General features: G+C 61.4%; 41 protein-coding genes and 1 pseudogene. 23 read left to right on the forward strand and 19 right to left on the reverse strand.

Features of this window, described 5'->3' with window-relative positions; all coding sequences use genetic code 11:
- Together J7G73_RS01550 and J7G73_RS01555 are read right to left on the reverse strand one after the other, a co-directional pair.
- Positions 1–657, reverse strand: a 657-nt coding sequence (locus J7G73_RS01550) for an SDR family NAD(P)-dependent oxidoreductase (protein WP_291244967.1), incomplete at its 3' end; no start/stop codon positions are given.
- 172 nt (positions 658–829) lie between these two features.
- A complete protein-coding gene (locus J7G73_RS01555) occupies positions 830–1,942 on the reverse strand; it encodes an ABC transporter ATP-binding protein (RefSeq protein WP_087291864.1) in 1,113 nt (370 codons plus the stop codon).
- Between the two features lie 142 nt (positions 1,943–2,084).
- Here J7G73_RS01555 and J7G73_RS01560 point away from each other — a divergent pair, with 142 nt between their 5' ends.
- Both J7G73_RS01560 and nagB read left to right on the forward strand, forming a co-directional pair.
- A complete protein-coding gene (locus J7G73_RS01560) occupies positions 2,085–2,873 on the forward strand; it encodes a helix-turn-helix domain-containing protein (protein WP_291244968.1) in 789 nt (262 codons plus the stop codon).
- Between the two features lie 220 nt (positions 2,874–3,093).
- The gene (gene nagB, locus J7G73_RS01565; protein WP_087181789.1) at positions 3,094–3,831 is read left to right on the forward strand and encodes a glucosamine-6-phosphate deaminase; all 738 of its coding nucleotides are present in this window, start codon (positions 3,094–3,096) and stop codon (positions 3,829–3,831) included.
- A 445-nt stretch (positions 3,832–4,276) separates the two neighbouring features.
- Here nagB and J7G73_RS01570 read toward each other — a convergent pair whose 3' ends face one another.
- Complete coding sequence (locus J7G73_RS01570) at positions 4,277–5,179, reverse strand: helix-turn-helix domain-containing protein (protein ID WP_291244969.1); 903 nt, start codon at positions 5,177–5,179, stop codon at positions 4,277–4,279.
- A gap of 236 nt (positions 5,180–5,415) precedes the next feature.
- On the opposite strand from J7G73_RS01570, the gene J7G73_RS01575 reads away from it, so the two are divergent.
- Complete coding sequence (locus J7G73_RS01575; protein ID WP_291244970.1) at positions 5,416–6,789, forward strand: MATE family efflux transporter; 1,374 nt, start codon at positions 5,416–5,418, stop codon at positions 6,787–6,789.
- 66 nt (positions 6,790–6,855) lie between these two features.
- On the forward strand, positions 6,856–7,725 hold the full coding sequence (locus J7G73_RS01580) for an NAD(P)-dependent oxidoreductase (protein WP_291244971.1): 870 nt from the start codon (positions 6,856–6,858) through the stop codon (positions 7,723–7,725).
- A gap of 50 nt (positions 7,726–7,775) precedes the next feature.
- Here the strand turns inward: J7G73_RS01580 and xdhC are convergent, their stop codons facing one another.
- Positions 7,776–8,633: a xanthine dehydrogenase accessory protein XdhC gene (gene xdhC, locus J7G73_RS01585; protein ID WP_291244972.1), complete on the reverse strand. Its 858-nt coding sequence runs from the start codon at positions 8,631–8,633 to the stop codon at positions 7,776–7,778.
- Between the two features lie 257 nt (positions 8,634–8,890).
- Between xdhC and J7G73_RS01590 the strand changes: the two genes are divergently transcribed.
- Genes J7G73_RS01590 through J7G73_RS01600 form a run of 3 tightly spaced genes read left to right on the forward strand, consistent with a single transcriptional unit; the run spans position 8,891 to position 12,064 of the window.
- Entirely contained in the window at positions 8,891–9,991 is a 1,101-nt protein-coding gene (locus J7G73_RS01590; RefSeq protein ID WP_291244973.1) for a hypothetical protein, read from the forward strand.
- 40 nt (positions 9,992–10,031) lie between these two features.
- The gene (locus tag J7G73_RS01595; RefSeq protein ID WP_291244974.1) at positions 10,032–11,126 is read left to right on the forward strand and encodes a hypothetical protein; all 1,095 of its coding nucleotides are present in this window, start codon (positions 10,032–10,034) and stop codon (positions 11,124–11,126) included.
- Between the two features lie 29 nt (positions 11,127–11,155).
- On the forward strand, positions 11,156–12,064 hold the full coding sequence (locus J7G73_RS01600; protein ID WP_291244975.1) for a L,D-transpeptidase: 909 nt from the start codon (positions 11,156–11,158) through the stop codon (positions 12,062–12,064).
- Between the two features lie 92 nt (positions 12,065–12,156).
- Here J7G73_RS01600 and J7G73_RS01605 read toward each other — a convergent pair whose 3' ends face one another.
- Together J7G73_RS01605 and J7G73_RS01610 are read right to left on the reverse strand one after the other, a co-directional pair.
- Positions 12,157–12,801, reverse strand: coding sequence for a hypothetical protein (locus J7G73_RS01605; protein ID WP_291244976.1), 645 nt, complete (start codon positions 12,799–12,801; stop codon positions 12,157–12,159).
- A gap of 312 nt (positions 12,802–13,113) precedes the next feature.
- On the reverse strand, positions 13,114–14,517 hold the full coding sequence (locus tag J7G73_RS01610) for an ROK family protein (RefSeq protein ID WP_291244977.1): 1,404 nt from the start codon (positions 14,515–14,517) through the stop codon (positions 13,114–13,116).
- Positions 14,518–14,813: 296 nt separating this feature from the next.
- Here J7G73_RS01610 and J7G73_RS01615 point away from each other — a divergent pair, with 296 nt between their 5' ends.
- Positions 14,814–15,020: a DUF378 domain-containing protein gene (locus J7G73_RS01615; protein ID WP_291244978.1), complete on the forward strand. Its 207-nt coding sequence runs from the start codon at positions 14,814–14,816 to the stop codon at positions 15,018–15,020.
- Positions 15,021–15,097: 77 nt separating this feature from the next.
- Here the strand turns inward: J7G73_RS01615 and selD are convergent, their stop codons facing one another.
- From selD to yedE, 4 genes are read right to left on the reverse strand one after another with little or no spacing between them, the layout of a single operon-like run.
- Positions 15,098–16,138 (reverse strand): selenide, water dikinase SelD, encoded by a 1,041-nt coding sequence (selD, locus tag J7G73_RS01620; RefSeq protein ID WP_367113923.1) that lies wholly within the window; start codon positions 16,136–16,138, stop codon positions 15,098–15,100.
- A 14-nt stretch (positions 16,139–16,152) separates the two neighbouring features.
- On the reverse strand, positions 16,153–16,398 hold the full coding sequence (locus J7G73_RS01625) for a DUF3343 domain-containing protein (RefSeq protein WP_291244980.1): 246 nt from the start codon (positions 16,396–16,398) through the stop codon (positions 16,153–16,155).
- The gene (locus J7G73_RS01630) at positions 16,395–16,604 is read right to left on the reverse strand and encodes a sulfurtransferase TusA family protein (protein ID WP_291244981.1); all 210 of its coding nucleotides are present in this window, start codon (positions 16,602–16,604) and stop codon (positions 16,395–16,397) included. The genes J7G73_RS01625 and J7G73_RS01630 overlap by 4 nt, the downstream gene beginning before the upstream one ends.
- A gap of 14 nt (positions 16,605–16,618) precedes the next feature.
- On the reverse strand, positions 16,619–17,704 hold the full coding sequence (gene yedE / locus J7G73_RS01635; RefSeq protein WP_291244982.1) for a YedE family putative selenium transporter: 1,086 nt from the start codon (positions 17,702–17,704) through the stop codon (positions 16,619–16,621).
- 373 nt (positions 17,705–18,077) lie between these two features.
- On the opposite strand from yedE, the gene J7G73_RS01640 reads away from it, so the two are divergent.
- Both J7G73_RS01640 and J7G73_RS01645 read left to right on the forward strand, forming a co-directional pair.
- On the forward strand, positions 18,078–19,241 hold the full coding sequence (locus tag J7G73_RS01640) for an aminotransferase class V-fold PLP-dependent enzyme (RefSeq protein ID WP_291244983.1): 1,164 nt from the start codon (positions 18,078–18,080) through the stop codon (positions 19,239–19,241).
- Entirely contained in the window at positions 19,231–20,136 is a 906-nt protein-coding gene (locus J7G73_RS01645; RefSeq protein WP_291244984.1) for a selenium metabolism-associated LysR family transcriptional regulator, read from the forward strand. The genes J7G73_RS01640 and J7G73_RS01645 overlap by 11 nt, the downstream gene beginning before the upstream one ends.
- A 73-nt stretch (positions 20,137–20,209) precedes the next feature.
- Here J7G73_RS01645 and J7G73_RS01650 read toward each other — a convergent pair whose 3' ends face one another.
- Positions 20,210–21,400 carry an FtsW/RodA/SpoVE family cell cycle protein gene (locus J7G73_RS01650; protein WP_291244985.1) on the reverse strand — a complete coding sequence of 397 codons (1,191 nt, stop codon included), beginning with the start codon at positions 21,398–21,400 and terminating at the stop codon, positions 20,210–20,212.
- 450 nt (positions 21,401–21,850) lie between these two features.
- Here J7G73_RS01650 and tsaE point away from each other — a divergent pair, with 450 nt between their 5' ends.
- From tsaE to J7G73_RS01675, 5 genes are read left to right on the forward strand one after another with little or no spacing between them, the layout of a single operon-like run.
- Positions 21,851–22,276: a tRNA (adenosine(37)-N6)-threonylcarbamoyltransferase complex ATPase subunit type 1 TsaE gene (gene tsaE / locus J7G73_RS01655; protein WP_087181808.1), complete on the forward strand. Its 426-nt coding sequence runs from the start codon at positions 21,851–21,853 to the stop codon at positions 22,274–22,276.
- Positions 22,273–22,977, forward strand: a complete 705-nt coding sequence (gene tsaB / locus J7G73_RS01660; RefSeq protein ID WP_291244986.1) for a tRNA (adenosine(37)-N6)-threonylcarbamoyltransferase complex dimerization subunit type 1 TsaB — start codon at positions 22,273–22,275, stop codon at positions 22,975–22,977. Before tsaE ends, tsaB begins: the two co-directional genes overlap by 4 nt.
- Entirely contained in the window at positions 22,974–23,420 is a 447-nt protein-coding gene (rpiB, locus tag J7G73_RS01665) for a ribose 5-phosphate isomerase B (RefSeq protein ID WP_291244987.1), read from the forward strand. Before tsaB ends, rpiB begins: the two co-directional genes overlap by 4 nt.
- Before the next feature lie 54 nt (positions 23,421–23,474).
- Entirely contained in the window at positions 23,475–24,107 is a 633-nt protein-coding gene (gene upp / locus J7G73_RS01670) for a uracil phosphoribosyltransferase (protein ID WP_087291800.1), read from the forward strand.
- A 40-nt stretch (positions 24,108–24,147) separates the two neighbouring features.
- A complete protein-coding gene (locus J7G73_RS01675; RefSeq protein ID WP_291244988.1) occupies positions 24,148–24,882 on the forward strand; it encodes a hypothetical protein in 735 nt (244 codons plus the stop codon).
- Between the two features lie 63 nt (positions 24,883–24,945).
- Here the strand turns inward: J7G73_RS01675 and J7G73_RS01680 are convergent, their stop codons facing one another.
- Both J7G73_RS01680 and J7G73_RS01685 read right to left on the reverse strand, forming a co-directional pair.
- The gene (locus J7G73_RS01680; RefSeq protein ID WP_087291794.1) at positions 24,946–25,668 is read right to left on the reverse strand and encodes a YoaK family protein; all 723 of its coding nucleotides are present in this window, start codon (positions 25,666–25,668) and stop codon (positions 24,946–24,948) included.
- 96 nt (positions 25,669–25,764) lie between these two features.
- Positions 25,765–26,952, reverse strand: coding sequence for a nucleotidyltransferase family protein (locus J7G73_RS01685; RefSeq protein WP_291244989.1), 1,188 nt, complete (start codon positions 26,950–26,952; stop codon positions 25,765–25,767).
- Positions 26,953–27,139: 187 nt separating this feature from the next.
- Here J7G73_RS01685 and J7G73_RS01690 point away from each other — a divergent pair, with 187 nt between their 5' ends.
- The gene (locus tag J7G73_RS01690) at positions 27,140–28,339 is read left to right on the forward strand and encodes an acetate/propionate family kinase (protein ID WP_291244990.1); all 1,200 of its coding nucleotides are present in this window, start codon (positions 27,140–27,142) and stop codon (positions 28,337–28,339) included.
- Between the two features lie 108 nt (positions 28,340–28,447).
- Here the strand turns inward: J7G73_RS01690 and J7G73_RS01695 are convergent, their stop codons facing one another.
- Genes J7G73_RS01695 through J7G73_RS01705 form a run of 3 tightly spaced genes read right to left on the reverse strand, consistent with a single transcriptional unit; the run spans position 28,448 to position 31,455 of the window.
- Complete coding sequence (locus tag J7G73_RS01695) at positions 28,448–29,122, reverse strand: DUF4956 domain-containing protein (RefSeq protein ID WP_087291784.1); 675 nt, start codon at positions 29,120–29,122, stop codon at positions 28,448–28,450.
- Positions 29,109–29,825, reverse strand: a complete 717-nt coding sequence (locus tag J7G73_RS01700) for a polyphosphate polymerase domain-containing protein (protein ID WP_291244991.1) — start codon at positions 29,823–29,825, stop codon at positions 29,109–29,111. Before J7G73_RS01700 ends, J7G73_RS01695 begins: the two co-directional genes overlap by 14 nt.
- The gene (locus J7G73_RS01705) at positions 29,809–31,455 is read right to left on the reverse strand and encodes a CotH kinase family protein (protein ID WP_291244992.1); all 1,647 of its coding nucleotides are present in this window, start codon (positions 31,453–31,455) and stop codon (positions 29,809–29,811) included. The genes J7G73_RS01700 and J7G73_RS01705 overlap by 17 nt, the downstream gene beginning before the upstream one ends.
- Before the next feature lie 185 nt (positions 31,456–31,640).
- Here J7G73_RS01705 and J7G73_RS01710 point away from each other — a divergent pair.
- The 4 genes and pseudogenes from J7G73_RS01710 to J7G73_RS01725 all read left to right on the forward strand — a co-directional run.
- Positions 31,641–31,826: pseudogene (locus J7G73_RS01710) on the forward strand (TnpV protein); the annotation flags it as partial.
- A gap of 203 nt (positions 31,827–32,029) precedes the next feature.
- Positions 32,030–32,467, forward strand: a complete 438-nt coding sequence (locus J7G73_RS01715; RefSeq protein WP_291244993.1) for a radical SAM mobile pair system MarR family transcriptional regulator — start codon at positions 32,030–32,032, stop codon at positions 32,465–32,467.
- The gene (locus J7G73_RS01720; protein WP_291244994.1) at positions 32,464–33,153 is read left to right on the forward strand and encodes a radical SAM mobile pair protein A; all 690 of its coding nucleotides are present in this window, start codon (positions 32,464–32,466) and stop codon (positions 33,151–33,153) included. Before J7G73_RS01715 ends, J7G73_RS01720 begins: the two co-directional genes overlap by 4 nt.
- Positions 33,141–34,049: a radical SAM mobile pair protein B gene (locus J7G73_RS01725; protein ID WP_291244995.1), complete on the forward strand. Its 909-nt coding sequence runs from the start codon at positions 33,141–33,143 to the stop codon at positions 34,047–34,049. Before J7G73_RS01720 ends, J7G73_RS01725 begins: the two co-directional genes overlap by 13 nt.
- A 355-nt stretch (positions 34,050–34,404) precedes the next feature.
- On the opposite strand, the gene J7G73_RS01730 is transcribed toward J7G73_RS01725, so the two are convergent.
- Entirely contained in the window at positions 34,405–34,626 is a 222-nt protein-coding gene (locus J7G73_RS01730) for a hypothetical protein (protein WP_058963270.1), read from the reverse strand.
- 492 nt (positions 34,627–35,118) lie between these two features.
- On the opposite strand from J7G73_RS01730, the gene J7G73_RS01735 reads away from it, so the two are divergent.
- From J7G73_RS01735 to J7G73_RS01745, 3 genes are all read left to right on the forward strand, one after another.
- Positions 35,119–36,366, forward strand: a complete 1,248-nt coding sequence (locus J7G73_RS01735) for a hemolysin family protein (protein WP_247643360.1) — start codon at positions 35,119–35,121, stop codon at positions 36,364–36,366.
- A gap of 5 nt (positions 36,367–36,371) precedes the next feature.
- The gene (gene asnA / locus J7G73_RS01740) at positions 36,372–37,379 is read left to right on the forward strand and encodes an aspartate--ammonia ligase (protein WP_291244996.1); all 1,008 of its coding nucleotides are present in this window, start codon (positions 36,372–36,374) and stop codon (positions 37,377–37,379) included.
- Positions 37,380–37,518: 139 nt separating this feature from the next.
- Positions 37,519–38,286 (forward strand): sulfite exporter TauE/SafE family protein, encoded by a 768-nt coding sequence (locus tag J7G73_RS01745; protein WP_291244997.1) that lies wholly within the window; start codon positions 37,519–37,521, stop codon positions 38,284–38,286.
- 48 nt (positions 38,287–38,334) lie between these two features.
- Here the strand turns inward: J7G73_RS01745 and J7G73_RS01750 are convergent, their stop codons facing one another.
- Positions 38,335–38,703 carry a LysR family transcriptional regulator gene (locus J7G73_RS01750; RefSeq protein WP_087291767.1) on the reverse strand — a complete coding sequence of 123 codons (369 nt, stop codon included), beginning with the start codon at positions 38,701–38,703 and terminating at the stop codon, positions 38,335–38,337.
- Positions 38,704–38,737: 34 nt separating this feature from the next.
- Positions 38,738–40,522 (reverse strand): helix-hairpin-helix domain-containing protein (locus J7G73_RS01755; RefSeq protein ID WP_291244998.1); only part of this gene is annotated, 1,785 nt, incomplete at its 5' end.

Consider the following 40,522-nt stretch of genomic DNA (forward strand, 5'->3'; position numbering starts at 1 on the left):
CTCTTCCGGCTTGCCGATGCGGCCCAGCGGAATCTGGGTGCACAGGGCCTTGATGATGTGTTCCGGCACCGCGCGCATCATGTCGGTATCGGTGATGCCAGGGGCCACTGCGTTCACCCGGATGCCGTATTTGCCCAGCTCCCGGGCCAGCGACAGGGTAAAACCGTTCACTGCGAACTTGCTGGTGGGATAGGCAATTCCGCTGGGCTGGCCGTAGCGGGAAACCATGGAGCTGGTGTTCAGGATCACACCGCTGCCCTGGGCCTGCATGATGGGAGTCACAGCCCGGGCGCAGGTGAACACGCCCTTCACGTTCAGGTCCATCACCTTTTCAAAGGTGGCCTCGTCGTATTTGTCAAAGGGCGTGGAGTCGGACATGCCTGCGTTGTTCACCAGGATATCAATGCGGCCGTACTCCTGCGCCACCTTCTGGACGGCCTCTTCCACGCTGGCCAGGTCCGCCAGATTGGGGGCGATGCCCGCCACCCTGGCGTTGGGGTCCTTCTCCTTCAAAGCAGCCACCGCCTTGTCCGCGGTCTCCTGCCGGGAGCCGGTGAGAATCACGGTAGCGCCCTCCCGCAGAAAAGCCTCCACGGTGGCCAGGCCGATGCCCCGGGTGCCGCCGGTGACAATGGCGATCTTGTTTTCCAATAGCATAATCCGTACCTCCTTTTATTCTTTCCCGCAGTCCGTCTGCGCGGGAACAGTTGTTTATCTTTATTATAACACCTTTGCAGACCGAAAACGGTGAGGAACGCACGGAAAACGCAAAAGCGCCGCTGGTTTTCCAGCGGCGCTTCTGCGTATAACATGATTCCAAGGGGAAGGATCAGTTGAGGATGGTCAGTTCGGTCTCGGGATCGAACAGATGGATCTTGTGAGGATCGAAGGCAACGGTAACGTTGCTGCCATTCTTGGCCTTGGAGGTGGGAGCTACACGAGCGGTCAGCTTGTTGCCCTTGTACAGCAGGTACAGGTAGATCTCGGAGCCCATCAGCTCGGAAACCTCAACAGTGGCCTCCAGCTTGCACTCGCCCTGCTTGTTCACGAACTCGGGATCGTCCTTGATGTCCTCGGGACGAACGCCAGCCTTGACCTTCTTGCCAACATAGGCATCCAGCTTGCCGTCGGTGGTCTTCTCCTTGGGCAGGTCGATGCGGTCGCCGGCCAGATCCAGGAAGTAGCCGTTGCCGTCCTTGTTCAGGGTAGCATCCAGGAAGTTCATCTGGGGGCTGCCGATGAAGCCGGCAACGAACATGTTGATGGGGAAGTCGTACAGGTTCTGCGGGGTGTCGACCTGCTGAACGATACCGTCCTTCATAACCACGATGCGGTCGCCCATGGTCATAGCCTCGGTCTGGTCGTGGGTAACGTAGATGAAGGTGGTAGCCAGCTTCTGGTGCAGCTTGATGATCTCGGTGCGCATGCTGGTACGCAGCTTGGCGTCCAGGTTGGACAGGGGCTCGTCCAGCAGGAATACGGCCGGGTTACGAACCATGGCGCGGCCCAGGGCAACACGCTGACGCTGACCACCGGACAGAGCCTTGGGCTTGCGGTCCAGCAGGTGCTCGATGTCCAGCACGCGGGCAGCCTCACGAACACGCTTGTCGATCTCAGCCTTGTCTACCTTACGCAGCTCCAGGCCGAAAGCCATGTTCTTGTAAACGGTCATGTGGGGGTACAGAGCGTAGTTCTGGAACACCATGGCGATGTCGCGGTCCTTGGGGGCCACATCGTTCACCAGGCGGTCGCCGATGTACAGCTCGCCCTTGCTGATCTCTTCCAGACCAGCGATCATGCGCAGGGTGGTGGACTTACCACAGCCGGAGGGGCCAACCAGAATGATGAACTCCTTGTCGGCGATCTCCAGGTTGAAGTCCTTAACGGCGGTAACGTCGCCGGAGTAGATCTTGTAGATATGACGCAGGCTAATGCTTGCCATGGGAATCGACACTCCTTTTTATTGTTGATGGTTTTAATTGTCTTTTGTTGATACGCTTGACCGCGTATCTCGTTGCTAATATAATAATACCAGACTTTTTCCGGATTTAAATAGCACTTTATTGATATGAGGTGATGTAAAATTGATTTTCGACCCCCTTGTCTTCTGCACCCTGAAGGAAACGAAGGACCTGCAGTTCTCCACCCCCATTCCTCTGGAGGGAGAAGGGCTTTGGATCGGGGTGCTTTCCAGTGGGCAATGTGCCCTGGCGGATGAAGAGGCTCCCCAGCTGGCGGGGGCGGGCAGCCTTTTGCTGGGCGCGCCGCCGCTGCGGCTGGTGCCCGCCGAGCCCTGCCATCTGGCAGCGGTGCTGCTGGGCGGTCAGGCGGCCGCGGCCTTTGCCGAGGGCCTTGCCGGCCCCATGTTCGCGGCGGGTGCCTCCTGCCCCGGCGCGGCTGAGCTGGTGGCCCAGCTGGTGGCCTCCCCCTCCTCCCGCCGGGCCTCGGCCCTGGGCTACCAGCTGCTGTGCGAAAGTGCCCGGGCGGACGCCGCCGCCCCCAGCTACCCGCCGCTGGTGACCATGGCCATTGCCGCCATGCGGGAACACTATGCCGGGCTTTACGGCGTGGAGGAGCTGAGCGAAAGCCTGGGTGTGAGCAAAAGCCATCTGGTGCGGGTGTTCAAGGCGGCGGTGGGCGTGCCCCCGGGCCAGTACCTGACTGGGGTACGCATCGAGGCGGCCAAGCAGCTGCTGTGCCACCGGGAATACCCGCTGGAGGTGGTGGCCAGCCTGTGCGGCTTTTCCGGGGCCAACTACCTGTGCCGGGTGTTCAAAAAGGCCACCGGCCAAAGCCCCACCGCCTGGCGGTCGGCCGCCGCCGGTGTTCCTGAGCTGCCCGAGCTGCCCCAGGAACGGGAGCTGTATGTGTAAGGCTTCTCCTTAATATAGTAAGAGAAAGGCCTATTTTTCAACAAATCCCGCCCCAATTTCGGAAAAGATTTTGTTTTTTGTGCAAAATTTCTGCATATTTTGGGCTATAATTTTTCCCCGGAAGGCTGTATGATAAAGATAAGACCGCGATTTGCAGGCAGGGCGCGTTCCCCGCTTTGCGAGTTTCACCGAAAAATAGTAAAGAACGGAGTGTATCACAATGAAAGTTGTTGTTACCAAGAGCTACGACGAGAGCTGCGCCTATGTGGCCGACATGATCTGCAAACTGGTGAATGAGAAACCCAACTGCAAGCTGGGCCTGGCCACCGGCGGCACCCCCGTACCCATGTACAAGAAGCTGATCGAGGCCAACAAGGCCGGCAAGGTGGACTTTGCTCAGGTACGCACCGTGAACCTGGATGAGTACTGCGGCATCCCCGAGACCCACGACCAGAGCTACCGCTACTTCATGAACACCAACCTGTTCGACCACATCAACATCGACAAGGCCAACACCTACGTGGCCAAGGGCATGGGCGACGCGGAAGCCAACGCCGCTGAGCTGGAGGCCAAGGTTCGCGAGGGCGGCGTTGCCGACCTGCAGCTGCTGGGCATCGGCAACAACGGCCACATCGCCTTCAACGAGGCCAGCGACCACCTGATCAGCGTGGCTCACATTGAAAAGCTGACCGAGAGCACCATCAACGCCAACGCCCGCTTCTTCGAGAAGAAGGAAGACGTTCCCACCACCGCCATCACCATGGGCATGGGTGACATTATGGCCGCCAAGTGCGTTGTGCTGATCGCCACCGGCCTGGCCAAGACCGACGCCATCAAGGGCCTGGTTATGGACAATGTGATCACCACCCAGAACCCCAGCAGCATGCTGAAGATGCACGAGAACGTGGTTGTCGTGATCGATCAGGAGCTGGCCGACGCCGTTGGCTACAAGGGCTAAGCGCTCCGTTTTCCACAAACCGGGCTGCTCCAGCACCGCCTGCACCGCCAGACCGCCGTCCGGGTCGGTGGTACAGTGCATGGACCGGCAGCCCTCCAGAGGTGCGGGCGGGGTGAGCACCAGATAACCCGCGCTCACGCCCACGGCCTCCACCGCGCGGGTGAGGGCGGCTGCATCCGGCTGGCAGGGCGCCTGGCCCTCCACCGTCAGCTGCCACAGGCCGGTATCGTTTTTGCGGCCGGGGCGCTGCTCCTCGGGCAGGCCCGGGTTCAGCCTCTGACGGCGCTGCTCTTCCCTGCGCCGTTCCACAGCCTGGCGGTCCCTCCGGCGGGAGCGCACGGTGGAATAGATGGCAAGGCCCATCATCACCAGCACCAGCACGCCCAGCAGTACCGGCAGCAGCGTCTGAAAGAAAAATACACTCATCACCTGTCTGCCCTCCGGCTTATTCCTCGCCGCGGCCGCGCCGGGCCAGCACCTTCACGCTGCTGGCATACTCCGAGGGAGTCATGCCGGTGACCTTTTTGAAATGGCGGGAAAAATAATGGATGGAATTGTAGCCCAGCAGGGCCGCAATCTCGGTGAAGTTGTGGCTGCCCTCCCGGATCATCTCCTTGGCCTTCTGGATCTTCAGATTGCCGAAGTATTCCATGGCGCCGCCGCCGGTCTTCTCCCGGAAGACCTTCTGCAGGTAGCTGCGGCCCACCAGATTGTCCCGGCAGATGTCGCTCAGGGTCAGGCGGCGCTGGATGTTGTTCTCCAGATACTGCTGCACCCGGCTCAGGAATTCATTCTGACTGCGCTCCCGAATCAGGCTGGTGGGCTTGGTCACCACCGGGCTGTCGCCCCGGCGCACCATATCCAGCAGCATGGTCTCCAGTGAGAGGCCGATCACTTGCTCGGCGCCGAAGGCCGCATCCTCCCGGCGGGTCAGATGCTGGGCCAGGGGATCGTCCAGCGGGGTGGAGAAGGCCGCACCGGCCATTTCCACGATCCGGGCCATGAGCACCCGGTCGCTGTCGCTTGCCATGAGCACCCGGCCCCGGAAAAAGTCCATGGCGGGGCTGTCGCAATCAAAGGAGACGATCACAATGTTGGGCGCATCCTTGCCGGTGGCACGGATGTTGTGATACTCGCCGGGCTCGTGGAAGATCATCTGCCCCTTTTTCAGCAGCTTCTCCTCCACGCCCGCGGTCACGTAGACCTCGCCCTTGTCCGCATAGACAAATTCCCAGAAATCATGACTCTCGCCCGTGAAGGCGTAGTCCGGGCCATATTCAAAATAATGTACCGAATAGATGCGGTCGATGCGCAGCACCTTGTCCAGCTCCAGTGCCTGATAGCCCATCTGCTTGCAGCTCCTCTCCTTTGGAAGAGGGGCGGTCTGCCCCTGCTTGTTTGTCCGTGGTTCACTTGCTCATGCTTGTAGTATATCCTAAAACGACCGATTGTGCAAATGTTTTCTTTTTTTCTGCCCCAAATGCCGCTCTCTGGCAGCATTTGCCCGAATATGCTATACTGGAACCGATGATGCAAATAACAGGGGCCCCGCCCCAAAAAATCAAACAGAAAGAGGACGGACCAATGCAGCGATTCAAAGAACATTTTTATACCGACTGGTCGTTTTACAAGCGGATGCTGGCCATCACCATTCCCATCGCTTTGCAGAACGTAATCAGCCTGGGCGTAAACATGATGGATACCATCATGCTGGGCCAGCTGGGCGATGTGGCCATCGCCTCGGCCAATCTGGGCGGCCAGCTGTTCACCATTCTGGATGTGATGGGCTTCGGCCTGGCCAGCGGCGCGGCGGTGCTGATCGCCCAGTACTGGGGCAAGCGGGACATGCTGCGCATCCGCCAGATCTTCGCGCTCACGCTGCGGGTGGTGCTGGTGGTGAGCAGCCTGTTCGCTCTGGTGGGCCATTTCCTACCCGAAAAGGTGCTGGCCATCTATACCACCGATGCAGCGGTGATCGAATCCGGCGCGACATACCTGAAGCTTTTATCCATCAGCTTCGTGCTGTTCAGCTTTTCCAACTGCTACATCATGTGCCTGCGGGCGGTGGAGCAGGTGCGCATCAGCATGGTGGTGTATGGCTGCAGCTTCTTCATCAACGTATTTTTCAACTACTGCTTCATCTTCGGCAAGCTGGGCGCACCGGCCTGGGGTGTGCGTGGCGCGGCCTTCGGCACCGTGATGGCCCGCCTGTTCGAGCTGTGCGCCACCCTGGTGTACATGTGCTTCATTGAAAAACGGGTGCGCTTTACTCCCCGCTGGCTGCTGCAGCTGAAGAGCGGCCTGGGCCGGGACTATGTGCGCAACAGCGTGCCGGTGGTGAGCAACGAGCTGCTGTGGGGCGTGGGCCTCTCGGTGGTGAACCTGACCATCGGCCACATGGGCGCCAGCTACACCAGCGCCATGAGCATCGTGAACGTATTCAACCAGCTGGTGAGCGTATTCACCTTCGGCATGTCTGCCGCCAGCGCGGTGGTGGTGGGCAAGACCATCGGCGAGGGCCGCATCCACGATGCCAAACGGGCCGCCAACAGCTCGGTGCTGGTGGGTCTGGGCCTGAGTTTTATCTGCATGACCCTGCTGCTGGTGGGCCGGCCCTACATCCTAAGCCTTTATAATGTGAGCCAGCTGGCCCACGACACCGCCTTTGCCATGATGACCATCCTGGCCCTGATGCAGCCCTTCCAGGCGGTGGGCTGCGTGATGATCGTTGGCGTGCTGCGGGGCGGCGGCGATGTGCGCACCAACCTGATGCTGGACAGCGGCCTGCAGTGGTGCCTGGCCATTCCGCTGGGCCTGCTCACCGGCTTTGTGCTCCACTGGAGCGCGCCTGCCGTATTCTTCTGCCTGCGGTGTGACAACATCGTGAAGAGCATTGCCGGTTTCATCCGTCTGCGCAGCGGCAAATGGATTCGGGTGGTCACCCGGGAAGCCGCCTGAGTGCTGCTTTTTCGCCCCGGCCAAACACCGGGGCGGCATTTTATAAAAACGGGGAGATGTGTTGTTATGAGCAAGATCGCATGGATCGGCACCGGCGTGATGGGCCGCCAGCAGGCAGGCCACCTGGTAAAGGCCGGGCATACCGTAAAGGCCTACAGCCGCCGCTACGAAGCAGTGTGCCGGCAGGCGAAGGAATTCGGCTTTGCGCCCTGCGCCACCATCCGGGAAGCAGTGGCCGACGCGGAATTCGTCTTCGTGATGGTGGGCTATCCGGCGGACGTGGAGCAGGTGTTCTGCGGCCCCGAGGGCATTCTGGAAAACGCCCCCGCCGGGGCCGTGGTGGTGGACATGACCACCTCCAGCCCCACACTGGCCCAGAAGCTGTATGCCCTGGGCAAGGAAAAGGGCATCGCCGTGATGGACGCCCCGGTCTCCGGCGGCGACAAGGGCGCCCGGGAGGCCACCCTGTCCATCATGGTGGGCGGTGACGAGGAGGCCTTTACAAAGGCCCTGCCCCTGTTTGAATGCATGGGCAAGAGCGTGCTGCTCATGGGCCCTGCGGGCTATGGCCAGCACACCAAGGCGGCCAACCAGATCGCCGTGGCGGGCGCGACCGCGGCCTACACCGAGGCCATCCTCTACGCCGAAAAGGCCGGGCTGGACCCCCACAAGATGCTGGCGGCCATCGGCGGCGGCGCGGCGGGCAGCTGGCAGATTGCCAACATGGCTCCCCGTGCCCTGGCCGGAGATTTCGCTCCCGGTTTCTTTGTGAAGCACTTCATTAAAGATATGAAGATCGTGCGGGAGGAGACCGCCCAGCGGGGCGTGGAGCTGGAAATGCTGGACAGCGTGCTCCATCTCTACGAGGAGTTTGCCGCGGCGGGCGGCGAGAACGAGGGCACCCAGGCGCTGATCGATTTCTATCGCAAAAAGTAACCGCACATACAAAAAGAGAGCAGCCCGCACTGCTCCCTTTTTTATTTGCTTCAGCTGTGAATCAGCTCCAGCGGCTTCGCGCCAGCGCCCCGCTGCCCGGCCCGCCAGGCAATGAGCTGGCCCGCCACGCTCACCGCGATCTCCGCCGGGGTCTCGGCCCCGATGGAAAGGCCGATGGGGGTGCTCACCCGGGCAAACTGCTCCGCACCGAAGCCCTCCTCTTCCAGCTTCTGGCGGGTCATGGCGATCTTGCGGCGGCTGCCCATCAGCCCGATGTAGCCCGCCGGGGTGGTCAGCGCCTTGCGCAGCACCTCGTAGTCGTGCTCGTGGCCCCGGGTCATGATGACGATCAGATCCTCTTCGGTGGGCTCCAGCCGCTCCACCGCGGCGGCCATCTCCTCGCAGAGCACGCCCGCCGCGCCGGGGAAGGCAGACTCCACCGCAAACTCCGGCCGGTCGTCCACCACCCAGTACTCAAATTCCAGCGCGGGCAGCAGCGCCGCCAACGCCCGAGCCACATGACCCGCGCCGAACAACAGCACCCGCCCGGCTCCCGTCTGAGCCGCCCGCCGCTGCGCCTCCTGCACCGAGGCCTCGCCCGCAGGCAGATACAGAAATTCCACCCTTACCTGGCCGCCGCAGGCCATACCCACCTGGTTGGGGCCCCTGTCGTTCAGGTCGTATTCCTCCACCGCGCTCTGCTGTTCCTCCAGCGCCCGGGCGGCCCGCTGCTGGCACACCGCCTCCACCCTGCCGCCGCCAATGGTGCCGATGCATTCGCCGCCGCCCAGCACCGCCATGAAGGCCCCCGCATGCCGGGGAGCCGAGCCCCTGCTTTCCAGAATGGTCACCAGCACCGCCGGTTCCGTTTCCAGCCGCCGGGCCAGCTGCTTCATTCCCTGGTTCATATTTTCTTCTCCTTCTGTGTGCCGGTCATATTGCCCCGGCCCCGTTCATATTCCTGTTGAGACGACACCGCACGGTTTTCATGCGTTATTGTCCTTAGCATATCACGCCCATCTGCGGATGGCAAGCCGGTTGACAAAGTCCCCCTGTTCGCGGTACGCTGAAACCACAGAATCCGGCATTTGGCATTTTTGAAAGAGTTTCCTCTGCCGGTTCGTTTTATTAACAGCGCCGCCCCAAACGCGGCAAAGGAGGACCCATGTCGTTTACGCTTCCCATTTACCGCGCGCCGGATTTTTCCGTGCCCGCCTTCGCCCGCTGCCCCGATGCCCGCTTTGTGCCCGCCCCCTGCGACGGGGCCGCGCCGGACGGCTACCACAGCACCAGCATGTACCCGGAATACTTCCGGATCGACGGCCGCTGGACCCTGGCCGAGGAAAGCCGGATGGACGGCTGCGTGGTACTGCGGGAAAACGGCCGGCTGGATGTGGTGGAGCTGCGCAACCTGAAGCAGGGCGACCTGGTGGCCCTGGGCCGCACCGACGACGGAGCGGACGGCATCTACCTGCACACCGGCGGCTTTGCCGACCCGGAGGCCCGTGCCGAGGCGGACGCCTTCACCTTCCGCCAGGGGCGCAGCCGGGAGACCTCCTACACAAAAGACTACGACCGGCTGATCCAGCTGCTGCGCCACGAGAAGGAGCACGGCAACATTCTCTGGGTGATGGGGCCTGCCTTCTCCTTTGATGCGGGCGCCCGCGCGGCCATGCAGGCGCTGGTGGAGGCAGGCTACGCCCACGGACTGCTGGCGGGCAATGCCCTTGCCACCCACGATCTGGAGGGCGCGCACCTGCACACCGCCCTGGGGCAGGACATCTACACCCAGCAGAGCATGCCCGGCGGCCATTACAACCATCTGGACGTGATCAACCGGGTACGCCGCTGCGGCAGCATTCCCCGGTTCATTCAGGAATACCACATTCAGGACGGCATCATGTACAGCATCGTGAAGCAGGGCGTGCCCTTCGTGCTCACCGGCTCCATCCGGGACGACGGCCCCCTGCCGGAGGTGATCGGCGACGCCTATCAGGGCCAGACCGCCATGCGGGGACTGGTGAAGCAGGCCACCACCGTGATCTGCCTGGCCACCATGCTGCACACCATCGCCGCCGGAAATATGACCCCCAGCTTCCGGGTGCTGCCGGACGGCACCATCCGCCCGGTGTATCTGTACACCGTGGACGCGGACGAATTCGTGGTGAACAAGCTGCTGGACCGGGGCAGCCTGTGCGCCACCACCATGGTGACCAACGTGCAGGACTTCATCACCAAGCTGGCCCACGGGCTAGGGGTTCTGTAAGAAGTTTATTTTACATAAATAAAGAAAGGAAGTGCCGTCCGTGCGCCGGGCCTTGTGTGCTTTGATGATTCTTGCGGTTCTGACAGGCTGCTCCGCTCCCGCCGCCTCGGGGCAGGCCGGGCAATCTGCGCCTGCCAGTCAATCCTCTGCGGACACATCGCCCGCCAGCACTGCGGCACCTGCACAGGGCGCGGTGAACGAGGCCCAGCTGCGCTGGAAGGAAAACGCCTCCACCGCTCTGCGCCAGTCACTGGTGCTGGCCACCGACCTGCCGGTGATGGACTACCTGCTGCCCGCTTTGAACGAACAGGACGCGGTGGTGCTGGTGGGCAAGCCGGAGCAAAGCGTGCCCCAGGCCGCCTTTTACGTGACCGAGGAGGAGGCCACGCCCCTGGACATCGGCCCCTGCGGGCCCCAGACGCTCCGAAGGCTTACGCTGGAGGACGGCCAGACCTGGGTGATGATCACCGAGCAGCAGCTGGGCGTTTCGCCTCCGGCCAGCTACTTTTTCTATCTGGACGATGCCGGCGCGCTGACCGGCTTTTCCCTCCGGGACCCGGAGAGCGGCCAGCCGCTGGCGGTGTCCGCTCAGACAATCGAGGGCAGCACCCGGTTTTCGCTGGAGGTCACCCGGCTGGACGGCGGCTGCACCCGCATCGAACCCGCGGACGGGATGGACAATTCCTATCTTTGGGTCACCGAGGAGGGGAGCTTTCTGCCCTCCGGGCGCAGCGTGCATCACTACCCGCTGGTGCTGGAAAACGGCAGCTTTTACGAGCTGGCGGCCGTTCCGCTGGAGGAGGAGCAGTTTTTGCAGCTGTTCCCCGAGGGGAAGGACTGGCTGGACCGGATGCTGGAACACGAGACCCGTCTGGTTCGGGAGGATACGCTGGACAGTGAATACACGTTTCTGTACCGGGGCGACGGTACGGTGGATGTGAACCTGCGCTACGGGGATTTTGAATGGGGCTGGCAGTGCTGCCATCTCACTCTGACCCCCGGCCAGCCTCTTCCCGAGCCGGGCACTCCCGAGGGCAGATTCCAGCCGGGCTACCGCCAGCAGGCCGCCTGCCCAGCCATTGCCCGGCAGCCTGAACTCCCCGACGCTCTTGCCGAACCCGGCGAGGATCAATGAATCAATCCAATCACAGGAGGAACCCGACCTTGACCAAACGCATTGCATCCATTCTGTTTGCCGCCCTCATGCTGGGCGGCCTGCTGGCAGGCTGCGGCGGAAACGCTGCTCAGTCACCCGCCGCCTCGGCCGCTCCCACCGCGGCCCCGGCCACACCCGACCCCACCGCCGAACCCACCCCCACGCCGGACCCGGAGGCGGTGTGGGCCCAGGCCGGCAAGGACACCATGGCCTGGCTGCAGAGTCAGCCCGGCTTTGAGGGGCTGGACCTGACCGTGCAGGAGGGCTTCCCCTATTTCCTGGCGGTGAACCGGGATGCCAACACCGTGACCGTTTACACCGCCGACGAGAACGGCCAGTACACCAAGCCCTACATGGCCATGGTGTGCAGCGGCGGCACCGACACCCCCACCGGCTACTGGAACACTCCGGTGAATTACGACTGGCGGCTGCTCGCCGGTCCCTGCTACGGCCAGTACGCCACCCGCATCAACGGGCCCTATCTGTTCCACTCGGTGCCCTACTACACCCAGCACAAGGACGATCTGGAATACGACGAGTTCAATAAGCTGGGAACCACCGCGTCGCTGGGATGCATCCGGCTGGCGGTGGTGGACGTGCGCTGGATCTACACAAACTGCCCCATCGGCACCCCGGTGGCCATTTATGACGACGCGGCCAACCCCGGCCCCATGGGCAAGCCGGACACCCTGACCACCGACCCCAAGGATGAAACCCTGCGGGGCTGGGACCCCACCGACCCGGACCCGGCCAACCCCTGGAGCGACGAATATCTGGACGGCACCGCCATCCGCAGCGCCGCCGCGCAAAGCGACTGGGAGGCTTTCAAGGCCAGCGAGGCCTTCACCCAGAACCTGACCCCCACCGACCTGCAGGGCTGGAGCCACGACAGCGCCATCGTGGGCACCCGGGGCTGATTTCTTTTCAACCGAATACAACACAACAAAACCCGCTGAGGCTTCGCCCAAATGGACGGAACCCCAGCGGGTTTTCTTTTGTTTTTATGGTGTTACCAGTCCCAGCGGAACCCGGCGGCCTGCAGATCACCGCGCATGGCGTAATACTCCTGCTCAAAGGTCACATACTCCCCGGCGGCCAGCGCATCCAGCTGACGCTCACAGGCGCAGGCGGCATGTGCCAGCGCACGCGCCGCGTTGGCAGGGCAGCCCTCATGGCTGCAGGCCATCAGGTACTGCATCGCGTTGGGCAGATACTGCACCGCGAAATCCGCCGCCTGGGTCGGGTCGGCATCCTCCGTCTCCAGCATCGCCAGCAGGGCGGCGCAGCCGGTCTGCAGCCGCTCGAACTGCCAGGCCAGCATGGGCGGCCGGGAAAAGGTTTCGGTCATACCGCCCATGGCACGGACGGCACCCCGCAGGCTGCCCAGCACCCGCTGGTCCACCCGCAAACTCTGGGGCAGGGTGGGCGCGGGAGGTACCGGCCGGGCAGCGTTCTCCGCTTCGTCCAGCCCCAGCACCGGCAGCGCGCCCGCAGGCAGCAGAGCGTTCACCACCAGCAGCATGGCACCCACCAGCAGCGGCACCGAAAGAACCGCCAGCGTGAATTTCAGCCAGGCCCAGGGAGCGGGCAGAAGAATACACACAGCGGCCAGCACAAAGCAGGCGGCAGCCGCCATCCAGAAACGTTTTTTCACAGGGCAAAGCCCCCTTTCCCATCAATCATCCCATCTGCCCGCAGGCAAGTCCGAGAACCGTTTTCTATTATAACACAAAAACACCCACCTCCAAAGAGGTGGGCGAAAATGCTCTGCAAGTTTTACAAAAAGTTTTCAGGCAACGCCGCACAATTCACGGTGAAGCCCTCAGGCGGCGTATCACGCCAAAATTTTCTGTGATATTTTCCAAAAATGCTCGCCAAGCCACCAAGGCTTGTCTGCGCTTTTTTGTTCATCTCACAAAAAATTTTCCGGCGCGCTCCACCACCTGAAATTATGCGGTGTTGCCGCTTACTTAACCTCAGGCAGGCTGGCAGCAGCGGAGCTCTGGCCAACGCGGCGGGTCATCTCGTCCGGAGCTTCGGGACGGAACTTCACGTCGGGGTACTCCTCGTCCATCACGCGGGCAGCGGTCTCCAGAATGATATCGCCGCCGCGGCCGCTCATCACGCGGCCCATCATCTGCACGTGGTGGATGTCGTAGAACTGAGCGTACAGGCCCATGGTGTGGCCCAGGTATACGCCGATGCTCTCGTACACCTTGATGGCGCGCTCGTCGTTCTCAGCCATCAGGCCCTGAACCACCTTCAGGCGCTTTGCCGGGGGCTCGGTCTCGTCCAGCTCGATGCCGGCACGGGGAGCCAGCTTGTTCACGCCGTCCTGGCTGAAGTACTTCACGCCGCAGCCGATGTCGCCGCTCCACTCGTCCTCCATGGCGTCGGGCTGACCGTCCACGGGAGCAAATGCCAGCTCGTTCAGCCAGCCGCAGATGTTGCCCTCGCCGTCCACGTAGCCAACGGCCTCGCTGGTGCCCATGGCGATGCCCATGATGCCGTTCTCACCCAGGCCCATAGCGCCGGCCAGAGCGGAAACATCGCCGTCGTTGGCAACCACAACGGGGATCTCGTAGCCCAGGATGCGGCCCAGATCCTCGGCAGCGCGGGTGTAGATGTTCTTCACCTTAGCGTCGAAGTCTTCCTTGCCCACCTTCAGGAACAGGCTGGCAACCATGCACTTGTTGTCGATGTAAACACCGGCGGAGGAAACGCCGATGCCGTCCACCTTGCGGCCCTTCTCCAGGATCTTGGCAGCAGCGGTCTCCATGGCGGCCAGGATACCCAGGTAGTGGTAGTCGGGGTTGGTGTTGACCTTCGGGTACCACACAACCTCTTCGCTGTAGATGGTCTCGCCGTCGATCACGGCGCTCACCTTGCGGTCAGATCCGCCGGCGTCAAAGCCGATGCGGGCGCCGTTGGTGTGACGGCCCACGCTCTCGGTCTTCTGGAAGGCAGCGGGCTTCTGGTCGTAGGGCAGAGCCACTACCTCAAACTCACGCTCGTAAACGCCCTCCATGAAGTTCTTGTCGAACTCACGGCTGCCGCCCACGGAGTAGGCCTTCTTGATGCCCTCGGCCAGCTTGTCGTCGCCGCAGATGTACACCTTGAAGCCGCCCCAGCTCCACAGCAGGAACTTCACCAGACGGTCCACATAGTAGGCATCGGCCTCGGCCATCTCGGGGGTGTCGTAAACCTTGCACTCCCAGGTGCCGATCTGGCCGCCGCTGCGCTCCACAGCGATGCACAGGGGCTTGGTGGCGCCCATGGAGTAATGCTTAAAGAACAGGCCCAGAGGCACAAAGCCCTGGTCCAGCTCAGGCAGGTTCTTTACGGGAATCTCAACATTCAAGAATTTCATGTTCTTCCGTCCTTTCGTGTCATCACCGGCGCTTCGGCCTGTGGCCCGCAGCGCACTGTGCCGGGCTGCAGGCCTGGCCGCTTCTCTTGCTTTCATTGTAGTACATCCCTCAGCGCAGCGTCTATTGCAAAGCGGCTTTACAATTTGTACTTTCGTGTATTTTTGGGCGCTGTGGCCAAAATCACTGCCCCATGTTTACAGCTTTTGCACTATATTGGACGGAAGCAAAAACGCACCCCGGCTGCATAACCCGGCCGGGACCCGGGCAGACTAAGGCCAGAAAAGGAGGAAAAAACATGTCTGTTTTTTATAAGATCTGTATCCTGCTGCTGATCGTGGGCGGCTTGAACTGGGGCCTTGTGGGCCTGTTCCGCTTCGATCTGGTGGCCTGGCTGTTCGGCGGCTCCGCCAGTGTGCTCAGCCGCATCGTCTACGCGCTGGTGGGCGTTTCGGCTCTGGGCGCCATTCCCAGTCTGTTTATGTCGTCCGACGGCGAGCACTGACCGCCTGCAGCACAAAAAGCGCGCTTTCCCGCCATTTGGGGAAAAGCGCGCTTTTTGTTATGAGAAAAAGGAAAATTTTAATCCTCCAGGCAGACCGCCGCATCCTGCTGCTCGGTCACATAGCCGATGCGTGCCGCCTTTACGCCCGCGGCCAGCAGCTGCTGAAGGCATTCTTCGGCGCACTCTTCCGGCACCGCCGCCAGCAGACCGCCGCTGGTCTGGGGGTCGTAGAACAGATCCTCCAGCGCCTGCTCCACCTTTCCCTTCACCTGCACGCCCGCCTGGGCGTATTCCCGGTTGCGGTAGGCTCCGGCGGGAATGAAGCCCATCCGGGCCAGCTCCAGCGCCTCCGGGTGGAAGGGCACCGCATGGGCCTGAATGTGCAGGGTGCAGCCGCTGCCCTGGGCCATCTCGAAGCTGTGGCCCAGCAGGGCGAAGCCGGTCACGTCGGTGCAGCTGTGTACCGGGTACTCCACCAGCACATCCCGGGCGGCCTTGTTCAGGGTGGCCATCTGCCGGTAGATGCGCTCCAGCACTGGCGCTTCCACCAGCTCCGCCTTGGCGGCGGTGGTGATAACCCCCACGCCCAGCGGCTTTGTGAGCAGCAGCACGTCGCCAGGTTTGGCCCCGCTGTTGGTGAGGACCTTATCCGGGTGGACAAAGCCCGCCACCGCCAGCCCGTAGATGGGCTCGGCCCCGTGGATGGTATGCCCGCCGGTGATGATGGCCCCCGCCTCGTAGGCCTTGGCGTAGCCGCCCCGTAGAATTTCGTGCACCGTGTGCTTGTCCATGGATTCGGGCAGGCACATGATGTTCAGCGCGGTGCGGGGCTCGCCGCCCATGGCGTATACATCGCTCAGGGCGTTGGCCGCCGCGATCTGACCGAAGAGATAGGGGTCGTCCACGATGGGCGGGAAAAAATCGGTGGTCTGCACCAGCGCCACCTCGTCGGTGATTACATACACGCTGGCGTCGTCGCTCTTGTCGTAGCCCACGATGAGCCGGGGGTCGTAGTGGGTCTCGAAGCCCTCCAGCATGCGGGCCAGCGTGCCCGCGCCCACCTTGGCCCCGCAGCCCGCGCAGCTGGCCAGCTTTGTAAGCTTTACCTCGGTTTCCATCAACAGCGCCTCCTTCAGCTGCCTTCCGCCCGGTAGACCGGGCGGTATCCCTCACCGGTCACCTCCACCACCTGCTCCACCTCGGCGGGGTATTCCCCGCCGGGGCAGGGGTCGCTGCCCCCGTATTCCGCGCAGGTGCCGCAGCTGCTGCTCAGCGCCCGGGGCACCGGCATCACCTTCACCGGAATGCCCGCTTGCTGGCACAGCTTTTTGAAGCGGATGGCTCCGAAATGGGAGTAAAAGGTTGCAATGTAGCTCATGCCCGGGTCAGGGTCAGCGTATATTCGCCGCCCGTTTCCTCCACCTGGACCGTGTAGCCCTGGTGCTGGGCGTAACGGGTCACGTTTTCCTTGCTGGCCAGATTGTCCACCAGCACCTGATATTTTGCCTGCTTGTCCATCATGACCTTGCGGGTCATGACCACCGGCTCCGGGCAGGAAAGCCCTCTTGCATCCACGATAACCATAGTTGTTTTCCTCCTTATGCGTTCTTGCGGAAGGTGTTCACGCAGGCGATGACCGCCACCACCGCGATACCGATGATCACAGCCACCTGACCGGCAGGGGTGCTGCCGGTGCCGCTGGAGGCCAGACCGAAGTTGTGGGCAAAGGCAGCGCCCGCGATGAGGCCCAGAACGGCCACCGCGCTGTCGGAATTGCCCTCACCCGCCAGCACCAGCTGACGCAGGGGGCAGCCGCCCAGCAGCACGCAGCCGAAGCCCGCCAGCAGCATGCCCAGGAAGTTCCACACACCGTCGGTATGAGCCACAGGCTGACCCTCAAAGCCCAGGGTGAAGTAGGCCTGACCGGTGACCGCACTCAGAATCAGGTTGCAGACCAGGGCGCTGGCAAAGATGGCCACAAAGCCCAGCAGCAGCTTGCTCTCCCGGAAGAGGGCCATGTCACGGATGCCGCCCACCATGCACAGGCGGGTGCGCTGGGCCAGAGCGCCCACCACAAGACCGGCGATCAGGCTGATCAGGATGGGAGCATGCAGCGCGCCCGGTCCTGCGCCCGCCTCGGAGAAGAAGATGAAGGCGGGAGCCGCCACCAGCAGCACCAGCATGACCACCTGCACCGCCGGGAAGGCCGCGCCCTCCAGCACCGGCTGCTTAAAGGTCCGGCCCAGGGAGTAGCCACGGTTCAGGAACACAACGCCCACCAGGATGCCCGCCACGAAACCGGCCAGACCCAGCAGCGCGTTCAGATCGCCGCCCGCCAGACGCAGGATCATGCGGAAGGGGCAGCCCAGGAACATCAGACAGCCGATCATCACAAAGAAGCCCAGCACGAAGCGGGTCAGCGGAGCGCTGCCGCCCCGGGCGGAGAATTCCTTTTTGGCCAGCGCCATGGCAAAGCTGCCCAGCACCAGGCCGATGATCTCGGGCCGGATGTACTGCACCGCGCCCGCCCGATGCAGGCCCAGCGCGCCCGCGGTGTCACGCAGGAAACAGGCGATGCAGAAGCCCATGTTCACCGGGTTGCCGAAGAATACCAGCGCCGCCGCAATGACGCCGATGATCAGACCCGCGATCACAATCGTGATCTTTTCTTTTTTCAAGTCCATACCAAACGATCCCTCACTTTTTTATTTTTGGCAACACCGCACAATTCACGCCTGACGGCTCAGGCGGCGTATCACGCCAAAATTTTCCGTGCTATTTTCCAAAAATGCTCACCAAGCCACCAAGGATTGCCTGCGCTTTTTGGTTCATATCACAAAAAATTTTCCGGCGCGCTCCACCACCCGGAATTATGCGGTACCGCCTTTTGGGGTTCTCCTGTTTCCAATTATAGATAGTATTACTTTCGTTTTCCAATAGAATCTATTAATCTATCAAATAGATTTATCTGCTTTTCCAATAAAACAATTGTAGACTGCCCTCACCTGTGATATGCTGAAAGCAAACCACAGATCGAATGAAAGAGAGGATGCGACCATGCCGCGCATTTATCTGGACAATGCCGCCACCAGCTTTCCCAAGCCGCCTCAGGTGGCCCGGGCGGTGTTCGAGTTTATGACCCAGGGGGGCTGCAACATCAACCGGGGCGGCTACCAGACCGCCTACGACACCGAGGAGCAGGTGTTCGACACCCGCCAGCTGCTGTGCGACTTGTTCGACGGACCGGACTGCAAAAACGTGATCTTCACCAAAAACGTGACCGAGAGCCTGAACCTGCTCATCAAGGGCTTTCTGCACCCGGGAGACCATGTGCTGGTCTCGGCTATGGAGCACAACGCGGTGATGCGCCCGCTGGTGCAGATGACCGCCCACGGGGTGGAGTTTTCCCGCATTCCCTGCCGTGCGGACGGCTCGCTGTGCATCGAGCAGATGGAGGACTTGATTCGCCCCAACACCCGGGCGGTGATCCTGACCCACGCCAGCAACGTGTGCGGCACCGTGATGCCGATCCGGCAGGTGGGCGAGATCTGCCGCCGCCGGGGCCTGCGCTTTTTCGTGGATGCCGCCCAGACCGCCGGAGTGCTGCCCCTCTCCATGACCGAGGACTTCATCGACGCGGTGGCGTTCACCGGCCACAAGGGGCTGCTGGGGCCCCAGGGCACCGGCGGGCTGGTGCTGGCCGAGGGGCTGGAACAGGAGCTGGACCCGCTGCTCAGCGGCGGCACCGGCAGCCTGAGCCACACCGAGGAGCTCCCCGCCTTTCTGCCGGACCGGTTCGAGCCGGGCACCCTGAATCTGCCGGGCATTCTGGGCCTGCGGCAGGGGCTGCTGTGGCTGAGTGAGCAGCCGGAGGGTGCGGTGCCGGCACACGAGCTGGCCCTCACCGGCCGGTTTCTGCAGGGGCTTGCCCCGCTGGAGACCGCAGGCCTTGTGCGGCTGGCGGGCAAGCGGAATCTGGAGGGCCGCACCGGCGTGGTGGCACTCCAGACGCCGGGCCGGGAGATGGCCCAGGTGGCCTACCGGCTGGACAGCGAGTTCGGCATCCAGACCCGGGTGGGGCTGCACTGTGCCCCCTCGGCCCACAAGAGCCTGGGCACCTGGCCGGAGGGCGCCATCCGGTTTTCCTTCGGGGCCTTCAATACCGAGGCGGACGTGGACGCGGCCCTGGCCGCGCTGGAGGTGATCCTGCATGGAGCTTAAGCAGCTGCGCTCCTTCGCGGCGGTGGTGCGCTACGGCAGCTTCACCCGGGCGGCGGAGAACACCTATCTTTCCCAGCCCACCATCAGCACCCACATCCGAGCGCTGGAGGAGGAGCTGAACACCCAGCTCCTTCTGCGGGACACCAAAAATTTACAGGTCACGCCCCGGGGTCAGGAGCTGTACGAATGCGCCTGCCGGATGCTGGAATTGCAGGATAATCTGTTGCAGCGCTGGCGGCAGAGCGACCAGCACATCATCCAGCTGGGGGCCTCCACCATCCCCTCGGCCTACATCCTGCCGGAGGTGCTGCCCCTCTACGGCAAACAGAACCCGGGCAGCTACTTCGTGGTGCACCAGAGCGACAGCCGCCAGGTGATCGAGGGGGTGGCGGGCGGCTTATTCGACGTGGGCATGAGCGGCATGCCCTGTCAGGACGAGGCCATCCGCTGTGAGCCCTTTTTCCGGGACCGGATGGTGCTCATCACCCCGGTGAGCCGCCGCTTTCTGGCCCTGCAGAGCCAGGGCGAGCAGGCGCTGCCCGAGCTGCTGCGCGAGCCTATCATCCTGCGGGAAACAGGCAGCGGCAGCCAGAAAAGCGCCGACCGGTTTCTGGCCCAGATGGGCCTGCGGGAAAACGAGCTGCGGGTCACCGCCCGGGTGAACGACCAGGAATCCATCAAGAATCTGGTATCCGGCGGGCTGGGGGTGTCCATCGTGTCGGAAAAGGCGGTGCGGGATTTCGTGGCGGAAAAACGGCTGCTGGCCTTTCCTCTGCCGTCCGGCAGCGCTGAGCGAAATCTTTATCTGCTGCTGCCGCGCCACGCCAGTGCCGACAGCCTGCGCTTTTGCAGCTTTGTGCGGGAGTTCTACCGCGCCCCGCAGTCTCTGGAATGACACAGAAAAAAGCCGCCCGCCGTGTGCTTTGGCTGCACACAGCGGGCGGTTTTTGTTTTTCAAGCTGTCCGGCTCAATCGCTGAACAGGCGTTTTTTGTTGTGCATGTAAACGCTGGTGACCAGACCCACACACAGATACATCATCAGCACGCTGCTGCCGCCCGCCGAGAAGAAGGGCAGCGTAACGCCGATCACCGGCAGCAGCATGGTGTTCATGCCCAGGTTGATGATGATCTGCCAGGCCATGGTGGCGAACACGCCCACGCAGATGTAGGTGCCGATGTGGTCCTCGCTGCGCAGGCCGGTGGTGAGGGTGCGGATGGCGATGCCGAACAGCAGCGCCAGCACCACGATACAGCCCACAAAACCCACACACTGGGCCAGGTAACTGAAGATGAAGTCATCCTGGGCGTTGATCACATAGGCGTGGCCATCGTGGAAAAAGCCGTTGCCGAAGATCTGACCCGAGCCGATGGAGACACGGCCGCCCTTCTGCTGCTGCATGATGTCCCGGTACTTGGGGTCGTCCGGGTAGAACCACAACGCCATGATCCGGTCCACCTGATAGCCCTTGAGCTTATCCGGGAAGAAGTTCAGCACTGCCGCCAGACCCGCCGAGCCCAGCGCAATGGCGCTGAGGATATATTTCCAGGAAAGGCCCGCCGCGAACAGCATCATACAGCCGATGGTGGCGAACACGATGCCGGTGCCGTCGTCGCCCTGGATGTGGATGATGCCCACCGGCACCAGAATGTGCAAAAGCAGCTTGGCCAGCACCTTGAGCTCGTTGATGCGCTCGCGCACATTGTCCAGATGCATGGCGAAGGTGAGGATGAAGCTGATCTTGGCCAGCTCGGTGGGCTGCAGACTCAGCGGCCCCAGAATCAGCCAGCTCTGGTTATCGGTGCCGCTGGGCGTATAGCCCAGCGTGACCGGCCCGATGGTAAGCCCGGTCAGGGTGAGCAGCACCAGGCCCCAGGTGATGGACACATGCACCGGCCAGATCTTGACCAGGCCCCGGTAATCGACGCAGGAGAGCAGCACCGCGCAGCCCAGCCCCAACAGGCTGGCCACCGCCTGGATCAGCACATCCCGGTATTTGCCCAGGCCGGTAATGGCCCCGGTGAAGGAATCCACGGCAAAGCCGCCGTTGTCCATACCGATGCTGATGAGGGTGACCACACTGAGAGCAGAGCAGCACACGCACATCAGAAGATAAAACCAGTCGGTGGCTTTTACATATTGACGGATGATCTTGAACATTCCACGGCTCCTTTTGTGTTTGCCTCACCGCCCGCGGCCCTTTGCAGCCGGGGCAGGGGGTTGCCTTTTATTATAGCCCAGTTGAAGGCGGCTGACAATCATTTCCCCGCCGCTTTGTGTTGAACTTTCGGGGGCAATTGAGTATACTTATTACAAGGCAGCACTGCACAATTCACGCCTGCCGGCTCAGGCGGCGTATCACGCCAAAATTTCTCGTGATATTTTCCAAAAATGCTCGCCAATCCACCAAGGATTGGCTGCGCTTTTTGGTTCATATCGCAAAAAATTTTCCGGCGTGCTCCACCACCTGGAATTATGCGGTGTTGCCATAAGTATGCGTGTTTCTTGTGTTTCTTTTATGAAAACGAGGCTGCATCCCGTTTTATTTCACGGCCGGGGCCTTCTTTTTTGCCGCGGCCGGCATCCCATCGTTTAAGGAGCATCTGTTTCATGGCCATTTTCAATACCGCCAGCCGCGCCGAGACCGTGGCTCTGGGCGAGCGGCTGGCCGGCCGCCTTGCCCCCGGCAGTCTGGTGTGCTTCACCGGCGGGCTGGGCGCGGGCAAGACCGCCTTCACCGAGGGGCTTGCCAAAGGCCTTGGCTGCACCGACCCGGTGAGCAGCCCCACCTTTGCCATCGTGAACTACTACCGGGGTCCCCGGCCGCTGGCCCATTTCGATCTGTACCGCATCTCCACCGAGGAGGACCTGAACGCCGCCGGCTTCTATGATTATCTGGACCAGGGCGCGGTGGTGGCCGCCGAGTGGAGCGAGAACTTCGCCGCACTGCTGGCGCTGGAGCACCCGGTGACGGTGGACATCCAGGTCACCGGCCCCGAGAGCCGCTGCATTACCATCGAGGGGGTGAGCTTGTGATCACCTTTGGTATGGATACCGCGGGCCGCACCGTGAGCGTGGCCCTGATGCGGAACGAGCAGCTTTTGTACGAGTGCTACCAGGACGCGGGCCTCACCCACAGCGAGACCCTGATGCCGCTGGTGGATCAGGCCTTCCAGGCCACCGGCCTGACCCCCGCGGATGTGAACCTGTGGGGCGTGTGTGCCGGGCCGGGCAGCTTCACCGGCCTGCGCATCGGCCTTGCAGCGGTGAAGGGTCTAGCCTTCTGCACCGGCGCGCTGTGTGCGCCGGTCTCCACCCTGGAGGCGCTCGCCCACAGCTTTGTGGGCGAGGGCACCGTGGTCAGCGCGCTGGACGCCCGCCGCGGTCAGGTGTACTGGGCAGCCTTTGATCTGGCACCCGGGCACACCCGCCTGGTGCCGGACACTGCCGCCGGGCTGGAGGATATGTCTGAATTTTTGCAAAATTGCAAAAAACCGGTGTTTTTTGTTGGTGACGGGGCTGCACTGTGCTATAATAGGTACGGCTCTTTGCCGGGGGTTCTGCCCTGCCCGCCCGCCCTGCAGCGGCCCCGGGCAAGCGCGGTCTGCCTCGCGGCAATGGAAATGAATCAAAAGGGCCTCTGCGTACCCCCTGCCCGGCTGCTGCCCAGCTATCTGCGGCTGAGCCAGGCGGAACGGGAACGCCAGGCCCGTATCAAAGGAGAATCGATGCAATGAGCAAACCCGTTGCCCTTGCCGCCGACCATGGCGGCTACGAACTGAAGGAAGCCATCCGCAAGCATCTGGACGAGATCGGCGTTGCCTACAAGGACTTTGGCAGCTACACCGGCGAGGCCTGCGATTACCCGGACATGGCCGAAGCCGCCTGCCAGGCCGTGGTGGCCGGTGAATGCGACAAGGCGCTGCTGTTCTGCGGCACCGGTGTGGGCATCAGCATGAGCGCCAACAAGGTCCGCGGCATCCGCGCCTGCTGCTGCAGCGACGCCTTCAGCGCGGAATACACCCGCCGCCACAACGACGCCAACGCCCTGTGCATGGGCGGCCGCGTGGTGGGCCCCGGCCTGGGCGTGTATCTGGTGGACCTGTTCCTGAACACTCCCTTCGAGGGTGGCCGGCATCAGCGCCGCATCGACAAGGTGATGGCTCTGGAAGAGAAATAATTGCGTTTTAAGGAAGTTTTCATACACAACTCACAACATAAGGAGCGGTTAATTATGAGTAAGAATCCCATGATCCTGGACCATCCCCTGGTACAGCACAAGGTAAGCCACCTGCGCGACAAGTACACCGGCACCAAGGAGTTCAAGGAGCTGGTCAGCGAGCTGGCCATGCTGCTGTGCTACGAGGCCACCCGTGACCTGCCCACCGAAGAGGTGGAGATCGAGACCCCTGTGGCCATCGCCAAAACCCGCGTGCTGAGCGGCCGCAAGCTGGCTCTGGTGCCCATCCTGCGCGCCGGCCTGGGCATGGTGGACGGCATGCTGACCCTGCTGCCCGCTGCCAAGGTTGGTCACATCGGCCTGTACCGCAACGAGGAGACTCTGGAGCCTGTGGAATACTACTGCAAGCTGCCCAGCGACATTGCCGAGCGTGATGTAATGGTTCTGGACCCCATGCTGGCCACCGGCGGCAGCGCTGTGGATGCCATCACCCAGATCAAGAAGCGCGGCGCCAAGAGCATCAAGTTCCTGGCCATCATCGCCGCTCCCGAAGGCCTGGAGCGCCTGCACAGCGTCCATCCCGATGTGGACATCTACGTGGCCGCTCTGGATGAGAAGCTGAACGAGAACGGCTACATCATCCCCGGTCTGGGCGATGCCGGTGACCGCATCTTCGGCACCAAGTAAGCTCCCCTTATAAAGTCAAAACGGAAACGAGGTGTGCCTTGTGAAACAATTCATTCGTTCGCTGCTGCTCAGCCTTCTGCTGACCGGCGCGATCGGCGCGGCCTTCTGGGTGTTCCATCAGGGCACATTTTTTGGTCCGGCGGTGAACCGGATCACCATGACCTGCCTGATCCTGCTGCTGGCGGCGGTGTGGTACCTGTTCTTCTCGAACCTGTGGTTCCACCACATGCAGCGCAAGCAGCGGGTGCTGGACGCACTGCCCCAGCCGCCTCAGGCGGAGCCGGAGCCCGCTGAACCGGAAAGCAAGCCCGAGGCGGCCGCCGAGAGTGAGCCGGAGCCGGAGGCAGTGCCCGAACCGGAACCGGTTTCGGAGCCTGAGCCCGCCAACGGGCCGGAAGCCACGGTGTTCATTCCGCCGCAGCCCGAAGAGGCCCCGCAGCCCGAGGAACCGGCAAAGCCGGAGGCCAAACAGCCCGCGGAGCAGTGGACCGCCGCGCCGGAAAGCACTCAGCGCCCGGCCGCAAAGCCCGCCCGCACCGCTTCCGCCCGAAGCCGGGCCAAAACCGCGGAGGAAAAGGCCGCGGAAAAGGCCCGCAAGCTGCAGGAAGCCGCCCAGGAAAAGCAGGCCAGCCGGGCCCGCCGCCTGGACGAGGACGCCGCCCGCCAGCAGAAAAAGCTGGAGGAGCTGCGCGCCGCAGCCGCCCGCAAAAAAGCGGCCGGCACCAAAAAGCGGATGGACTGGAAAAACAGCGATCCCCAGAACAGCGAGCAATAAAAAGCAAAAAGTTCCGTGTGCAGCGCACACGGAACTTTTTTGTTGCTTTTGTTGGATGGATGGTCACACCGGGCCGCTGGTCTCCCACTCGCTGGAAAACAGCATACCCAGCACCACGGCCAGCACCAGGCAGGCCAGCCAGATGGCCCCGGTGCCCAGCGGCTCGCAGACCAGTGCGCTGATTCCCGCGCCCACCACAAAGGCCAGAATGACCCCGTAGTAGTTGCACATGTGGGCCAGCAGGGTCCTGTCGCCGGTGCGGCGGTACTGCACCAGCAGCTCGGTGCCGCTGCGCAGATTACCGGTGCACATGGTGGTGGCGTAGGCCCTGCCGTGCACCTTGCGGAAGGACTCCACCTGCAGCGAGCACACAAAGGACACGCACACGTTGGCCAGATCGTTCCAGCCCTCGGCCGCGGGCAGAAAGCCCACCGCCGCCAGCACTGCCAGCTCGATCAGCAGCACCCACTGCCGCCAGTGGAGCCGTCCGCCGGGGCTTGCTTTGCCCCGCGCCCTGATCCATTCCGCCAGCAGCACGCCCGCCACAAAGGCCAGGATGGGCAGCAGGTAGTGCCCCGCACCGGCCCAGTCGCCCCGGGCCACGTCCACCCCAAGCATCACGATATTGCCCGTCTGGGCGTTGGCAAACACATGCCCCCGCCCCAGATAGGTATATGCATCCAGAAAACCGCCTGCCAGCGCCAGCAGAAGGCCCACACGAAGCGCCTCACTGCTCTGCACCACGGCCTGCTGTTTGTTCTTCACCGCATCTTCCCTCCCGCTCATGGTTCTTCGCCCCTCATTATAGTGCGTTGGCACGAAAAATGCAACTTGTCCAAAAAAGCCGCCGGGCATTTGTGGGTTCTGCCAAGGAGCATCCGGTCATTCCCCGGTACGCAGCAGCGGCTTTTGGGTGTAGCTGCCGCCCATGGGACCGGGCGTGCGGCGGCACAGCGCCGCCAGATCCGCCCCCGCCGCATGGGCGCGGGCCATGGCGCGGGCCGCGTCGCTTTTCTTCTCCAGCGCGGCCAGAGAGGTATCCGCCGGAAGGAGCGCCCCCTTCAAAAGGGCAAGGCCCGCCCGGTTGGCCGCCAGCACATGCAGGTAGGGCGGGGTCTGGGGCAGGTCCGGGCCGTAGCCCAGCGCCGCGCACAGCGCATAGCGGCGCAGCCGGGCGTGGGCATAACGCTTGGTCTTCATGGCGGTGTACAGGCCCTCCAGGTCCGGCGCGGTACGCGCTGCTGCCGCCAGCCGGTGCTCCAGACCCTCGGCGGTGCCCCGGGTGGCGCTCAGCTGCTCGGGACCCATGGCCCGCAGACGGCTGAGCACCGCGATGGAAAAGGCCCGGCCGTCCAGATCCTCCCCTTCGGCCGCGGCGGCCTTATAGCGCTCCAGCGCCGGGGCGGGCACATAGGGGGCCAGCGCCTCCACGCCCTGCTGCCGCCACAGGCTTCGCAGAAAGCTGGCGCTGGCAAAGCCGCCCTCGCCGGGGGTCTGCTGGCCGTGCTGGGCCCCGGTGCGCTGCACCGGCACCGGTACAAGGCGGCTGCCCTGCCGCAGAATGGCCTTGCAGTATTCCACCCCCAGATTGTTGTTGGGAGCCGCCAGAATCTCCCCGGCCCGGGGATGCAGCGCCCCGGCCGCCTGCGCACGGGCGGCGGCAAAGGGCAGCCCCTGCCCGGACAGCTGCCGCACCAGCCCGTCGAATTCCGAGCTGCACAGCACCCGGGCGGTTTCCTGCAGGTCCTGCGCATCCGGCGTTTCCGCCCCGAAGACCAGGCTGTCCAGCCCGGGCAGGGCGCTGAGCGCAGCCACCCCCGCAGCGGCAAAGCCCTCGGCGCTCTGCACCGCACAGGGGTTGGGAAGGCCGATCACCAGGTCGGCCCCGGCATCCAGCGCGGCGGCCGCCCGCACCGCCGGGGGCAGCAGTGCCGCCGCGCCCCGCTGGGTCAGATCCTCGCTCATACAAACCGCAATTGCCTCGGCTCCCAGCTCCCGCGCCCGGCGCAGCTGCCAGGCATGACCCGCGTGAAAGGGGTCGTATTCTGTGATAATGCCCGCCAAACGCATGTTTTTACCGCCTTTCTCCAGCTTATTGCCGGAAAACCGGCCTGCTTCTTGAAAACGAATTGGTTCCATTATATAATAAAAAAAGCAAAATGTAAAAACCCGGCTCGGTCAAAGGTCTTCTTTTTCCTGGGCGCGGGTTTTTGCGCCGATTTTTTGATTTTACATGATTGCAGGAGGAAACTAACACATGAAGATTCTGGTTATCAACTGCGGTTCTTCTTCTCTGAAGTACCAGCTCATCGACATGGACAATGAGAACGTGCTGTGCAAGGGCCTGTGCGAGCGCATCGGCATCGAGGGCAGCAAGATCACCCATAAGGCCAACGGCGGCGCCTGGACCGAAGAGGTTCCCTTCCCCACCCACACCGAGGCTTTCTCCAAGGTCGTTGAGATGATGACCACCGGCGAGGGCGCTGTTGTGAAGGATAAGAGCGAGATCGGCGCCATCGGCCACCGCGTTGTGCAGGGTGCTGAGTTCTTCACCAAGAGCGAGATCGTGACCGATGCCATCATCGACAAGATCGAGGAGATCGCTCCCCTGGCTCCCGTTCACAACATGGCTCATGTGCAGGGCCTGCGCAGCGCCAAGGCTGTGTTTGGTGCTGAGACTCCCAACGTGGTTGTATTCGACACCACCTTCCATCAGACCATGCCTCCCAAGGCTTACATCTACGGCGTGCCCTACGAGATGTACGAGAAGTACTCCATCCGCCGCTACGGCGCTCACGGCACCAGCCACCGCTATGTGAGCATGGCCGCTGCCAAGTTCCTGGGCAAGGACCCCAGCGAGCTGAAGATGATCACCTGCCACCTGGGCAACGGTTCCTCCATCACCGCTGTGGACGGCGGCAAGTGCGTGGATACCAGCATGGGCCTGACCCCGCTGGCCGGCGTGCTGATGGGCACCCGCTGCGGCGACGTTGATCCCAGCGTTGTGACCTACATGGAGCAGAAGCTGGGCATCCATGGTCAGGAGATGGCCGACTACCTGAACAAGAACAGCGGCCTGCTGGGCATTTCCGGCGTTTCCAGCGACAAGCGTGACATTGAGACTGCCGCTCAGTCCGGCAACAAGCGCGCCCGCCTGGCCGAGGAGATGCTGAACTACCAGATCAAGAAGTACATCGGCGCTTACACCGCTGCCATGGGCGGTCTGGACTGCGTGGTCTTCACCGGCGGCATCGGCGAGAACGACGCCCCCCTGCGCAAAGAGGTTTGCGAGAACATGGAGTTCTTCGGCATCAAGCTGGATGAGGAGAAGAACAAGCAGCGCGGCGCCGACATCATCGACCTGTCCGCTGAGGACAGCCGCGTGAAGATCCTGATGGTCTGCACCAACGAGGAGCTGATGATCGCTCGCGATACTCTGGCTCTGGTGAACGGCTGATCCATCCTGCTGAAGCAAGCATAACAAAAGCCGCCCGGTTTTCCTTTTGGAAAGCCGGGCGGCTTTTTGTTTCGATTGATTTTAAAGCACGGATGAATGCGCGGCGGCTCAGAACCGGGCCTCGCCGTCGTGGGCCAGCAGGCTCACGCTCTCCACACCGGGCACCGCGGCGCAGGCCTGCACCAGCTGGGCCTCCTTACCGGTGCGCAGCTCCAGAATCAGGTCCACGCCCTGAGCGGTCAGGTTGCGGCTCTTCACCCGAACTCCCTTGGCATACTGGCGAACCACCGCCTCCAGCGCCTTTTCCACCGCCGGGTCGCTGCCGTTCACCACCAGCAGGAAAGGCGCCTTGCCCGCGGGCACCAGATCCAGCAGGAAGACCAGCACGGTGACCACCAGGCTGGCGATGATGGCAATGGAATATAGCCGCGCGCCGCACACGATGCCGATGCTGATGCTCCAGAACAGGAACACCAGGTCCATGGGGTCCTTCACCGCGTTGCGGAAACGCACGATGGACAGCGCACCCACCATGCCCAGGCTGATCACGATGCTGCTCTGCATGGCCAGCACGATGGCCGCGGTGATCACCGGCATCAGGGCCAGGGCCTTGTTGAAGTCCCGGCTGTAGAAGGCGTTGCGGCTGGCCAGCCGGTACACCACATACAGGTAAACGCCCAGTAGGGTGGTGATGCCCAGCACAACCGCCAGGGCGGCGGGGGTGATATCGGTGGAAGCGAAGCCCTCCAGCACACTGTTTTTGATCACATCATTGAAGCTCATATTGCATTGCCCTTTCCGCCAGAGGCTCGCTCAGAACCAGCCGGCTGAGATAATATTTTGAGAATGCGGTGCGGCGCAGATGCCCCAGTTCCAGCACCTGGGCCACCGGGTCCGGGAGGAATTCGTCGTATTTGACCTCCAGCACATGCTGCCCTGCGGACAGGATGGGCGTGAGCGGCACCCGCTCGTCCAGAAAGCAGCCCACCGCCGCACCGGCGGCGATGTTCCGATCAAAGGTGATGCGCACGTTGCCCAGACGGCTTATGTAGGCGGTGCGCTCGTATTCCACGATCACCTTGGGGGCAAGGCCCCGGGTGCGCATGGCCGCCGCCAGCAGGTTCATGGGCGGCGGACTGCCCGGCCCGATGGGCGGAGGCGTGCCCTGCAGGATGGCCCGGCACTGCTCCGGCGTGATGGTGCAGCCGGTCTTGTGGGTCATGCCGTGCAGCTTTTCCTTGATCTCCAGCTTGATGAGGCCCGCGTCGCCGTTGTAGATGCGCAGCCGGTATTTGCGCCGGTCGTCCACGCCGGCCTCGTTCTCCCACAGGCAGTTGTTGTCGAAGTCGTCAAAATACAGGCTGCGGATGGCATAGCCGCCGGGCCGGTGATGGCCGTCCGGCCGGAGCAGCGGAGCAAGCCGGGCGGCGAGCACCGCCAGCTGGGCCCCGCTCACCTGGTACTTCCATTCATTCCGGTAATCCAAACTCTTCCACCCTTTCCGGCCGGTAATCCGCCATGTATTCGTCCAGATAATCCAGCCGCTTTTGCATCAGCTCATCGGTTTCCTCCAGATCCATCGTCCGATGGGCGGAAAGGCCGCTGGCGTAGGCATCCTTTTCTCCCCAGAGCGCCCAGTCACGGGCCATGGCTCCGCTTTTCACCAGATATTCGGTCTCGGTCTCCATGGCCTCGAGGATCGCGTCCCAGTCGAACAGGGTCTCGCGCAGCTCGGCCCAGCGCCGGGCCACCCGGTCCGCGGTGCCCTCCGGGTCGGTCTCATACAGCCGGTTCAGCTCCATGTCCGGGATGACGAGGGTGGTGAAGTCCAGCTCGAACATGCCCTCGTGGGTATCGCCCCACACATAGTTCAGGTCCCAGGGGATGCGGTAGAACTGCCCCTCGTCCGACCGGTACATGTAGTACATATTGTGGTAGGAATTGTCGATGGCGCAGGTAAACTGCTTGAACAGAGCCACATCGATCAGGTTATCGGTGTTGGCCGTCTGTTCCAGGTGCCCGGTATCCGTCTCGGTATCCGGCCAGAAGAAGGTCTCTGCGTAGCTGCGCAGGGGCTCCCACACGCCTTCGGTCCAGCGCTTCGGCCAGACCACCTCCAGCTTGTTCAGCCATTGCAGGCTCTGGTCCTCCTCCAGCTGGTCGTATTCCTCATCGTAGGCCATCACGCCCTGCCGGTATTTATACAGCCGGTCGCCGCCCTCCAGGTCCAGCAGCTCCCGGTCCACGGTGGTGCACAGCAGATACATACCCATGTACTCGCCGTTCAGATACAGCTCCACGAACTCACAGGACGCGCCCGCCGGGTCGAAGTCGTAGGCGGCGCTCATCTGGCCCCACAGGTCGTTGACCACCTTGTCCCGCACGCGGGTCACATCGGTGGCCAGATTCAAAAGAATCCAGTCCGCATCCGAGCCAAGGCCCAGCAGGTCCTGGGCGTCGGCGGCTCCGCTCTCGTCCATCAGGTTCAGCCGGTAGGATTTTTTGTCCGCAAAATAGCTGGCGTTGCCCCGCCAGTGCCATTCCAGACCGGTGCTCACCGCCTGCTGACGCACATTTCCCTCGGGCCAGAACACCCGGATGCTGCCGTAGTTGTTCTCCACCGGCAGGCGGCCCATGGTGCCGCCCACGATCGCCGGGTCACGGGGCGTACTTACCCGCACCTGACTGTCGATGGCGATGGCCGGCATGCCGCTGCGGTACACATACAGCTTTTTCCACTGCTTGCCGTCGCACACATACACCGCCTGCGGCGCGCCGGTCTCGATGGCCTCGGCGCCGTCCGTCTGCCAGAGCCAGTCCGGCAGATAGACCTGCCCCCACTGGGCACTGAGCGTGCCGGTCACCTCTCCGCTCAGCGGCTGCGGCAGGCAATAGGCCCCCAGCTCCCGGTTATAGGGCAGCTCCACCCCGTTCCAGTACAGCGCGCATTCCTCGGCGCTCAGGGCGGTGGTGGCGGTCAGCTGCTCGATTTTGTCCCGGTCCGCCAGAGAAACGCCGAACAGCAGCCGGGACTGCTGCAGGCCGCTGAACGCCAAAAACCCGGCCAGGGCGCAAAGGCAGCCGATGACCAGGACCAATTTGACTGTTTTCTTCAAGAAATTGCCCCATTTCCCTAAGGCCGCACCGCTTGAACAATACGCCGTAAATCGCGCGGAGCCGCCGTAAAATTGTGTCGCAGTTTCGTTTTATTTTACCACGCTGCCGGGTGGGCTGTAAAGGCTGGTCCAGCTTCTGCCAGACATAAAAAAGCCGGCCGGTGCATAGCTGGGTGTACGTAAGACAGCATTGCGCTGAGATTGACGAAGCGGCACGAAACCGCATGAAGCTGATCGTGCGGTCACTGGCAGAGCAAAACGGTGTGACCGAACAGCTGAAAGCCGAAAACCAAATGGAATGGGTGCGGCAGATGAACGCTTGCAAGGCACAGGCAGAGGAAGTTGTGAAAGCGGAATTGATTTATGATTGAGCGAGAAAGTCCGGGCAGAAAACTGTTCGGACTGTTCTCATATAGTCCAAAGTTGCGGTAGAATTGTTCACAAGTTTTATGGTATAATTTTAAGATAAACTTGAGCAACAAATCGGAATTTACCTCTATTCAAACATACAAGCTCTTGACAATAAAGCTCCTATATAGTATGATTTTGTGAACTACTATATAGGAGCTTTTGTATGAAAACAAATGGCGGATTTCTTGTCACCAAAATAAAACAACTTAGTGACCGGATTTTTGAGAAGATTCTCAGCGAAAAGAATATTGATGCGTTCAATGGAGCCCAGGGGCGCATTCTTTATGTGCTGTGGCAGGAGGATGGAATCTCGATCAGGTCACTCTCGGTCAGATGCGGATTAGCGATAACATCTCTTACGACGATGCTGGAAAGAATGGAACATCAAGGACTGATAAGCCGTGTTCAGTCTGAAACGGACAAAAGGAAAACACTCCTGTTTCTGACTGAGAAAGCACATGCCTTAAAGGGCGAGTACGATTCTGTATCTGATGAGATGGGCAGCATTTACTACAAGGGTTTTTCAGAGGAAGAAATTACCCGGTTTGAGGAATGCCTCGACCGCATCAGAAAGAATCTTGAGGAGTGGCAGAAGTCATGAGTATTTGTATCAAAGATCAGATTCAGAACATGAATCTCGTCATCGGCTGCACAGTGGGGTGTGCATATTGCTATGCCCGCAACAATGTGAAGCGCTGGCATATGATTGATGACTTCACTGACCCTGAATTCTTTCCGGGTAAGCTCAGGATGATGGAAAAGAAACGTCCGCAGAACTTTCTTCTTACCGGCATGAGCGATCTGTCCGGATGGAAGCCGGAATGGAGAGACGAGGTATTTGCAAAGATCCGTGAAAATCCACAGCATCAGTTCCTATTCCTTACCAAGCGCCCCGATCTGCTGGATTTTGATACCGATCTGGAAAACGCATGGCTTGGCGTTACGGTGACGAGGAAAGCAGAACTGTGGCGTATTGACACCCTTCGAAAAAATGTCAGAGCAAAACATTACCATGTTACCTTTGAGCCGTTATTCGACGATCCCGGTACAGTTGACCTTTCCGGAATCAACTGGATCGTTGTCGGCACTATGACCGGGGCTCAGAGCAGGAAGATTCATACGGAGCCGGAATGGGTATGGTCTCTGACGGATCAGGCACACGCACTCGGCATTCCGGTGTTTATGAAGGAAGACCTTGTCCCTATCATAGGGGATGAAAATATGATTCAGGAAATGCCGGAGGAATTCAATAAAGTATTAGAGGTACAGAGATCATGGCAGAAGTAATCGATGGAATCCTCATTCGTGAGGTGGAAACAAAGAACATCATGACCAAGTCCAGTCTGCCGGTAGGCGGTTACTCGGTCAATCCCTATGTGGGCTGTACACATGCCTGCAAGTATTGCTATGCTTCTTTTATGAAGCGCTTTACCGGACACACGGAGGAATGGGGCACTTTCCTTGATGTGAAGCATTGGCCAGAAATTAAAAATCCGAAGAAATATGCCGGACAGCGGGTGGTCGTCGGTTCTGTGACGGATGGCTACAATCCACAGGAGGAGCAATTCGGGAATACCAGAAAACTTCTGGAGCAGTTGATTGGCAGTGACGCAGATATTCTGATCTGCACAAAGTCTGATCTTGTGGTAAGGGATATTGATCTGCTGAAGAAGCTTGGACGGGTGACCGTTTCATGGTCGATCAACACACTGGATGAAAATTTCAAGAACGATATGGACTCTGCTTCGAGCATTGAACGGCGTATCGCTGCTATGAAGCAGGTATATGACGCAGGAATCCGTACAGTCTGTTTCGTATCTCCGGTATTTCCCGGCATCACGGATTTTGAAGCCATCTTTGAGCGGGTAAAGGATCAGTGTGACCTGTTCTGGCTCGAAAACCTCAATCTTCGGGGCGGCTTCAAAAAGACGATCATGGATTATATCGCTGGAAAATATCCTGATCTTGTACCGCTTTACGATGAGATCTATAACAAGCATAACCGCAGCTACTTTGAAGCGCTTGAAGTAAAAGCTGAGGAAATGGCTAAGAAGTATGATTGTCCCTTTGTGGATAATGAAATGCCTTATGGAAGAGTCCCGCAGGGACATCCGGTGATCGTGGATTATTTCTATCATGAGGAAACCCGAGGGACAGAGAATACCGGAAAAAGAAATCGCTAGCTTCAATTTTGTCGCACTGATAAAATCCCTTTAGGAATAAAGGGCGCACTTCTATACTCTCCTGTCGAGAGTATCGTGCGTCCTGGGTCGCTTCATTCCCGGTCAGCAGAAGAAAACTGCCCGACCGAGAATGTTTCGTCACGACCTTCCGTCAAGGTGGCTATACCCCCTTGCGCCGCTTATGCGGCTATCCCTTGTGGACTTGCTGGCGGCAAACGGTTTTGACAAACCGTTTGCCGCCAGCAAGTTTGAAGATTAGACATAAACAAATCCTCCGCATGGTCTAAGCCATACGGAGGATCAACTGTTTTACGGACACCCGGCGATTGCACCGGCCGGTCCCTTTTCGGTTTGGTTACTGAACCACCGCGTTGTAGACCTGCTCTACTTCCTCGGCGTTCTCACCCATCAGCTTGACGGGATGTTTGTAATCCAGATTCATCAGGCCCAAAATGCTCTTGGCATCGGCGATGACGCCCTTCAGATCCTGCACGTTCAGCTCGCACTCGCAGGAAGCTGCGGCGCTCACAATGTCCTTAACCTGTTTGAAGCTGGAAACCTTGATTTCTTTCATCATTGTCTCATGCCTCCCAAAAAATCTTTTCCATGTTTTCCGGCGGCGCGCCTTTCCCCTGCGCGCGGCATTCCGGTTTTTCCTCGGAGCCTTACCGGTGTGTGTTATAGTATGGCTGAATCAGCCGCCCCTCAAACACAACCTTGCTCCTCGCTAGGCATTATAGCACGGAATAATCCATTTGTCGCCACTTTTCAGAAGTTTCTCCCCGATGTACCAAAAGCGCTGTTCTTCTTGGTTACTTTTTGTCACTTTTGTCTTTAACATTGAGATGGGTTCACACTTCGGAAACATTTGTCCATATCCTTTTGTTTGTTAGGCAAAAACACATTGTTTTGCTGCAACAACCTTCGCCATATTTTTGTTGCATTATCGGCCATGTTCTGTTATATATAATAAGGTAACCCCTGCCCCGCTGCGGGGGCTGCAGCCCGAAAAATACATTTGAGAATTCAGAAAGGTTCGTGATTGTTTTTGGATACGCCTGGCCCTAGTATGTACCTGTTTCTTCTTCTTCTGGTCGCCGGTTCGGCCTTCTTTTCCGGCAGCGAGACCGCACTTTCCTCCTTCAACCGCATCCGTATGCGCAACCGCGCGGAAAGCGGCGATAAGGGAGCGGCCCTTGCGCTGAAAATCGCCGACGATTACGACAAGACCATCTCCACCATCCTCATCGGCAACAACATCGTAAACATGGCCAGCTCCTCGCTGGGCACCGTAGTGGCGATCGCCATTGTGGGCCAGCAGTGGGGCCCCACGATTTCCACCGTGGTAATGACCCTGCTGGTGCTGATCTTCGGCGAGATTCTGCCCAAAAGCGTGGCCAAGGAGCACGCGGAATCCATCGCCATCCGGGTCGCCGGCATCATCGACATGCTGCGCAAGCTGTTCGCCCCCCTGGTAATGTTCTTCGTGCTGCTGAAAAAGCTGGCCTTCGGCCGCAAGGCGGCGGACGATCAGCCCAGCGTGACTGAGGACGAACTGAAGACCATCATCGACACGGTGGAGGAAGAAGGCGTGCTGGACAGTCAGGAGACCGACATCATCCAATCGGTCATCGACTTCGACGATATCACCGTGCAGGAGATCCTGATTCCCCGCGTGGATATGCTGGCTGTGGACGTGAACGAGCCGGTGGATCAGGTGATTGCCACCGTGCTGGCCAACAGCTACACCCGCATCCCGGTGTATGAGAACGACATCGATCACATCATCGGTATGCTGCACACCCGGGACCTGTTCAACTGCCTGGCCCAGAACAAGCCCGTGAATGTGCGCGAGCTCTGCCGCGACATTCCCTTCGTTTACCGCACCAAGCACATCAATGACCTGCTGGCCGAGCTGCGCCGCAAAAAACAGCACATGGCTATCGTGACCGACGACTACGGCGGAACCCTGGGCCTTGTGACCATGGAAGACGTGCTGGAGGAGCTGGTGGGCGAGATCTTCGACGAGACCGACGAGGTGGAGGAGCTGCCCATCCAGAAGCTGGAGGATAACCTGTACCGGGTGGCCGGCGAGGTGAACATTGACGACCTGTTCGATGAGCTGGACCTGAAATTCAAAGGGTTTGAAAGCGATTATTCCAGCGTGGCCGGCTGGGCCCTGGAGTGCCTGGAGCACATCCCCGAGCCCGGCGAGCACTTTGTGTTCCAGAACCTGCACGTGACCGTGGAAAAGGTGGAGGACAAGCGCATTCTGAGCCTGCTGGTGCGCATCGAACCCAAGCCCGAGGAGGAATAACACCAATGAACAAGACCGTGCTGCCCGGCGGCTACACGCCCTGCCTGGGCCTTTACGACACCCAGAAGGCCATTGGCCTGATCAAGCAGATCTTCGAGGTGAAGCTCTGCGCCGCACTGCATCTGAAGCGGGTCACCGCGCCCCTGTTCGTGGACCCGGCCACCGGCCTGAACGACGACTTGAACGGCGTGGAGCGCCCGGTCAGCTTCGATGTGCCCGCCACCGGCTCCAGCGCCCAGGTGGTGCACAGCCTGGCCAAGTGGAAGCGGCTGGCCCTGCATCAGTACGGCTTCCGGGTGGGCAACGGCCTTGTGACCGACATGAACGCCATCCGCCGGGATGAGGAGATGGATAACCTGCACTCCATCTACGTGGACCAGTGGGACTGGGAAAAGGTGATCACCGCCCAGGACCGCACCCCGGAATTTTTGCAGCACACGGTGCAGAACATCGTGTACGCCATCAGCTCCACACTGGATGAGCTGAAATGGCAGTTCGCGGACCTGAACACCAGTCTGTGCCGCGAGGTCACCTTCGTGACCAGCCAGGAGCTGGAGGATCTGTACCCCGGCCTGTCGCCCAAGGAGCGGGAAAACGCCTTTGCCAAGGAGCACCGCACCATCTTCATCATGCAGATCGGCGGCAAGCTGAAGAGCGGCAAGCCCCACGACGGCCGCGCCCCCGACTACGATGACTGGACGCTGAACGGCGACCTGCTGTTCTGGCACGAGCCGCTGGAACAGGCCATCGAAATCAGCAGCATGGGCATCCGCGTGGACCCCGCCGCGCTGGACCGGCAGCTGAGCGAGGCCGGCTGCGACGAGCGCCGCGCCCTGCCCTTCCACCAGATGCTGCTGGCGGGCGAGCTGCCCCTGACCATCGGCGGCGGCATCGGCCAGAGCCGTCTGTGCATGCTGCTGCTGGGCAAGGTACACGTGGGCGAGGTACAGGTGAGCCTGTGGGACGACGAGACTCGCGCCGCCTGCCGCGCCGCCGGTGTTCCCCTGCTGTGATATTTCCCTGATGTTACAGGTTCCCGGCCTTCCGGAATGGAAGGCCGGGTCTTTTTCGGACTGTTCACAAAATTTTCGCCTTTTTGCGCTATTCTTCTCTTTGACATTTTGGAAATTGGAAAAGTGAGGCAACAGTAAGATGCTTTTGACCCTCATCGTATGCTTTTTTGCGGGGATGGGCGCAGGCCTGGGCACCGGCTTCGCCGGCATGAGCGCCGCCGCGGTGATCAGCCCCATGCTCATCACCTTCCTGCACATGGACCCCTATCTGGCGGTGGGCATCGCCCTGGCCAGCGACGTGCTCGCCAGCGCCGCCTCCGCCTACACCTACGGCAAAAACAAAAATCTGGACATCCGGGGCGGACTGGTGATGATGGCCGCGGTGCTTCTCTTCACCATGGTGGGCAGCTGGGCCGCCAGCCTGATGCCCAGCCAGACCATGGGCGGCTTTTCGCTGTTTATGACCCTGTTCCTGGGGCTGAAATTCATCGTGCTGCCGGTGACCACCACCAAGGAGAAGCGGGCCGGGCTTTCGCCGCTGGTGAGCTGCCTGCAATCGCTGGGCTGCGGCGTGGTGATCGGATTCATCTGCGGCTTCGTGGGCGCGGGCGGCGGTTTGATGATGCTGCTCATCCTCACCAGCGTGCTGGGCTACGAGCTGAAAACCGCGGTGGGCACCAGCGTGTTCATCATGACCTTCACCGCCCTCACCGGCGCGGTTTCCCACTTTGCCATCGGCGGCACACCGGACGCTCTGGTGCTGGCGCTGTGCATGCTGTTTACTCTGGTGTGGGCGCTCATTGCCGCCCGCTTCGCCAACCGGGCTGGCCCGGTGGTGCTCAACCGGGCCACCGGCGCGGTGCTCACCGTGCTGGGCGTGATCATGATCGCGGTGCATTATCTGTAATCAAAAAAGCCGCGGAGCATTCCAAAAGCGAATGCTCCGCGGCTTTTCTTATTGCTCCGGGGGAAGATCCTTTTCCGGATGGAACGAGGAAAAATAGGTGTTGTACAGATCCTGGGCGCTCTGGCCGCAGGCGGTACGGTAGGCCTGATAGCGCATGAGCAGCTCCTTGGCCTGAGGGGTGATGGTGCTGCCGCCGCCGCCCTTGCCGCCGATGGTCCGCTGGGTCATGGCGAAGCCGAATTCCCGCTCCGCCCGCTTGACCATGGAAAAGGCCTTGGTGTAGGCCATGCCCAGATGCTGGGCCGCAGCCCGCAGGCTGCCCAGCCGCTCCACCTCCAGCAGCAGCTCACAGGGACCAGCGCCGAAAAACCGCTCGCCCTCGTCGCTGCAAAAGTACACGCTGAATTTTACCTGCATGGCTGTTTCCTCCCTTTCCCTTCTCTGCCTTGATTTACTGCTTGTTCAGCCCCTTCATGGTCAGGCTGATGCGCTTTTTCTTCTGATCCACATCCAGGATCTTCACCTTGACCACGTCGCCCACCTTCACCGCCTGGCTGGGGTGCTTGATGAACTTGTCGCTCAGCTGGCTGATGTGCACCAGGCCGTCCTGATGCACGCCAATGTCCACAAACGCGCCGAAGTCGATCACGTTGCGCACGGTGCCCATCAGCTCCATGCCGGGCTTCAAGTCCTCCAGGCTCATCACGTCGCTGCGCAGCATGGGCGCGGGCAGCTCGTCGCGCATGTCCCGCCCGGGGCGCAGCAGCTCGGCGATGATATCCTTCAAAGTCGGCTCGCCCGCACCGGTCTCGGCGCAGAGGGCGGCAAAGCCGATCTCCTTTGCCTTTTTGGGCAGGGCCTGGATGGCCTCGGTGCCGATGTCTTTGTCCGCAAAGCCGCACAGGCTCAGCAGCTTTTCCGCCGCCGGGTAGCTTTCCGGGTGGACGGCGGTGCCGTCCAGCGCCTTTTTGGCTCCGGGAATGCGCAGGAAGCCCGCGCACTGCTCAAAGGCCTTGGGGCCGAGACCCTTCACCTTTTTCAGCTGGGCGCGGCTGGCGAAGGCGCCGTTCTCCTCCCGCCAGGCCACCACATTTTTGGCGGTGGAGGCGCTCTGGCCCGCCACCCGGGCCAGCAGGGGGGCGCTGGCGGTGTTCAGGTCCACGCCCACGCTGTTTACGCAGGCCTCCACCACGCCGTCCAGCGTCTCGTTCAGCCGCTTCTGGGGCATGTCGTGCTGGTACTGGCCCACGCCCACGGCCTTGGGGTCGATCTTCACCAGCTCGGCCAGAGGGTCCTGCAGCCGGCGGGCGATGCTCACCGCGCTGCGCAGGTTCACGTCGAACTGGGGGAACTCCTCAGCGGCCAGCTTGCTGGCGGAGTAGACGCTGGCTCCCGCCTCGCTGACCACCATGTACTGCACGCCGCCGCCCAGCTCCCGGATGACCTCTGCGGCGAAGATCTCGGTCTCCTTGCCGGCGGTACCGTTGCCGATGGCGATGATCTGCACATGGTGGCGGCGGATCAGGTCCTTTACCTTCGCCTTGGCCTGGTCCACCTTTTTGAACTCCGGCACCGGGTAGACCACCGCGGTGTCCAGCACCTTGCCGGTCTCGTCCACCACGGCCAGCTTGCAGCCCATGCGGTAGCCCGGGTCCATGCCCAGGGCCACCTTGCCCTTGATGGGCGGCTGCAGCAGCAGCTGGCGCAGGTTCTCGCCGAACACCTGGATGGCGCCCTCGGCGGCCTCGTCGGACAGATTGGAGCGCACCTCACGCTCCAGACTGGGGTGGATCAGCCGGGTGTAGGCATCCTCCACCGCGGCGCTTACCTGGGCCGCGCTGGGGCCGCCGCCCGCCTTCACGAACATGCGGCGGATGCCGCCCACGGCCTTTTCCGCGTCCACCTCCACGGTCACCTTCAGAAAGCCTTCCCGCTCGCCCCGGTCCAGAGCCAGCACCCGATGACCGGCGATCTTGTTCACCGCCTGGCTGAAATCATAGTACCCGGCATAGACGCTGTCCTCCTCCTTGGCGGCCTTGCTCTTCACCAGGCCGAAGGTCTGATAAAAGCGGCGCAGCTGGGCGCGCAGGGCCGCGTCGTCGCTCACCTGCTCGGCGATGATGTCCCGCGCACCGGCCAGAGCAGCTTCGGCATCCGGTACCTCGTCATTGATGTACTTCTCCGCCTCGGCGTTCACATCCAGGCCCGGCTTCTGGGCGAAGATGGCCTGGGCCAG

It is taken from the genome of Allofournierella sp., assembly GCF_017889395.1.
Lineage (GTDB): Bacteria > Bacillota > Clostridia > Oscillospirales > Ruminococcaceae > Allofournierella.

What these genes read in the sequence shown, in the direction of transcription:
- J7G73_RS01555 (WP_087291864.1), bottom strand. Translation starts at nt 1,942, where the DNA reads ATGGCAAGCATTAGCCTGCGTCATATCTACAAGATCTACTCCGGCGAC.
- nagB (WP_087181789.1), top strand. Translation starts at nt 3,094, where the DNA reads ATGAAAGTTGTTGTTACCAAGAGCTACGACGAGAGCTGCGCCTATGTG.
- J7G73_RS01570 (WP_291244969.1), bottom strand. Translation starts at nt 5,179, where the DNA reads ATGGGCTATCAGGCACTGGAGCTGGACAAGGTGCTGCGCATCGACCGC.
- J7G73_RS01575 (WP_291244970.1), top strand. Translation starts at nt 5,416, where the DNA reads ATGCAGCGATTCAAAGAACATTTTTATACCGACTGGTCGTTTTACAAG.
- J7G73_RS01580 (WP_291244971.1), top strand. Translation starts at nt 6,856, where the DNA reads ATGAGCAAGATCGCATGGATCGGCACCGGCGTGATGGGCCGCCAGCAG.
- xdhC (WP_291244972.1), bottom strand. Translation starts at nt 8,633, where the DNA reads ATGAACCAGGGAATGAAGCAGCTGGCCCGGCGGCTGGAAACGGAACCG.
- J7G73_RS01590 (WP_291244973.1), top strand. Translation starts at nt 8,891, where the DNA reads ATGTCGTTTACGCTTCCCATTTACCGCGCGCCGGATTTTTCCGTGCCC.
- J7G73_RS01610 (WP_291244977.1), bottom strand. Translation starts at nt 14,517, where the DNA reads ATGAAATTCTTGAATGTTGAGATTCCCGTAAAGAACCTGCCTGAGCTG.
- J7G73_RS01615 (WP_291244978.1), top strand. Translation starts at nt 14,814, where the DNA reads ATGTCTGTTTTTTATAAGATCTGTATCCTGCTGCTGATCGTGGGCGGC.
- selD (WP_367113923.1), bottom strand. Translation starts at nt 16,138, where the DNA reads ATGGAAACCGAGGTAAAGCTTACAAAGCTGGCCAGCTGCGCGGGCTGC.
- J7G73_RS01625 (WP_291244980.1), bottom strand. Translation starts at nt 16,398, where the DNA reads ATGAGCTACATTGCAACCTTTTACTCCCATTTCGGAGCCATCCGCTTC.
- J7G73_RS01630 (WP_291244981.1), bottom strand. Translation starts at nt 16,604, where the DNA reads ATGGTTATCGTGGATGCAAGAGGGCTTTCCTGCCCGGAGCCGGTGGTC.
- yedE (WP_291244982.1), bottom strand. Translation starts at nt 17,704, where the DNA reads ATGGACTTGAAAAAAGAAAAGATCACGATTGTGATCGCGGGTCTGATC.
- J7G73_RS01640 (WP_291244983.1), top strand. Translation starts at nt 18,078, where the DNA reads ATGCCGCGCATTTATCTGGACAATGCCGCCACCAGCTTTCCCAAGCCG.
- J7G73_RS01645 (WP_291244984.1), top strand. Translation starts at nt 19,231, where the DNA reads ATGGAGCTTAAGCAGCTGCGCTCCTTCGCGGCGGTGGTGCGCTACGGC.
- J7G73_RS01650 (WP_291244985.1), bottom strand. Translation starts at nt 21,400, where the DNA reads ATGTTCAAGATCATCCGTCAATATGTAAAAGCCACCGACTGGTTTTAT.
- tsaE (WP_087181808.1), top strand. Translation starts at nt 21,851, where the DNA reads ATGGCCATTTTCAATACCGCCAGCCGCGCCGAGACCGTGGCTCTGGGC.
- rpiB (WP_291244987.1), top strand. Translation starts at nt 22,974, where the DNA reads ATGAGCAAACCCGTTGCCCTTGCCGCCGACCATGGCGGCTACGAACTG.
- upp (WP_087291800.1), top strand. Translation starts at nt 23,475, where the DNA reads ATGAGTAAGAATCCCATGATCCTGGACCATCCCCTGGTACAGCACAAG.
- J7G73_RS01680 (WP_087291794.1), bottom strand. Translation starts at nt 25,668, where the DNA reads ATGAGCGGGAGGGAAGATGCGGTGAAGAACAAACAGCAGGCCGTGGTG.
- J7G73_RS01685 (WP_291244989.1), bottom strand. Translation starts at nt 26,952, where the DNA reads ATGCGTTTGGCGGGCATTATCACAGAATACGACCCCTTTCACGCGGGT.
- J7G73_RS01690 (WP_291244990.1), top strand. Translation starts at nt 27,140, where the DNA reads ATGAAGATTCTGGTTATCAACTGCGGTTCTTCTTCTCTGAAGTACCAG.
- J7G73_RS01695 (WP_087291784.1), bottom strand. Translation starts at nt 29,122, where the DNA reads ATGAGCTTCAATGATGTGATCAAAAACAGTGTGCTGGAGGGCTTCGCT.
- J7G73_RS01715 (WP_291244993.1), top strand. Translation starts at nt 32,030, where the DNA reads ATGAAAACAAATGGCGGATTTCTTGTCACCAAAATAAAACAACTTAGT.
- J7G73_RS01720 (WP_291244994.1), top strand. Translation starts at nt 32,464, where the DNA reads ATGAGTATTTGTATCAAAGATCAGATTCAGAACATGAATCTCGTCATC.
- J7G73_RS01725 (WP_291244995.1), top strand. Translation starts at nt 33,141, where the DNA reads ATGGCAGAAGTAATCGATGGAATCCTCATTCGTGAGGTGGAAACAAAG.
- J7G73_RS01730 (WP_058963270.1), bottom strand. Translation starts at nt 34,626, where the DNA reads ATGATGAAAGAAATCAAGGTTTCCAGCTTCAAACAGGTTAAGGACATT.
- J7G73_RS01735 (WP_247643360.1), top strand. Translation starts at nt 35,119, where the DNA reads ATGTACCTGTTTCTTCTTCTTCTGGTCGCCGGTTCGGCCTTCTTTTCC.
- asnA (WP_291244996.1), top strand. Translation starts at nt 36,372, where the DNA reads ATGAACAAGACCGTGCTGCCCGGCGGCTACACGCCCTGCCTGGGCCTT.
- J7G73_RS01745 (WP_291244997.1), top strand. Translation starts at nt 37,519, where the DNA reads ATGCTTTTGACCCTCATCGTATGCTTTTTTGCGGGGATGGGCGCAGGC.
- J7G73_RS01750 (WP_087291767.1), bottom strand. Translation starts at nt 38,703, where the DNA reads ATGCAGGTAAAATTCAGCGTGTACTTTTGCAGCGACGAGGGCGAGCGG.